Consider the following 57,671-nt stretch of genomic DNA (forward strand, 5'->3'; position numbering starts at 1 on the left):
CAAAATGTATCTAGGGAAAAATAATCTGATCTGTATCAGCAGCATTGATAATTCGCGTAGTTATTATGGTAGTGATGTGGATTTTATCAGCACCGATTGGGGTAAAAGCTGGCGTAAAGAAGACAACGGTTCCAATGTATATGGTAGGTATTTCAATCCGCAAACCAATGAGACTTGGATGTTGAAGATATACAGCCTGTATTCGCGAACGGTAAAGTAGATTGAGAAGAGGCCGTCTGAAAACCATTCGGATGTTTCAGACGGCCTGATGATGATTAAACGGTAAGCATCAATTCAAACCGATTATTTATAGCCGACTTGTTTCATCAACATCACGGCTTTTTTCTGGTTGCTGCCGGCAACTGATACGTTAATCACGTCTTGTTTGAATTTGCCCCATTTGGCCACTTTCGGATCAGGATTGATTTTCGGGTTGGCGGGGTATTCGTGGTTCAGGTCGGCAAACAGGTTTTGCGCTTCGCTGCCGCTCAGCCATTCGATGAATTTTTGGGCTTGGGCGGCTTTTTTGGTGTATTTGGTTACACCGGCACCGGATACGTTAACGTGGGTACCTTTGCCTTGTTGGTCGGCAAAGAATACGCCTACGGGCAGATCCGGTTGCTTATCCATCAGGCGGCCGTAGTAGTAGGTGTTGGCGATGCCCACGTCGCAACGGCCCGCGCCGATGGCTTCGAGCATGGCGGTGTCGTTAGGGAAGGGGTCGGCGGCCAAGTTGTTTACCCAGCCTTTAACGATTTTTGCGGTTTTGGCGTGGCCTTGGTTGGCAATCATGGTGCCGACTAAGGATTGGTTGTAAACGTTATTGGACGTGCGCAAACACAGGCGGCCTTTCCATTTGGGGTCGGCAAGGTCGGCATAGCCGGAAAGCTCTGCGGGCTTAACTTTGTTGGTGTTGTAGAAAATGGTGCGGGCGCGGACGGAAAGGCCGAACCATTGGTTTTTCGGGTCGCGCAGGTTGGCGGGGATGTTGGTTTTCAACGTGGCGGAGTTAATCGGTTGCAGCAAGCCCATTTGGGTGGCCTGCCACAGGTTGCCGCCGTCAACGGTAATGAATACGTCGGCAGGGCTGTTGCTGCCTTCGGCTTTGAGTTTTTCCATCAGGGGGCCGGCTTTGTCGTTAACCAGTTTGACGGTAACGCCGGTTTTCTTTTGATAGGCTTCGACGACGGGGCGAAGCAGGTTGTCGGCACGAGAAGAGTAAACCACCAGTTCTTCGGCAAATGCGGGTGCAGCCGCCATCAGGGCTACGGAAACGGCAAGTGCTTTTTTCATCATGTTTGATCCTTTCGGGAAAATGGAATGGTGGCAAATCTGTTTTTAACCGGTTGAATCAGCGTGTTTTTCGGCGGGCCGGTTGAGCAGGTTTGCCGTGCGGCTGTTATTTTAAAGAACAATCCAATCGGGAACAATACAAATTATCATTATTAACTAAAGCGGTGCGATGTGATTTGCATTCTTTATCTGCTAAACCGATAATAACGTCCTGTTTATACCTTAAGGCCGTCTGAAAACTTATGAAACCGCCTGTATCCAAACTCTTATTGCCGCGTTTATGGCTGACCGTCTGTATCGTGCTGATTCTGATTCCGCTGGCGGTGATTGTAGCGGCATTGGGTGAGTTTGATGCGGAAATCTGGTCGTTTCTGCTGGAATACCAATTGCCCCAATTGTTGAAAAACACCTTGTTTCTGGTGTTGGCCGTGGGCGCGGGTGTGGCGGTGCTGGGCACTTCCTGCGCGTGGCTGACGGCGATGTATGATTTTCCGCTGCGCCGGTTTTTCTTTTGGGCGTTGATGCTGCCGTTGGCGGTGCCGGCGTATGTGCTGGCGTTTACCCAGCTCGGTTTGTTTGACTACACCGGCCCGCTGAATACGCTGATGCGCGAACGCTACGGCATAGCGCAGTTTTTCCCCGATGTGCGCAACGGTTTCGGGTTGGCGGTGGTGATGAGCCTGACGTTTTATCCGTATGTTTACCTGCTGGCGCGCAATGCCTTTTCCAGCATGGGGCAGCGGGCGTTGGAGGCGGGCGCGTCGTTGGGTTTGTCGCCGTGGCGGGCGTTTTTCAAGCTGGCGCTGCCGATGGCGCGGCCGTGGATCGGCGGCGGCGTGATTTTGGCTTTGATGGAAGTGCTGGCGGATTTCGGCACGGTTTCGGTGTTCGGCTTCGATACGTTTACCACGGCGATTTATCAGGCGTGGTTTGATTTTTATTCGCTGGAAACGGCCAAACAGCTCGCCGCTTTACTGATTACGCTGGTGTTTGTGTTGCTGGCTTTGGAACAGCTCAGCCGCGGCAACCGCCGTTTCAACCAATCCGGCAAGGCGCAGCAGCACCGCCGCAAGCCGCTTTCAGACGGCCTCAAGTGGGCGGCGACGGCTTATTGCGGCCTGATTCTGCTGTTTGCGTTTGTTATTCCGCTGGTGCAACTGATTGTATGGGCGCACGATACTTGGAACGACGGTTTCAACACTTCGCTGTGGCTGCACGCGTGGCATTCGTTTGCGGCCAGCTTTACCGCAGCCGTGCTGGTGGCGGCGGTGGCGTTGCTGCTGGCCTTGTCGAAACGGGTGGATAAAAGCCGTTTTGCTGCCGTTGCCGCGCGTATCGCCACGCTGGGTTACGGCATTCCGGGCACGGTGCTGGCGGTGGGCGTATTCGTGCCGGTAGCGTGGTTCGACAATATCCTGATTGAGCATCTGAACCTGCCCGAAGGCACCACCGGCATTCTGAAAGGCACGTTGGGCGTGATGTTGGCGGCTTACTTAATCCGTTTTCTGGCGGTGGGTTATGCTTCGCTGGAAGCGGGGCTGGAGCGCATCAGCCCGTCGCAATCCGAAGCGGCGCGTTCGCTCGGCTGCACCGGCGGCGGCGTGTTGCGGCGCGTGTATCTGCCGTTGCTGAAAGGCGCAATCGGCACGGCGGTATTGATGGTGTTTGTGGATGTGATGAAAGAAATGCCGATTACGCTGATGACGCGCCCGTATGATTGGGACACGCTCGCCGTGCGCGTTTACGCCTTTACCATCGAAGGGCAGTTTGCCAATGCCGCGCTGCCCGCCTTATTCATCGTGCTAACCGGCCTGCTGCCCGTTATCCTGTTTTCGCGCACGGAGCAAAATCCATGATTTTAGAAGTTTCCAACATCAATCTTTCATTCGACCGCAAGCCCGTGCTGCAAGATTTCGGTTTTGCATTGGAAAAAGGCGAAATCGCCTGCCTGCTCGGGCATTCGGGCTGCGGCAAAACCACCGCGCTGCGTTCGATTGCAGGGTTTGAACAGCCCGAAAGCGGCAAGATCGTGTTGAGCGGCACCACGCTTTCAGACGGCCTCACGTCCATGCCGCCGCATCTGCGCCGCATCGGTATGGTGTTTCAGGATTACGCGCTGTTTCCGCATCTTACCGTCGCCCAGAATATCGCGTTCGGCATCAGCAAACAGCCCGCCACCGAACGCCATGCGCGGGTCAACGAGCTGCTCGAATTAATCGGCTTGCCCGACTACGGCAGCCGTTATCCGCACCAGCTGTCAGGCGGCCAACAACAGCGCGTGGCTCTTGCGCGCGCCCTTGCACCCAAGCCCGAGCTGATTTTGCTCGACGAGCCGTTTTCCAACCTCGATGCCGATTTGCGCGCACGCTTGTCGAAAGAAGTGCGCCAACTGCTGAAACAGGAAAACACCAGCGCGATTTTGGTCACGCACGACCAGCAGGAAGCGTTTGCGATGGCCGACAAAATCGGCATCATGCACGAAGGCCGTCTGAAACAGTGGGATACGCCCTACAAGCTCTATCATGAGCCTGCCGACACCTATACCGCCCGCTTTATCGGTACCGGCGTGATGCTGCGCGGCAAAGTCAAAAGCCCCACCTGCGTGCAACTGGCCGTCGGCGAATTCTGCGGCACCGTGCCGTTTGCATGCCAATGTTGCAGCGAAGTGGATGTGCTCATCCGCCCCGACGATATCGTGCACGACGACCGCAGCCCGATTACCGCCGAAGTGCTGGATAAGGATTTCAAAGGCAGCTATTTCATCTACACGCTCAAGCTCGACAGCGGCGAAACCGTTGCCGCACAAGTGCCCGCCCACCACGACCACCCCGTCGGCAGCCGCATCGGTATCCGCATGGATTTGGAACATTTGATTGCGTTTGGGGCGTGAGTCGGATACGTATTGATGAAAGAGGCCGTCTGAAAATGGGTTTTCAGACGGCCTCTTTCATACGCCAACACGCCCCGGCAAATAAACTTATTTTGATACAAGGCAACAGGTTGCAGGCAGTACAAATAGTGCGGCTCGGCGTAGCAAAATTTAAGTTCATTTGCTATATAATGTTTAAAAATCAATCCGATAACCATTATCTGCAAGGAGGTGTGCGATGATACCGACTGTTCCGTCAAATCAAGTGGTTTTCGCCATGTCGCCCGAGCATCCGCCTGTGCTGTGTGTGGCGGATGGCAGCCGCGTGCGGTTTGAAACCTGTGATTGTTTTGCCGACCAAATCCGAAGCGCCGACGACACGTTAAACAATTTGGATTGGAACCGTATCAATCCGGCCACCGGCCCGGTGTTTGTCGAAGGGGCGGAGCCGGGCGATACTTTGCGGGTGCATATCCGCAGTATCGAGCTGGGCAGGCAGGCGGTGTTGGCGACTTTGCCGAATGCGGGCGTGGCAGGGGCGCGGATAAAGGAAAGCCGCATTGATATCGTGCCGGTGGAAGATGGCCATGCGGTGCTGTTCGGTACCGTGCGTTTGCCGTTAAACCCGATGATTGGCGTGATCGGCACGGCACCGGCGGGGGAAGCCGTCAGTTGCGGCACGCCCGATGCGCACGGCGGTAATATGGACAGTAAAATCATCACCGCCGGCACCACTTTGCTGCTGCCGGTGAATGTGGCCGGTGCGCTGCTGGCGATGGGTGATTTGCATGCGGGGATGGGCGACGGCGAAGTGGGCCTCTCAGGTTTGGAGATTAACGGCACGGTGGAAGTGGAAGTGAGCGTGATTAAAGACCGTCCGTATCCGCTGCCGTTGGCGGTAACGGCGGATTATTGCTACACGATTGCTTCCCATCCCGATTTGGACTCGGCTGCGGAAACGGCCGTTTTAATGGCAACCGATCTGCTTTGTGCGCACAGCAAGCTGGATATTAATCAGGCTGCCGCTTTGCAAAGCATTGCGGGAGATTTGCAGGTTTGCCAAGTGGTCGACCCGAATAAAACCTGCCGTTTTGCGCTGCCGCGTGCAGTAACCGACCAACTGGGTATTCGGTTGCCGTAAGCATCGGGGTTCGGCATGCCGTATGGATTCCGATTACTGCGGCCTGTGCGTCAAACCGAATGGGCGTTGTTATAAAAAGCCTGCCCGAATCATTTTCAGGCAGGCTTTCTACCACGATATTGTCCGGTTATCCGCAGTTAATGGCAGCCGCAGCTTTTTTTCATGTCGATAACCATACGCCCTTGGATTTTACCGTCGCGCATTTCTTGGAAAATATCGTTGGCTTCGTCGAGGGTTCGCGTTTGCACCACCGGCACCACGATACCTTCTGCGCCGAATTGGAAGGCTTCTTCCAAATCTTTGCGGGTGCCTACCAGCGAGCCGACCACTTCGATGCCGTCGAGCACGATGCGCGGAATCGACAAATCCATTGTTTCAGACGGCAGTCCGACTGCCACCACGCGGCCGCCCGCGCGCACGGCATCAACCGCCGAATTGAAAGCGGCACGGGATACGGCGGTAACTACGGCGGCATGCGCTCCGCCGGTTTTTTCCTGAATAAATTTGGCCGCGTCTTCTTTGGCGGGGTTGACGGTTAAATCGGCTCCGACTTCTTTTGCCAAAGCCAGTTTGTCGTCGTTGATGTCGATGGCGATCACGTGGGCACCGAATACTTTTTTCGCGTATTGCACGGCAAGGTTGCCCAAGCCGCCGGCTCCGTACATGGCAATCCATTGGCCGGGTTGGATGCCGGAAACTTTAATCGCTTTATAAGTGGTTACGCCCGCGCAGGTAATGCTGCTAGCTTGGGCGGGGTCTAATCCGTCGGGCACTTTGACGGCGTAGTCGGCATCGACAATACAGTAGGTTGCCATTGCGCCGTCGGCGGTGTAGCCGGCATTTACTACCGAGCGGCAAAGGGTTTCGCGGCCGGTAACGCAGTATTCGCACGAACCGCAGCTTTTAAACAGCCACGCGATGCTCACGCGGTCGCCGGGTTTGAGTTTGGTTACGCCCGCAGCGGTTTCTTTCACGATGCCGATGCCTTCATGACCGAGGACGCGGCCGGGTTTTTTGCCGAAATCACCGGCGGCGACATGCAAATCGGTATGGCACACGCCGCAATATTCCACTTCTACCAAGGCTTCGCCGTTTTCAAGCGGGCGGATTTCGCGTTCGATAATGTCTACATTGCCGTTGCTGTCGGGTGTAACAACTGCCGCTTTCATTTTCATGATGCTTCTCCTCTAGATTGGTTTGATATGGGAAAGGGCTTACCGATGCACGTTGAGAATTTGCTTTACGCGGTCATTTTTCTGAAAGCGCTTCGGCTGTACCTGATACCAGTATGCGCCAATTTTACTGTTAAGTAAAATCATTTTTATTTATAACTTGTTGAAATTAAAGGATTTTGTTATGTTATAACAAGAAAAAACCGCTCTTCCGCCGTTCTTCGGGCGCGGCGGGAAATTCGTTTATACTTTCACACCAATCACATTCAGCCATTCCGATACCCGCTTTTATGCCGCGCAAAATCTTTTCTTTCCTACTCAAAGGCTTCGCCGCATTAACGGCTTTGATTGCATTGTATTTTTTCTGTGCGTGGCTGCTCGGGCGCATGGAAATCAACACCGCAAGAAAAGACGACGGAACGATTACGCTTTATCTGCTGAGCAACGGCGTTCATACCGATATTGCGATGCCGCTGTATCATGAGGTGTTTGATTGGACGACGGTTGTGCATCCTTCGCATGCCCGGCAAGCCGGTTCGGTAGGGTATGTGGGATTGGGTTGGGGCGACCGCGAATTTTATTTAGACACGCCCACATGGAAGGATTTGAAAGTGTCTACGGCGTTAAAAGCCGCCACCGGCTTGGGACGGACGGCAATTCACGCCACGTTTTATCCGCTTCTCGAAGAAAACGAAAACAGCATCCGCATTCAGGTAAGCCCCGAGGAATACCGCAAACTGGTGCACAGCATCCTGCCTGCGTTCAAACGGCAAAACAACCACGCCGTTCCGGTTTCTTCCCGCTACGGCTACGGTGATTACGATGTGTTTTACGAAGCGAACGGCCGTTACAGCCTTTTGACGACCTGCAATACTTGGACCAACCGCCATCTGAAAAACAGCGGCGTGAAAGCGGTGGTATGGACACCGTTTGCAGGCAGTTTGATGAATGCCTACCGCAATCGGCAGGAACTTTAGCGGCCTTATTAAAATCTAAATAATATCAATATGTTTTTGTAATAAGCATATCCATGAAAGCCGCATTTTCCGCGTTATTGTGCATACTGTGCCTGGCTGCCGCAGGCAGCGTTGCCGCCGAATCCCGCCCCCGTTCCCCGCTGTTGAAACAACCCAAATCCGAGCTGGATTTTCCGCTTCAAGACAACCGTTGCAAGCAGCGGATTTGTACGATGCAATACGAACCCGTTTGCGCCACGATCGAAGTCGACGGCCGCACTTACCGGCAAACTTTCAGCAACAGTTGTATGGTTTGTTCGAGTCGGGGGATTATTACCAAAATCCGCAAAGGGGCTTGCGGCAACCACCACACGGTGATGTGATTTGCGCCGCATCGGTTTTTCAGACGGCCTGTTTGACGACGGGAGGCCGTCTGAAAACATATTGTCAATACAGCCGATCGGCCAACCAGACACGGCTGCGCAAACCCCAATAGCTGCTTAATCCCGTGGTGTTATGCACCGTTTTGCCGTTTTTCATCACGACAACCGTCGGCGTAACGGCCACCCGCCATTGTCGGGCCGTTTGCCCGCGCGGGTCGTTTACCGTTTCAAAGTCCAGCCCCTGATTCCGCATATAGTTTTGCACTTCTTCCGGTTCGCCGGACTGCATGGCCACGCCCAACACGGGCACGCCGGCCTGATGCAGGCGGTTGATAACGGGGGAGGTGTGTTTGCAGACACCGCACCAGCTCCCCCAAAAATAAACCACCACGGTGCGGTTGCGGCTCAGTTCGGCCAAAGTAAACCGCCGGCCGGAAAGCGTGTGCACTTGTTCGTCGGAAAAACCGGCGGGCTGTTCGGGTTTGCGCCACCAGTCGACCGCCAATGAGACCAACAACAAAACAACGGCGGTTTGAAGAATTTGTTTGAACCAATATTTTGCTTTTTTCCGCATTTATCTATCCCTTAATTTTTTAAGGCCGTCTGAAACATTGCTTTTTCAGACGGCCTTATAGCATAAAAATACCGGCCTATGGCAGTTATGCCTGTATCGTCCGCATTGTAACGGTTTGTAATAACCGTATAATCACACGGTTACGGTTCGCCGCCCGTCTTGCGGCAGCTTCCCCAAAAATGAAAAACAGAGAGAGATTTACATAATGACCAACCAAACTGCAAACGGTGCTTCGCGCTGGAGAAAGCGGCTGCGGGCGATGGGGCCTGGCATCATGATGGCTTCGGCGGCGGTAGGCGGCTCGCACATTATCGCATCCACACAAGCAGGCGCGCTTTACGGCTGGCAGCTTGCGCTGATTATCGTTTTGGCCAACCTGTTTAAATACCCGTTTTTCCGTTTCGGCCCCCAATATACTTTGGAAACCGGCAAAAGCCTGCTGGAAGGTTATGCGGAAAAAGGCCGCATTTATCTTTGGGTGTTTTTCCTAATGAATCTGTTTGCCACCGTCATCAATACCGCTGCGGTGAGCATGTTGTGTGCGGCCATTTTGAGTTTCGTGCTGCCTGCCGATTGGTCGGTTAACGTGTTGTCGGCGGCGGTGTTGGCTTCGGCCGTTGTTCTGCTGCTGGTCGGCCCTTACCGCACGGTGGATGCGATTTCAAAAATCATCATGATCAGTTTAACGGTAACCACCGTTGCGGCGGTGGCGGTGGCCGCTTCCAACGGTGCGGCCGTGCAGCCCGGTTTCATCGAACCGAGCCCGTGGAACCTCGGTGCGCTGGCGTTTATCGTGGCGCTGATGGGCTGGATGCCTGCGCCGATTGAAATTTCGGCCATCAATTCGATGTGGGTCGCCACCAAACGCAAACTCGAGCATGTGAGCTATGAAGACGGATTGTTCGACTTCAACGTCGGCTATATCAGCACCGCACTGCTTGCTTTGGTGTTTCTGGCATTAGGCGCATTGGTTCAGTACGGTTCGGGCACCGAGCTGAAAATGGCGGGCGGAGCCTATATCGGCCAACTGATCAATATGTATGCTTCGACCATCGGCGAATGGTCGCGCTGGTTGGTTACTTTTATCGCCTTCGCCTGTATGTACGGCACCACGCTCACGGTAATCGACGGTTATTCGCGTACCAATATGGAATCGTTCCGCCTGCTGCTCAAAGGCGAGCGCAGCACCAACCGTATTTTGGCGGTGTGGATTGTTTTCGCGGCTATCACAGGGTTGTGCGTGGTGTTGTTCTTTAAAGGCGCGGTGCTGGCGATGCTGAAATTTGCCATGATCGCTTCTTTTGTCAGCACGCCCGTATTCGCTTGGCTGAACTTGAGCTTGGTACGCAAAGGGCGGCACGCGCTGCAACCGTGGCTGATGTGGCTGGCATGGGTGGGATTGCTCTATCTGAGCGGTTTTGCGGTGCTGTTTCTGCTTAACCAAAGCGGGCTGATTGCCTAGCCGGATTTTCTGTAGGATACAGAGGCCGTCTGAAAGATTAAGTTCTTTTCAGACGGCCTTTTCGGTAGAATAAGCAAGGAGTTACAGCCAAATATAATCTTCAGGTTATGCTTCCCGTCCAAATACAGAAAGGATACCGATATGGATAACAAACTCGGCTTCAAACCGATACCCGCTGCCATTGCAGTAGGATTGGCCTTATTGATTTGGTTCGTTATTCCCGTGCCCGAGGGTGTAACGCCCCAAGCATGGCATCTGCTGGCGATGTTTGTCGGCGTGATTGCCGCCATTATCGGCAAAGCCATGCCGATCGGCGCACTTTCGATGGTGGCGATTATGCTGGTGGCCGTTACCGGCGTTACTGCCGAAAAGCCCGCCGATGCCATTAAAGATGCCTTGAGCAGTTTTGCCAGCCCGTTGATTTGGCTGATCGGCGTGTCCATCATGATTTCGCGCGGCATCCTGAAAACCGGCTTGGGCGCGCGTATCGGTTATCTGTTTATTTCCCTGTTCGGCAAAAAAACCTTGGGCATCGGTTACAGCTTGGCCTTGTCGGAGCTGCTGCTCGCCCCCGTTACGCCGAGCAACACCGCACGCGGCGGTGGCATCATCCACCCCGTGATGAAAGCGATTGCCTCCAGCTACGATTCCGACCCTGAAAAAGGCACGCAAGGCCGCATCGGTAAATATCTGGCGCTGGTGAACTACCACAGCAATCCGATTACTTCGGCCATGTTCATCACCGCCACCGCGCCCAACCCGCTGGTGGTCGACATTATCGCCAAAGCCACCCATTCCGACATTCATCTGAGCTGGGGCACTTGGGCGTTGGCCATGTTGCTGCCCGGTTTGGCCGCCATGTTTTTGATGCCGTTGGTGCTCTATTTCATCTATCCGCCCGAAATCAAAGAAACGCCGAACGCCGCCCAGTTTGCCAAAGAACGGCTGAACGAATTGGGCAAAATGAACCGCGGTGAAAAAATCATGCTGGGCATTTTCGCGCTGCTGCTGATCTTGTGGGCGGGCGTGCCCGCCATGCTGTTCGGCAGCGGTTGGAAAGTCGATGCCACCACCACCGCCTTTATCGGCCTTTCCCTGCTGTTGCTTTCCGGCGTGCTTTCTTGGGACGACATTCTCAAAGAAAAAAGCGCGTGGGACACTGTAACTTGGTTCGCCGCACTCGTGATGATGGCCACCTTCTTGAATAAACTCGGCCTGATTGCATGGTTTTCCGGCGTATTGGAAAGCAGCATCGAACATCTCGGCTTGGGTTGGGTGGGCGCATCGACGCTGCTGTTGCTGGCTTATATGTACGCGCACTATATGTTTGCCAGCACCACCGCCCACATTACCGCCATGCTCGGCGCTTTCTACGCCGCCGGTATCGCCTTGGGTGCGCCGCCCATGCTGTTTGCTCTGTTGATGGCGGCTGCCTCCAGCATCATGATGACGCTTACCCACTACGCCACCGGCACGTCGCCCGTGATTTTCGGTTCGGGCTACACCACACTCAGCGAGTGGTGGAAAGCCGGCTTCGTGATGAGTGTTGTCAACCTGCTGGTATTCATTTTTATCGGCGGCGTTTGGTGGAAAGTTTTAGGTTATTGGTAACATAGTGTTCATGTTGATGAGGCCGTCTGAAAACACTAGATAAAGTGTTTTCAGACGGCCTCGTGCCGACAGCCGAACGCTATTCCGACCTTTATCCGACAATCGTCCTGAACGTTAAGCTGATGCGCGGCTCGCTGATGCGCGTGCTTTTCATAACCGCATGCCGCCAATGGCTTTGGGTGTCGCCGCGCATCACAATCAACTGCCCGTGTTGCAGCATCATTTCCCTTTTCTCTTTGGTGCGCTTGTGCTTGAACGCAAACTTGCGCGGTGCACCGAAACTCACCGACGCAATCACCGGCTGCCTGCCCAGCTCCGGCTCGTCGTCGCTGTGCCACGACATTCCTTCGAGGCCATCTGAATAAAGATTGAGCAAACATGAATTGAACAGCGTCGGGTTATGGCGGGCGAGACGGCTTTCCACGGCTTGTTTGACGGTTGCCAAAGCCGCTGTCCACGGCAAAGCGCGGCGTGTGATGCCCGAGTAGGTGTAGGCGAACGGCTTGTCGCCATACCATGCCGTTTGCCGGGCGGTGGTAATGCGTTTGCCGTAAAGCATCACTTCGTCATGCCGCCACGGGGTTTCGCGCATCAACACGGCAAAATAACGGTCGGCGGTTTCGACGGGAAACACTATGCCGTAATCGTTCACGATGCCGTCGTAAGGCAAAAGATTGTTTTCCGGTTGCGGCGGCAGGGAGAATAGGTCGGTAGTCATACTGCAAACCGTTTTCAGACGGCCTCCGTTATTGCTCTTTCTTTCTCTTCGCCCGCGGGTGAGCATCGTCATACACGGCGGCGAGATGGTCGAAATCGAGTTTGGTGTAAATCTGGGTGGTCGATAAATTGCTGTGCCCCAAGAGTTCCTGCACGGCGCGGATGTTTTTGGCAGATTGCAGCAGATGGCTGGCGTAGCTGTGGCGCAGCATGTGCGGCGAAATGTGCTGCGGGCTGCCTTGCCGCAACGCCCATTCGCGCAGGCGGTTTTGGATTTGGCGGCAGCCGAGCCGCTTGCCGAGGCGGTTGGTGAACAGTGCGGTTTCCTCTCCTTTTGCGACGCGGTGGGGGAGGTAGGTGCGGACGGCTTCGATGCTTTTGCCGCTTAACGGCACGCGGCGTTGTTTGTTGCCTTTGCCGAGCACGCTCACCCAGCCTTCGTCGAGCAGAATATCATTCAGGTTTAAGCCGTGGACTTCGCTCAGGCGCAGGCCGCTGCCGTACATCAGCTCGAAAATAGCATGATCGCGCAGGCGCAGGGCTTCGCTGTCGGAGTCGTTGTCGAGCAGGTTGTTGAGCGTTTCCTGTTCGATGGCTTTGGGCAGGCGTTCGGGCGGCTTGGGGGCTTTGAGGTTGTGGGTCGGGTCGGCTTCGAGCAGGCCGTTTTGCACCAGCCAGCCGCAATATTGCCGCCATACCGAAAGTTTCCGTGCCATGCTGCGCTCGTGCAGGTTTTGCTGTGAAAGTTTTTTCAGGGCGGCGACAAAATGGCGGCGGTGCGGCGGCTCTTCACCGGCGTTGTCGGGCAGCAGGCGGAACAGTTGCGCCAAATCGCGCCGGTATGCATCAACCGTGTGCTGCGATTTGCCCTGCCGTTGCAGGGTTTGCAGGTATTGCTGTTGGAAATCGGGTAAACGGGAAAGCTGCATGGGAGAGGCCGTCTGAAAAATAGTTGGCTAAGCCTGCTGTTTCAATAAGGGATGGATATGCGACAGCACTTCGTCGAGAACGCGGTTGTTGTCGGCAATCCCCCGCACCCACCAGCGCAGCTCCAACGTGGCCGAGCTGTCGGAAACGGCGGTAACGGCGATTTCGGGGTCGGAAACATTGTCGCCGCACTGTTGTTCGACCGTACGGATAATCTGCTGTTTGACGGCCTCTGCATTCAAACCGGCAGGCAGTGTAAACGTGGTGCTTTGGCGGTAGCGGCCGCTGCTGGTGTTGACGGTAACGGGGGAGGTAAACAATTGGGAATTGGGAATCACGATGCGCCGGTCGTCATAAGTGCGCAGCGTGGTTGCCCGTATTTCGATGCTTTCCACCGTGCCCTCGAAGCCGCCGGACGAAATGCGGTCGCCGATTTTAAACGGTTCGCTCAACAGCAATAAAATGCCGGAAAGCAGGTTTTGAAAAATGTCTTTGAAAGCAAAACCGATGGCCACCGAGCCGATGCCGAGCGCGCTGATCAACTGTGCCGGTGTGAAATCGGGAATGGCAATCATCATGGCGGCGAGAAAGCCGGCAAAAACAATCAGCGCACTGCCGATACGCTTCAACACCAGCAGCAAATTCATGCGGTTGCTCAACTGGCGGGAAAGCAGTTTGACCGCCAAATACTTAAACAGCTTGGATGCAAACCAAAACAGTATGAATACCGTCAAAGCCACCATCAGATAAGGCACCCGCAGCCAGAAGGCTTCGATCATGCTCTGGATGCCGGCAGTCATGGCCTGATAATGGTCGAGGCTGTGATAAATGCTGTTGCCGAGTTTTTCTATATTATTCATATCATGATTAAATTTTGGTCGGAGAGGCCGTCTGAAAAAAACGGCCGCGGGCAGGGGGAATATACCATATCTCCCGCTTGGAACGCCGTCCGATAAAGCTGTTAGAATATCGATTATTTACTAAGGAGCCTGTTATGAACCGTAATGAAGAATTGTTCAACCGCGCCAAAAACATCATCCCGGGCGGGGTCAACTCGCCCGTGCGCGCATTCGGCAGCGTCGGCGGCGTGCCGCGCTTCATCAAAAAAGCACAAGGAGCGTATGTGTGGGACGAAAACGATACCCGCTATATCGACTATGTAGGCTCGTGGGGGCCTGCGATTGTCGGCCACGCCCATCCCGAAGTGATTGAAGCCGTGCGCGAAGCGGCATTGGGCGGTTTGTCGTTCGGCGCGCCCACCGAAGCCGAAATCGTGATTGCCGAGGAAATCGCCAAACTCGTGCCCAGCGTGGAACAGTTGCGCTTGGTCAGCTCCGGCACCGAAGCCACCATGAGCGCCATCCGTTTGGCGCGCGGCTTTACCAAACGCGACAAAATCATCAAATTCGAAGGCTGCTACCACGGCCATTCCGACAGCCTGCTGGTTAAAGCGGGCAGCGGTCTGCTCACATTCGGCAACCCCAGTTCCGCCGGCGTACCCGAAGATTTCACCAAACACACGCTGGTTTTGGAATACAATAACGTCGCCCAACTCGAAGAAACCTTCGCCAAAATCGGCGGCGAAATCGCCTGCGTGATTCTCGAACCGTTTGCCGGCAACATGAACTTGGTGAGGCCGTCTGAAAACTTCATCAAAGCCCTGCGTTCGCTTACCGAACAACACGGCGCAGTGTTGATTTACGACGAAGTGATGACCGGCTTCCGCGTGGCTTTGGGCGGTGCGCAATCGCTGCACGGCATCAAGCCCGACTTAACCACCATGGGCAAAGTGATCGGCGGCGGCATGCCGTTGGCGGCGTTCGGCGGCCGCAAAGACATCATGGCCTGCATCTCCCCGCTCGGCGGCGTGTATCAGGCGGGCACATTGTCGGGCAACCCCGTGGCCGTGGCCGCCGGTTTGAAAACCCTCGAAATCATCCAGCGCGAAGGCTTCTACGAGAACCTCGCCAAGCTCACCGAACAACTGGTTAAAGGTTTTCAGACGGCCTCGAAAGAAGCCGGCGTTACCTTCAGCGCCGATTACGTCGGCGGCATGTTCGGCCTCTACTTTGCCGACAACACACCGCAAAGCTATGCCGACATGACCCGCTCCAACATCGAAGATTTCAAACGCTTCTTCCACGGCATGCTCGAGTGCGGCGTGGCGTTCGGCCCCTCGGCCTACGAAGCCTGCTTCATGTCGGCCGCGCATACGCCCGAGCTGGTGGAAGCAACCGTTGCCACGGCCAAAGAAGTGTTTGCCGAGATGGCGAAGTAGCCCGCTCTAACTTAACCTAAGCATTGAAGAGGCCGTCTGAAAAAACATTTTCAGACGGCCTCTCCGTTCATATCTGTTCATATCTGCGTCGGCTCCGCTGCCGCTATCCGTTCGGCAAAACGTTCTACCGCCGCCCAATCGGTAAACTCAAACGTACCGGAAATATCCGTGGGGCCGTGAGTGATATGCATGATCATGCGGATAATCCACTTTTCAAGCAGCGAATATTTCGGATAGTCGATTTTACCCGCAAACACCGCAGCCAACGGCGGAGCCCAGCCGCCCTTACGCACAAACTTGGCAAAATACGGATTGCCTTCAGGCGTATCCTTGCCGGGTTTACGCGCTACCGCTCCCACTGAAAAGAACGCCGAAGCCGCTCGTTCCAAATCGGCGCGGTGGTGGTCGATAAACCGGTATAAAACAGGTCGGTGGCCGCCGTAGCGGATACTCGCCCCGACGACTATCTTGTCAAAACGACAGCAATCCATTTCTATTGCCCCGCCGATTTCCACCAATACTGTCTCCTCGCCATGCTTTTCCAATATTTCGGCAATGCGCCGACAGATTGCCAACGTATGGCCGTCGACAGTCGAATAAACAATCAAAGTAGCTGACATCATGGCACCGCTTCTTTCCGGCAAGGAGGGATTGCTGATAACGGTGGGATTATACTGTGGATTAGGGTAAAAGAAATGAGCAATAAATCGACAGAGGCCGTCTGAAAACAATGTTTCAGACGGCCTCTTTAAACATATCAAACAGTTTTTTATCAAGCAAAAGGCTACAATTGCTCGTTGATCTCCGTACGTGCCAGATTATTCGCGTAGTTGCACAAAGTTGCCAATGCCACGCCCAACACCACTTCCAAAGCCTGCTGCTCGTTATAGCACGCATCAAAAACGCCTGCAACTCAGCATCACTCACATTGCTTTTGTTGCAATGACTGCTTGAGTAAACAAGGTTAAGCGGTTGAGTTTGGGGATGTCCAACGCCCGCATATGGCGCAAAGCCTCAATTGCTTGCGGCTCCAACAAATTCTTCTTTCGTACTCAAAGCAGTATGCTTCGCCTTGTAGAAACCCCACTCATTCAGCACCGCCGCCTTAATCTGCACTACCTCACGCTCGCCTGCCGTCAGGCTGGTGGTGGCATTTAACAAGCCCACTTCCTGATACATCTTAGCAAGAATTTTCAGACGGCCTTGTGTTCCTACAGATCAACTGCTGTATTGGACCAATAGTGGCTGGTAGGGTGTGTGGCGCAAGCCACGCACGCAGTTAGTTATAGGAAATTCAAGCAACGCGTGCGTGCTGATGGCACACACCCTACATATGGGTTTTAAATTTCATACAGGCTATACTGGCTTGTTTATTTGAACAAACGATTTCAGACAGCTTTCGGAGTTCAAATAAATTGAAATATATAGGATCGGCTAAATTCATTACGCATTGGTATCCGGCCAGCAGAGATTATATAATTGGCATATTAGCATTCGTTTATATATAGAAATGAATAAACAGCAAGTTAAACTGCACCATTCACCGACATTATTAAAGATTTCTCTATGTTTTATGATTTGTTCATTCATGTTGCCGGGGTTTTATGCAAATTATGAAGCAATTTATGGCTATCAAATCTTTCTTTATGGCTTATTGTTTGGCTGGGCTGTTGTACCCGGAGGTTGGGCTGTATATGCCAATTTATTTTATATGCATATAGTATTCAGGTTGTCTCGAAAAGAGGAGCTCTATGCCGGGCCGCGAATTTTAGCAACCATAATAATGATGCTTTTAGCTTGCTGCACATTTTTCTTCTCTGAATTTGACTGGTTACTCATCAGCAGGGCCATGGTTATTTCATGGGGGTGGGGCGCAGTATTATGGGGTATTTCCTTGATATTGCTCTGTGCAGCTCAGCGGGTTGATCTTTCCCGTTCTATAAAACAGCAAGTATTCCCGTGGCTTGGTGTGTCTGCATTGATTTTGCTGGGCGTGGGTATTTTAAAATACAGCCAATGGCAACGTGCTAATGATGACGAAAAGAAGCGCTATTTACCATTCGGTGCAGCGTTTACCACAGAAACTCTATCCGGTATTCCTTATATTCCACTTCCAAAGGAAGTACCTGTCAGTGCAGATACCTTATTTGCAATAGAAGGCGAGCTAAATAGCAAAGCCAAACTAAATACCCACATTGACGAAAATGGCAACACCCTGCGCGATCACGATTTACCCGACCGTTTTCAATACGGTTCGTATATATGGGAAAAGTACACTGCTAATAACATTTGGTTTTTGAAACCAAGCTCACAAACTGCCGATTACACCCTCCGCATCCGGCCCGGCACACATCAAGCAGAATTTTCACTTTCCACGCCAACTAAAACCTTGTGGAAAGCGCCTGCGGTTATCGCCGAAGACTACCCACATTTCTCATCCGGCATTTATCCAGACTATGATTCCAGCTTGCGCAATTTATTTGAAAATTACGATAACTTATCAAAAGATCAAAAAGACCAAGCTCCGCTCCCCGACCACTATCCCAGTGAACTGGCCAGCCTCAGCTGCCCCATCACTTCCGGCATAAAGGTCAAAAGCGTGCCCGATGTTTTTAAATGGCAAAACACATTCATGTGGTTGCAGCGAAACAGTGAATCAGATCCACAAATTCAACACTATCAATCATTTTGCTCAACCAGCTATGCAATATTGCTCTCAACGATTACCAACATATATGCCGGCTATAGTTAATCAACTTAACTTTTACTACGGCGTTGCTGCGCCTTGCCGTACTATCTGTACTGTCTTCAGCTTGCTGCCTTGTATTAAAAATTAATTTGATTAACTATAATACGGACAAATCAGGAGCAAACAGCACAGTAAAAGTAGAAGCATTATTGTTCAGCCTGCCAAACATGCGTTTCATCACAAGCGTTTTCACTCCCGTTCCCAAACCCACAGAAAACAAAATGTTCACGGTCAAATATCTAAAAATCGAACCGCAAGCCCACAGACACGTCGCAACCGGTGAAATTATGGAGTACACCTTTGACTTCGAACCCATTGTGTTAGAAGAGAATAAATAGCTTGTTACATCTAACTTCCAACGAGTGCCTATATAGCAAAGGCCGTCTGAAAATCTTGTGGCAAGCATTTTCAGACGGCCTTACTGTTTATGCGTAGGTTGGGTTAGCCTCGTGCGTAACCCAACAATAATAACTATGGAAGAATTAAATGAATGTTGGGTTTTCAACCCAACCTACGCGTGCTAAAAATCCAAACAACGCGTGCGTGCGGATGACACCCTACATATGGGTTTTAAGTTTCATGCAGGCTACGGCTTGCTTCGGGGAAGTTCGAGCATGGTGTTTCTTTCTAAATTTATAATGCTAAAAAATTAGGATCCTGCAGAATATTCAACATTTCTTGAATGGATTGTTGTAATTCTACTTCTGTAAAATTTGGATTTAAGGTATTTTCAGGGTGGTGGATAGCATGTCGAATATAAGTCATTAACGTTGTATTTTCACGAACATGACTACCATTGCGTCTAATTCTAGTACGTGTTTTATTGATTTGAATACTGCAATTTGTATTTAACCAAGCATCAAAATTAAAACCTTTTTTTATAATTTTTTCTTCAATAAACCCATATAATTCATTATGAAAATCATTAGAAATAATATCAAATGCAAAGTATTCAATTTCTGCTAATGTTGGTGAAAATGGAAATGTATTCATATTTGCTACTGGAACAACTGAATTTTGGTGATTATTTTTTGTTGTTATCAAAATTGCAGTATTTTGATTTTGGAACATACTTAATAAATAAGCAGAGTGCGTAGTAATAAATACTTGTTGTTGTGTTGAAATGTTATTCAATGCACTAATTAACATATATTGTGCTTTTGGGTGTAATGAAATTTCAGGTTCATCAATAAAGAAAAATAATGGCTTTATTAAATTAGGGTTAGCCGGGTGGGTACATAGATAATTTGCATATACTTTAATTACGGACAATGCAAATGCACGTTGCATTCCACTACCTTTTTCAGTTAGTGGGGTTTCCATTCCATCATCAATTATTACATTTCCTAATTTAATAAAAGATGCTGGATCAGGAATTGAAAAATCAAGTTTAATTTGTGCATTTCCATAAAAGTTACTTAACGCACTTTCTACTTCAGACATTAAATTTTGCGATTGATTACGTAATGAATTTGCGCCTGTAACAAATGCTATTTGATGTGCTGTTGTAAAATCAGCCCAATCCTGGCTTTGTTCAAATTGATTACTTACTTCTTTTAATAATTTACCAAAAATCTTGGTGCTGCCAAAATCCACAACATCATCAGCATTCATTTCTGACCATACAAAAATATTATCAAACAGAGAGCCGATTGCTTTATCAAAACCTGTTGGGTTTTCAAATTGTTGTGTGTTTGGGTTATAAATACAAATTTTCTTTTCATTTAATTCAATTTGCCTATTATTTTGAGTAATAGTGATAACTTCGGAACTTCTACGTAACCGCATTTTTTCATTACCGTTATGATCCCTTTCAATATAATTTAGATATTTTTCTTCTGCAAAATTGGTAATTGAAGCAGTTAAATTACCTTGGATAGTAATTTCAACAGATAAATTATGATCTTGGCGATGAATATTTTTATAATCTGTAATTGTTGTATCTTTTACAACGCCATTACGTAAAAAATCTAATGCTCGGAAAATTGTTGTTTTGCCAGTATTATTTTCTCCTACAAAACATACGATAGGTTTATCTGTATTGAGTACAGTCCGATTGGCAAAGGATTTAAAATTTTCAATAATAATTTGGGTAATTTTCATAATGCACCTGGCTTATATTCCAAAGTATATTTTAAAACAGTATATTAACTGAAATAATAATTTTCAGGCTGCCTGAAATCTACTTATTCAACCCGTCACACTCCTTCATCAACCTCTTCACCGACACCGGATACGGTGTCTTCAACTCCTGCGCAAATAACGACACGCGCAGTTCTTCTATTTGCCATTTAAACATCTTGAGGCCGTCTGAAACGGGTTGATTTTGTTTCAAAAGTGATTGAACCTTGTCTTGCCACATCTGTTCTAGCTCCTGGATATCGGCTTCGCGTGCAGCATCGCGGGCGGGGTTGGTGCTGTATTTTTCCATGCGCAGGGTCATGGCTTTGAGGTAGACGGGTAGGCGCGGCCATTGGCTCCAGGGGGTGCGGCCGGCGAATCCGGTGGACAGCAGGGTTTGGGTGCGTTCGCGCAGCAGGTGGGTGAGCGGGTGTTTGCCGAGTTTGCCGTTGAGTTCGGCGTAAGCGGCGGCGGTGTCTTGCAGGTAGCGGCTCATGGCTTCTTTGACAGCGGGCAGGCGGCTGCGGGCGCGTTTGATTTGTTCTTTGAAGGCTTTTTCGCTGCGGGGCAACTCGTCGTCGCCGATAAAGGCGCGGTCGCAGATGGCGGCGGTGAGGTCGTCGCGCAGGGTGTCGGCGCTGATGTGTTTGAGCAGCATGGCGGCTTGGGTGAAACCTTGTATGCCTTTGCCCAGGTCTTTCATGTGCTCTTTGAGCTGGAGCTGCATGAGGGCGATCACGCCTTGCCGGTGGGCTTGTTCGGCGGCTTCGGGGGTGTCGAACAGGCGTAGGGCGATGGTGTTGTTTTTTTCTTTTTGCAGGCCGAGGTAGCCGGTGAGCTGTTGTTTGCCGCAGGCGAATTTGATGCTTTCAGGTAGGGTGCCGATGTCCCAGTTGGTGAGGTTGTCGCGCTCGAATTCTTGGGTGTTGTCGCGGAAGGTTACGGCGGCGGCTTGGCCTAGCTCTTGTTGGAGTTTGGCTAAATCGCGGCCGGTGGCAAGCTCTTGGCCGCCGTCGTCGATGATGCGCAGGTTGAAATAGCAATGCTCGGGCAGTTTGAACGTGCTCCATTCGTCTTGGTCGATTTGCTCGAGCAGGCGCATGTCGCCGGCGGTTTTGGCGATAAAACGGGCGAGCTGGGGAATGATCGGCTCTTGGCGGTTGGGGTTGCTTTCTAAAAATTTTGTGATGAAGTCGGGCACGGGCACGCAGATGCGGCGGATTTGTTTGGGCAGGGCTTTGATAAGCAGTTGCAGTTTTTCGCGCAACATGCCGGGCACGAGCCATTCGAGCGCGGGGGCGTGGAGGCGGTTGAGCACGGTGAGCGGCAGGGTAAGGGTTACGCCGTCGAGCGGGTGGTGTGGCTCGAAGCGGTAGCTGAGTTTGAATTTGCCGTCGCTGTTTTGCCAATGGTGGGGGAATTGGGCTTCGGTGATGTGCGCGGCGGCGTGCTGCATGAGGTCTTCGCGGGTGAGGAACAGCAGGCGCGGGTTGTCGCGTTCGGCGGTTTTAAGCCAGCTTTGGAAGGTGCGGATGTCGGCAAGGGGCAATGGTTTTTTCAGACGGCCTGTGTGTCGCGGGCTACCTGAAAGGCCGTCTGAAACGGGGGCGGTGTTGTCGGGCTGGGGACTTACAGTTTTGGTTTTGTCGGATTCGAGAATCCGACCTACGTTTTCAGACAGGCCTGTGTTGTCGGGCAGGGATGCCCGACCTACCTTTTCAGACGGCTCGTAAAACTGCGGTAAACGCCGGTTGTAAAACTCAAACAAAGCTTCTTCGTCCACCAGCACGTCTTGCTTGCGCGATTTGTGTTCCAACTCGCTGATTTCTTTAATCAGTTTTTTATTGTGGATAAAAAAGGCCGTCTGAAGATTGCATTCCTGCGCCACCAGTGCGCTGCGGATAAAGATTTCGCGGGCTTCTTCAGGGGCGACTTTGCCGTAGGCAACGGGGCGGCGCGGCAGCACGGTCAGCCCATAGAGGGTAACGCGTTCGCTGGCGACGACTTCGCCGCGTTTCTGCTCCCAATGCGGCTCGAAATAGTGGTAGCGCACGAGGTGCGGTGCTTCCTGCTCGATCCATTCGGGCTGGATGGCAGCGACATCGCGGGCATAAAGGCGGGTGGTTTCGGTGAGTTCGGCCGCCATTACCCACTTGGGTTTGGACTTGAACAAGGCGGAAGCGGGGAACAAATGAAAGTGCGAGCCGCGTGCGCCGGTGTAATCGTGGCCGTCGGGCGATTTCATGCCGACATTGGCAATCAGGCCGGTCAGTAGGGCTCGGTGGATTTGTTCGTAGCCCGCTTCTTTGGCGGCACGGATATGGGCGCGGTGCTGTTTTTTATCCAGTTGTTTTTGTTTGAGTTTGGCAGATAAATCTTGGTCGCCGGTGTTTTTCCGCAAGGGACTTCCTTCGGTCGCAGACGGCAATTGCGGTTGTGCAGGAGGCCGTCTGAAAGCCTGCTCTTTGGTGGTCAAACCCATTTCCACGGCAATGTCGGCGAGTTGATGGTGCAACTCGCGCCACTCGCGCATCCGCAGGTGGGAAAGGAAATATTGGCGGCACCATTGCACCAGTTGTTTATTGGACAAACCTTTGTCGCGCTCGCGCTGAAAGCTGTCCCAAATATTGAGGTAGGCGAGGAAGTCGGACTGCTTGTCGGTAAAACGTTCGTGCGCCTTTTGGGCGGCTTCGCGTGCTTCGAGCGGGCGTTCGCGCGGGTCTTGAATTGACAGGGCAGACACGATAACTAGTATTTCCGCCATACAGTCGTGCTTTTGTGCCGCCAGCAAAATGCGGGCGACTTTAGGGTCGATGGGCAGGCGTGCCATTTGTTCGCCGAGTTTGGTTAGGCGGTAGCGAGGTTTGCTTGATATGGAAGTTTTCAGGTCATCTGAAAGGTTTTCAGGCGGCATATTTGAGTTTCCCACCTGTTTGTTTTTTGTGTCTTGCATAATGGGGTCGTAGTTGGGCATTTATGCCCGACATTGCCTTATTTCATTTTTTAATTTTCGTTGGGGATGAATGCCTGACCACGGCTGGCTAATGAATTTAAAGCCCACACCTTAGCCATTTTCTTTATATTTTTTCTTTGTGTTTTATTTGATTGTGTATTATTTCGATAAAACTTGGATTTGTTATATAAATTTCTTAAACCAATTATCCAAGAAAGTCATTTGTTCCTCTGTATGAAACCAATGCTCTCCATTATTCATAACCATCATATTTGCACCGATTTTATTTGCAAAATTTTTCATTGTTTCCAAAGAGGTTATCTTATCATTCCCTGCGTAAAGAATGTTAGTTGATATATTCCAAGTTATCGGATGATTTCTAACATAAGAAAGATATTCCCAAGATAAAGATTCTCCAAAGGATGTTGCGATCACTTTTTCTTTATATAGCTCTTCCTCTGATACATTTGCCCTGGCCATCATGTTTAAAATTAATTTTTCCATGTCTACGATTGGTGAAATAAACATGGCTTTTTTGATAGATTTATCCGCCAATGCCAGCATAGAATAATAGGCACCTATACTATTTGCTATTAAGGAAATTTCACAATATTGAGGAGTTATGGAATCAAAGAATTTTGGAAATTCTACTTTAGCTTCCCAAGGAAATTCTGATTTATAATCAAATCCTATAACTTCATATTTATCGCTAAAAAATTTTTTATAGTGCTCAGCTTCTTCTACATTTCCGCCTTTCCCATGTATATATATAACAGCATTTTTCATTCTTACTTATTACCTCGATAAATTCTAAATTTATCTAACTCACTTTCACTGTGTTGAATCAAATTTCGGTAGTGGCTCAAAAATAGGCCAAGCATTTGTGCCCAACCTAGGCATTTTTCAGACGGCCTCTTCCACCGCTCCCAGTTCCAACAACACCTGAAACCCATCATTGATATAACGCTGGTCGGGTGCTTCGAGGAATGGAAAGGCCGCGACATCGCCCAGTTTTAAGGCGGCCATGCGCAAAATCACCGCGGCCAGATTGCTGCGGATGATTTCAGGGTCGGTGAAGGCGGGGCGGGTGTTGAAATCGTCTTCACTATACAGGCGCACGGCTACGCCGGCCGACACGCGGCCGCAGCGGCCGGAACGTTGGCGCGCGGCGGCTTGGGAGATTTTTTCCACATGAAGCTGCTCCACTTTGGCGCGCGCGGAATAGCGTTTGACCCGTGCCAAGCCGGTGTCGATCACGTATTTGATGCCCGGTACGGTGAGCGAGGTTTCGGCCACGTTGGTCGCCAGCACGATGCGCCGTTTACTGCCGCTCGGATGGAAAATTTTGTGCTGTTCGGCGTTCGACAAACGGGCAAACAGTGGCAGGATTTCATCATCACGGCGCAGTGGCGATTTGCGCAGTGCTTCGGCGGCTTCGCGGATTTCGCGCTCGCCGGGCAGGAACACCAGAATGTCGCCGTTGCCCAACCGCGCCAGCTCGTCGGCGGCATCGACAATCGCGTCGGTCAACTCGATTTCCGCTTCGTCTTCGTCTTGCGAATGCAGCGGGCGGTAGAGAATGTCGACGGGGAAGGTGCGGCCGCTCACTTCCAGCACGGGCGCGTCGTTGAAATGTTTGGAAAAGCGCTCGGCATCAATGGTGGCCGAGGTGATAATGACTTTCAAATCGGGGCGGCGCGGCAGTAGCTGTTTCAAATAACCCAGCAGAAAATCGATGTTGAGGCTGCGTTCGTGTGCTTCGTCGATAATAATCGTGTCGTAGGCGGTAAGATAGCGGTCGGTTTGGGTTTCGGCGAGTAGAATGCCGTCGGTCATCAGCTTCACATGGGCATCGCGCGAGGTGTTGTCGTTGAAACGCACTTTGTAGCCGACGGTTTGGCCGATGTTGCTGCCCAATTCTTCAGCAATCCGCTCCGCCACCGAACGCGCCGCCAACCGCCGCGGCTGTGTGTGCCCGATCAAACCCGCCGCACCGCGCCCGAGCTCCAAGCAGATTTTCGGGAGCTGGGTGGTTTTGCCCGAACCGGTTTCGCCGCAAATAATGGTTACTTGGTTGTTTTGAATGGCGGTTTTGATGTCGTCCAACCGCTCGTGCACCGGCAGCGTACCGTCATACTGCGGCTTGGGCAGTGCGGCTTGGCGTTTTAAAAACGCGTCATGCGATTTTCGGTATTTTTTCTGCACGGCTTCGATGCCGCCGAAACGTTTGGGGTTTTTGAAGGCGTTTTGCAGGAAATGGCGGTCGCGGGAGAGCGTTTGGGTGAAGTCGGGCTGCTGCATGGTGTGTGTAAAAAATCAAATAAAACAAAGGCAGTAATTATAACAGAAGGCCGTCTGAAAACTTTTTCAGACGGCCTCTTAATAGAAGTTGCCGGCCCGTTACCAGATGCGGCTGCTCACTTCTTGCAAGCCGGATGAGATTTCGGTGCCTAAGCGGCGGCCGAAGATTTTGCTTAAGCTGTCTTCGGGGGTATAGTCGACCACTTTCGGCGCTTTCACTACGTCGCGGGCAACGCTGTAAATGCTGCCGTAGTCGTCGATAAGGCCAACTTGTTTGGCTTCGTTGCCGGTGTAGATTCTGCCGCTGAATACGTCGGGGTATTGTTTGTCTTTCAGACGGCCTCCGCGACCGAGTTTGACCGCTTTTATGAATTCGTTGTGAATGTCGCCAAGCATGTTTTCCCAGATTTTGGTTTGCTCCGGTGTTTCGGGGCTGAACGGGTCGCCCATGCCTTTATTGCTGCCGGCGGTTTTCAGACGGCGTTTGACACCGATTTTGTCCATCAGGCCGGTGAGGTCGAAGCCGCCGCCGATCACGCCGATGCTGCCGACGATGCTGGAGGGGTCGGCATAAATTTTGTCGGCGGCGGAGGCGATGTAGTAGCAGCCTGAGGCGCATACGTCTTCGGCAACCACATAAAGCGGAATGTTTCTGCTTTTATATTGTTCTTTCAGGTTGCGGATTTCGTTGAAGGCGGTGTTGGATACCACGGGCGAACCGCCGGGGCTGTTGGCGCGGATAACGATGCCTTTCACTTTGTGGTTTTCGTAAGCGGCTTTCAGGCTGTCGCGCAGCATCGCAGTTTGGTCTTCGTATTCGCCGCCGATGATGCCGGTGAGCGAAATCACGGCGGTATGGTCTTCGGTGCGGGTGGCCATGTTCAGCTTGTTGCCGGCATCGCTGCTGCTGCAGGAATTTACTACGACGGCTAAGAAGATCAGCACTCCGACGGCGCGCCAGAGGTTGCGCCAAAAGCGGCCGCGGCGTTGTTCTTTGTAGGCTTCGAGCAGCACGTCGCGCAGGGTGTTACGCTCCCAGTTGTCGGCCTGCTGCGGCGTTTGCGGATTGGACGGGTTGTCGCCGTCGCGACGGATTCGATATTGCATGATGATGTTCCATAAACAGAATGGCGGCTATTGTATAGCAAAGTAACCGGATATTTCCACGTCCCGTACGGTTGCATACGGCATGGTTCGCCCGATTGCGGGTAAGAGGCCGTCTGAAAAGGTTTTCAGGCGGCCTTTGGTTTAGGGACTTATAAAGCGGCTAAAAATTCGGGCAGTGCGGATAAATCTTTTAAGACGGCCAAGCAGGGCTGTTTGGCCAGTTGTGCGGCGGAATGTGCGCCGGTGGCTACGGCGATGGCGGGTGCGCCGGCGTTGGCGGCCATTTCCAGATCGTAAACGGTATCGCCGACTACCACGCTGTCGGCGGGTTGCAGCCCCAGTTCGTCGCACAGTTTGAAAACCATATCGGGTGCGGGTTTGGAAGGCTGTTCGCTGGCGCAAGTGGTGGCCAGCCAGAAATCCGCCGTGCCGGTTTGGGCGATGGCTTTGTCCAGTCCGATGCGGCCTTTGCCGGTGGCGACGGCCAACCAGTAGCCTTGTTCTGTTAAGGTGCGCAGGCACGGCAGGGCGGAGTCGAAGAGGCGCATGTTGTGGTTGTTGGGGTTGAGATAATGGTGGGCGTAGGTTTCGGCCAGTTGTTCTTTCAGATGCTGGTCGGCATCGGGAATCAGACGATGGATGATGGTAATAAGGTTGTAACCGATTAAGCTCCGTATCGTGTCGGCTTCGGGTGCAGGCAGGCCGCAATCGGTAAAGGTGTGTTGGAAGGTGTTGATAATCGGGCCGGTGGTGTCGGCGAGCGTGCCGTCCCAATCGAAAATAATCAGTTTGGGTTTCATGGTGTCGTCCTGTCGGTAGGCGGGTTGCTGCTGCATCAGATGGTTGATTATACAGCGGGATTATTGGAATCTCTAATGGGCGTAAGGGTGGGTTTCCGCAGTTGGCACGGGTTGGGGCCGTCTGAAAAAATACGACTTCGGGTTTGCTGTTTTCAGACGGCCTCACGCTCCGTAAAACCTTGCCCGAAGATGTCGGCAAGATTCTTGCCGGCATATGTAAGCATTGGTAAAGCGGACTGAATCGGTGTAGAATATGCGCCGTTTCCAACTCAAGACCTGCAAAGTGCAGGCACATGCCATGGACCTTCCCAGTTCATCATTACAATCTTATAACGACAACCCTACCGTTTAATCACCCCGCCTGAATACTGCTCCCGCAACACAGGCGGGCGGAGTATTTATGAGCATCGAGCAAGACATCCCGACTCAAACCGATTTAGACCGCTTGCCGCTGGATATCGAGCGTATCCACGAGCTTTCTGAAGCCTTACTGCCTTTTTCAACGCAAATCGAAGAAGGGCAGATAATCGAAGATACCGAACTCAACACCAAGTTAGTCGAATTAATCAGCATTTTGCACGAACTGCATCCGGCGGACGTGGCCAACGTGCTGGAATCGCTGCCGCCGAAAGAGCGGACGCTGGTGTGGCATTTGGCTGCGCCCGAAGAAGACGGCGAAGTTTTGCTGGAAGTATCCGACGCGGTGCGCGAAACGCTGATCGAATCGATGGATACCGAAGAGCTGCTGGCGGCGGTAGACGATTTGGATGCCGACGAACTGGCCGAGCTTGCCGGCGATCTGCCGCACCAAGTGGTGTATGAAGCCCTGCAAACCCGTGATGCCGAAGAGCGTGCGCAAGTGCAGGCGGCGATGTCGTATGAAGACGACCAAGTCGGTGCGATTATGGACTTCGAGCTGGTAAGCATCCGTGCCGATGTTGCTTGCGAAGTGGTGTTGCGTTACCTGCGCCGTTTTGAAAGCCTGCCCGACCACACCGATAAAATTTTCGTGGTTGACCACGACGACGTATTGCAAGGCGTGCTGCCCATCCGCAAACTGCTGGTGGCCGACCCCGAAGAGTTGGTGGAAAACGTGATGGCCACCGACGTGGTGCGGTTCCGCCCCGAAGACAACGTGGAAGAAGCGGCGCAGGCGTTCGAGCGTTACGACTTGGTAACCGCGCCCGTGGTCGATGCCGACAAAAAGCTGATCGGCCGTATTACCATTGATGAAATGGTGGATGTGATCCGCGAAGAAACCGAAGCCGATATGTTGAACATGGCCGGTTTGCAGGAGGAAGAAGACCTGTTTGCGCCGATTCTGGATTCGGTGAAAAACCGCTGGATGTGGCTCGCCATCAACCTTTGCACCGCATTTATCGCCAGCCGAGTGATCGGCGCGTTTGAAGGCAGCATCGAAAAAATCGTCGCCCTTGCCGCGTTGATGCCGATTGTGGCCGGTATCGGCGGCAACTCCGGCAACCAAACCATTACCATGATTGTGCGCGCGATGGCGATGGGCCAGCTTTCCGGTACGCAGGCCGGGCGGTTGTTGAAAAAAGAAGTGGGCGTGGCTTTGGTGAACGGTTTGATTTGGGGTACGGTGATGGGCGTGGTGTCGTGGCTGCTGTACGATAATTTCGGCATCGGTTTGGTGATGATTGCCGCCATGACGCTCAACCTGCTGCTGGCCGCCACTGTCGGCGTGCTGATTCCGGTGGCGATGGATAAAGCGGGGCGTGATCCGGCATTGGGCAGTTCGGTGCTGATTACCGCGGTTACCGATTCCGGCGGTTTCCTGATTTTCCTCGGCTTGGCAACGATGTTTTTGATGTGATGAAATAAATATTGGAAGAGGCCGTCTGAAAGTTTTCAGACGGCCTCTTCGGGTTTATTTGGCCAATTCGCTGTCGATTTCACGATACAGCGCGTTGAAGTCCGGTTCGCCCACGAAAGTTTTCAGCAACTCGCCCTTTTTGTTCACAAAAAACGAGGTCGGTGCCACTTTCACGCCGAATGCTTTGCCGGTATTGCCGTGTTTGTCGTACATCACGGTAAACGGCAGGGCGCGCTGGGCCGCATAGTTTTGCACGCTTTCCAGCGGATCGTAAGGCAGCGAGATGGCGATAATCTGGAAATCTTTGCCTTGATAGTCGCGTGCGGTTTGCATCAGTTTGGGCATTTCGCTCACGCAGCCGGGGCAGGAGGGATACCAAAAGTTAATCAGGGTAACTTTGCCCTGTAAATCGGCGTTGCTGACCGTTTTCCCGTTCAGGTTCGGCAGAGAGAAAGCGGGAGCGGGTTTGTTTTGGGGATACAATAAAAAAGCCAGCAGGCCGACAATGATAAAGGCTGCGGCGGCGGTAAGGATTTTTTTCATGATGTCGTGTGTAATCGGTTAAGGTGGAGGGCAAGCTCGGCGGGGAGGTCGGTGGCACGTCCGTTCCCGCTGCTTACCGGTACTAATGTAATGTCGGCTTCGACGGCGACCTTGCGGGTGTCTGCTCTGATGATGCGCTGCGTGAGCAGAATCCGGCGCGGTTCGATGGCGTTTATTCGGGTGTCGATGTGCAGTTCTTGGCCTTCGGTGGCGGCACGCAGGTAACGGATATCGACACGGGTAACAACCATCATGATACCGTCGAGCAGGGCCAACAGCCCGTGCCGTTCGAAAAATGCCCAACGTGCTTCTTCGAGAAATTCCAGATAGCGCGCGTTGTTGACGTGCCCGTAGCCGTCGAGGTGGTAGCTGCGTACTCGGATGGCGGTCATGAATGAGGCCGTCTGAAAACTTAGTTTAGGGTAATGGGCTGGAAGATTTCGCGGCCGAGCGGTTCTTGCTCGAGGTCGGTAACGACGGTGGAGAGCTGAATGTCGAACCATTCGCCGAAAATATCGGCGTGCAAGTCCGGCCAATAGCTTTCGTCTTCGCACCAGTCGCCTAATTCGGCGGCAAAAATCTCTTCGAAGCGGTTTTCTATTTCGTCCCACACTTCATCGGCTGTTTCGCAGGGTTTGACCAGATAGGCGTTGGCATCGGCCTGCAGGTCTTCCAAACGGATGTCGTCCAAATCGACTTCGGGGAGCGACTGCAACCAGTTCCAAAACGGCTCGAGGGGGACTAATAAAAATACGCTGCGATTTACTTCATACATGGCTATGCTCCTGCGGGTGGGAGTGGAAATGATATAGCAAAGGTGTTTTAAAATCCATATCGCGACGGAATCAAATTACAGGGAGGAAAGGGCGGGGCAAATACGGGCCTATGATCCGGTTTCTTGGTGAACGGCGCGAATCAGGCCGTCTGAAAATTTTCAGACGGCCTCTTTGCTGTTTGGAAGGCATGCATGGTTCAGGCGGGGTGTATTTCCTGCTGCCATTGGGCCAGTAATTGTTTTAACGAGGCCCCCTGATCGTGGCCGCTGTTGATGGCGGCTTGCAGCCAGCGGCAGGCGGTTTCGGTGCTGTGGGGAACGCCGTGCCCGTGGTAATACAGGCAGGCGAGGTTGTATTGGGCGATAACATCGTCTTGGTTGGCCGCCTGTTCAAACCAGTAAGCGGCTTGTTCGGGGTCGGTTTCTACGCCTTGCCCGTTGTAATACATCATGCCGAGATTGGTTTGGGCTTTGCGGTGGTTCAGTTCGGCAGCGTCCATATAAAACTTGCGCGCCTGCATGTAGTCTTGCGGACGGCCTAAACCGTAGTGGTAGGAGAAAGCGGTTTGGTAGGCCTTGTCTGCTTTTTGGTAGAGCAGGGCGGCTTGTTTGGCTTCGTTGTAATGTTCGCTGTGCGACAGTGCGGTGTCGGTCAGTAATTTTTGGTGCGCGGCCATATTGCCGAGTTCGGCTGCACGTTGGTATTGGCGCAGTGCGGTATCGGCATCGGCTTCGATACCCAAACCGTAGCGGAAGATGTCTCCGAGCAGGCGGAGGGCTTCGGGGTGGTTGCAGCGGGCGGCGGTGGAGGCATGCTGACGGGCTTGCTGGTAATCGCGTTCGACATATTTGCCTATGAGATAGACATTCGCCAGTAAGGCATGGGCATTGATATCGCCTTGCTGTACCGCTTTTTGCAGCCATTCCACTCCGCTGCCGTCGCCGTTTTCGAGCAGGATTTCGCCCAATGCGGTTTGTGCCGCCGAAATATCGTCTTGTGCGGCAGGCAGAAAATGTTCGGCCGCTTTTTTCAAGTCTTTCTCGACGAATTGCCCGTAGCGGTATTGGTTGCCGAGTTGCCAGTGCGCGGCAATCAAACCTTGCTCCGCCGCTTGTGTAAACAGGCGGTGGGCTTTTTCGAGATCGGGCTGTGAAGCCTGCTGATAGTGTTTGGCCAGAAAATATTGGGCATCGGGGCTGTTTTGTGCTGCGGCCAGTTCCGCCCAATGCACTGCCTGAGGGTCTTTGTTTTCGGCGCAATATTCGAGCATACGCAGTTGGGCGTGAAGAATGCCTTGTTCAGCCAAATCGGTATATTCGTCAACTTGGGCGGAAAAAGGCTCGCCGTCAAATGCGCGCATTTGCAGCAGGTTGTAGCGGGCATACGGATGGCCGGCATCGGCGGCTTTTTGCAGCCATTGGCGGGCAGCCGTGTAGTCGGGGCGGGAACCGCCGCCATTCAAGAGGCAGCCGGCAAGTTGGAAAGCGGCTTCAACATGGCCTTGTTCGGCGGCTTGCCGTAAAAGCGGGATGGCCGCAGCGCAATCGTCGGGATTGCCCAGCAATAGCGCATGGCCTTGTTCAAAAAGAGAGTCGGGAGTGGGATGAGTCATTTTTCGGATTGGCGATTACGAAAAAAAACATTGTATAGCAATCTCATGCAAATAAGAGCAGGGCCGTGCTATGTGGTTTCAGAGCCGTCTGAAAGGCAGATAAACCTTGGCAAAACTCCCAATGCGCTGTGTTCCGCATTGGGAGTTTGGTTGTGTTTCGACCCGTATCTGTTTTTTGCGAAGGTTCCGGCTTGTTTTCAGACGGCCTTGAAGCGATTGCTTTTTTGAACCAACGGTTCGTCCTGACGAACATGTTGGTATGTGTAACTACGGGTAGGAAGATTCACTTTGCTGTAAAAGCTGCCGTTAATTTGGGTAACGTTAATGTGGTACATACGGAAAGCATGGAACAACTTGCTGTCCGGCGGCGTGGGGCGGTTCCAGAATTCGGCCAGACTGTCTTGGAAAGTGATGCCCGCAATGTCATAGCTTGCCCGTCCAATTACTTTAACCGGCATATTGTGAATCAAAGCGGAAAGCCCGCAAGTGCTGTTGAGCGTAACCATGCCGGCACCGTGGCGCAGTAAAACGGGCAACGGAGCGTCGTGAACATAAAAAACACGGCCTTTCAGCTTGGGGTGCTGTTTGATGAAATGATTGATGTCTTTACGGTAGTCGATAAAGCCTCTGTCCATCGGATGGTGTTTCACAATCAGGTTCACATCATCCGGCGCGTGGGTGGCGAATGATGTGAGGATGTGCAACAGGAAGCTGCGGACGGATGAAAAATCGCTGTGCACCCGTACTTGGCTGTCGTTCATCACTTGCAGCGGCAGAATAAAGAATTTACCGAATTTGCCGTTTGTTACCCGTCTGGCGAATTTACGGTCTTCGAGCACATAGTTGGCGCGTTTCAGCCCTGAGAAAGCCCATGATTTGATGTAATGTCCGAGATTGCTGACACGATGGTGGATGTAATAAGGATATTTGTCATGGTGTCTGCGCGCAGCAAAATAATAGCGGACGGCGTGTTTGGCCATGGGCAGGAAGCCACCGGGAACGGCCGGAGGTTCTTGGTATTGCTGTGTGCGCAGGCTCGGCAACGCTTTCAGGAAGAAATCGGCATTCCGCGGCAGTGAGGAAAAGTCGTTTACGCCGTCTTTTTCCAGCGTTACGTAGAAAGGTCGGAAATAGCCTTCTTCAAACGCCCAAAAACTCCGGTTTTTTTGCCCGGCAATCTGCTTGGCTACGATGTGGTACGGGCGGGTGTCGCCGAAGCAGACAACAGCCTGTATGTCGTTTTTCTCAATGAAATCAGACAGAAAATCGGGGAATGCCTGATAAGTATCGCGGTAGGCAAACGTATTGGGCGTGCTTGACGGATAAAACAGTTCGTCGCCGTAATTAAAGTTGATTTTAAATACGGTTTTGGACTGTTGGGTGGAAAGCCAGTTTGAAAAATCGTGAAAAAATGTGCCGATAGGCCCTTGCAGCAGTAAAACACGGTTGCTTGTGCTGATCAGCTCTTCCAGGTAGCTTTGAGTATTGACATTTTCCATATGCACTATTTTTCTTTTTATAAAAAAGAGTGAGACTATAACATTAATTTTATTTAATTAATACATAAAGTTGTTTAATTTTGAACCATTGTTTGGAAAAGAAGCTCCGGTGCAGGCGGTTGCTGTGTTTACGCTGTTGTTTTTGTGCCCGCAGAATTTCAATGGCGGTGTCGGCATTAATGAAGTTGCGCGTTTGCGGATGAACATAGTTGGGGTAATGAATCAAGGTGCCGGCCACCAGCTCCCATAACGCTAATTTTCGAGTGCGGCGCGGCAGGTGCAGATAATCTTGAGTCAATCCCCAGCCGGCATAAAACGGCAGGCCGTAGCAATGTACGGTTTTACCGCGCAATAAGGCCTCGAATCCGGACAGGGAAGTCAGGGTATGGACTTCATCTGCATGCTTGAGGCAAGTGAGGATGTCGCACTCGGTAACGGTTTGGTTGGCATAACGCGATGCTTCTTCCGGCGGAATTGCGCCGACGCGGTTGCCGCTCACAACATCGGGGTGGGGTTTATAGATGATGTAGGCATCGGGGTTCAGCTCGCGCACTTTTTTCAATAAACCCAAATTAGTGCGGATTTCAGGCGAACCGTGGCGGATGGAGGCATCGTCTTCTACCTGACCGGGCACCAGCAGGACTTTGCGGTCGGTATCCGGAATATTGAGCGTGCCGTTGCCGACGTTGTATTTGCTGATTTCCGCTTCGGTAAGCGCTTGCTGCAAATAAGAGGCCGTCTGAAAATCCTGTGCGGTAAATTCGCAGCTCTGCAAAATGTGTTCCAAGCGGGAGGGCTGTTCTGCGTTGAAGTAAATGCCTTGATCGTCGATAACGAGCGAGAGCGGCGGCACCAGATTGGAGCCCAATCCCACCGAACGTATGAAACCGTCTTCCATCCGCAGTACGGGCAGATTGTGTTTTTGGGCAAAATCAGCCGATTCCTGACTGCCGTTTCCCCAAACCAAAAGCCGTGCATCGGACGGCAATGCGGATTTTTCCAGTTTTTTGAAAGACGAAACGAAGTGCAGTCGGCAGGAGGGTACGTTGAAAAACGACTTGATCACTGCCTGTTTCCACAAAGACATGCCGACACAGTAAAGATTGCCGCGCAGCTTTTCATTTAAGCGGCGGGTAGAGGAAAGATGGTCGATAACATCGAATATCGTTCCCGTTTTACCGGTGTTCGGGTTGATGTAGCGGCTGTATTGCAGATAGGCGGCAGCGAAAAGCTGCAACAGCGAGCGGGGGGCGCGACGTTTTTGTGCGGTTAAACCGGCTACACCGGAATGGCGGTCGTCGGAAACGCTCCAACCCGCATACCACGGCAGCCCGAAAGTTACTACGGGCTTACCCAGCAGCAGGGCTTCAAATCCCATTTGAGAGGTAACGCAATAAACTTTATCTACTTGTTCCAAAAGGGAAATCGGATTGATGTCTTCCGTAACCAAACGCACATTTTCCACATGGGTGGAGAGATCGGTAAGGTAGCCGCGTTTTTTGCCGCTCAATACATCGGGATGGGTTTTCACCCAGATTTCCGCATCGGGATTTTCAGATAAGGCCGTCTGAAACATGCGCTTAAAAGTATCTGCATCAGCGCCGCCATATTGCACCGCCATATCGCCGAAAGTTTGGTCGATAACCAACACAACTTCTTTTTCAGACGGCCTTTTGACAGAGAGGCCGTCTGAAAAGATTGGTGCATGGTTGTATTTGGAAAGTTTGTTTGCAACGATAAGGCCGATTGCTTTTCTAGCATCTTCAATGATTTCAGACGGCATGCTGTCCGCAGCCAAAACCAACTGCTCCAAACGTGAAGTGCGGGTGGTGTCGTAGTAAATACCCGAATCGTCAATAACCAGAGCAAGCGGCGGGCAGCCTGTTACGCCCAAACCGATTGAACGCAGAAAGCCGTCTTCCAAGGCAATGAATGGAAGGCGGTGTTGTTCCGCATAAGCACGGGCCTTACGGGTAGTGGGGCGCAGGCCCCAACCGATAACGGCATCGACTTGTTCGGTTTGTTTACGTAGGCAATAATCCGGTAGGAATGCCGCTAGATGGGGGATTCTCCGGATGCCGTCTGAAAAGATAAGAGCGTTTTTCACAGTCGGTAATGTAAGAGGCCTCGAAGGCTGTTTAATTATTTATTTGTAACCGTTGGGGTTTTGGTTTTGCCAGCGCCAAGCATCGGCCATCATGTCGTTAAGATTGCGTTCGGCTTTCCAGCCTATTTGGTTTTCGGTATGGGAAGGGTCGGCGAAACAAATGGCAATGTCCCCTTCGCGGCGCGGTTTTATTTCGTACGGAACAGGCAGGCCGGAAACGGTTTCAAACGCCTGTACCATGTCCAACACGGAATAGCCTTTCCCTGTGCCTAAGTTATAAGTATGCACACCGGAATGGCCGCTCTTGGCCTGCATCGCTTTCAAATGGCCTTCGGCCAAATCCATTACATGGATATAGTCTCTGATACCTGTACCGTCGTGGGTGGGGTAGTCGTTACCGAATACTGATAGATAAGGTAACTTGCCCGAAGCTACTTGGCAGACATACGGCAGCAGATTATTGGGGATTCCGTTGGGGTGTTCTCCGATAAGTCCGCTTTCATGTGCACCTACCGGGTTGAAATAACGTAATAAAATCACACTCCAGCGCGGATCGGATTTTTGAATGTCCGACAACATACGTTCCACCATGTATTTGGAGGTGCCATAGGGATTGGTCGTCCCTCCGGTAGGCATATTTTCTGTGATGGGCGTATGGATGGGGTTGCCATAAACCGTAGCCGACGAGCTGAATACGATATTGAATACGCCTGCCGCTGCCATTTCTTCGGCAAGAATCAAACTGCCGACAACGTTGTTGTCATAGTATTTGATGGGCTGTTGGTTGCTTTCGCCTACCGATTTCAAGCCCGCAAAATGCATTACGGTTTGAATGGAATGCTTGGAGAAAATTTCTCTTAAGATTGTCCGATCACGGATGTCGCCTTGATAAAAAGGGATTTGTTTTCCGGTGATTTTTGTTAAGCGGGAAAGTACCTGTATGGAGGAATTACACAGGTTATCCAGTATTACTAAGTCGTAGTTAGCCCGGATAAGGGAAATAACTGTATGCGAGCCGATAAAGCCCGTTCCGCCGGTAATGAGTATAGTCATGATGTTTTATTTATAATTAGCAAGAAATAAACATTTAAAATGATGTATTTCTTAGTTTAGTTACTGTGAGCCGAATAGAAGTATTTCGGCTCCCCCTATTTAATAATCCGAATAAATAAAAAGTTTTATTGGTTTTCTTTTAATTTATTTCTACAAATCATGATGTTTTCAGGATTTACCATTAAATGTTCTAAAACAGGAAATGGACGCTGAACATCAGGTATCGTATGAATTGTCGGGATGGTTTTGGTTTTCAAGCAATTAACATGCCATGTTTCCCACGCTTCCCAATAATTCAGGCGGGTTTCGGATATTCCTTGTTTGTTATAGCCGGTATCCGCCGCAGTCATTAAAGAGTCAGGCCGGTGTGCACCTAGGGTTAAAGGTTTTTTTACTGATAAAACCGCACTTGAACCAAAAACCAGTTTCATTCTTTCTAGAAATTCACTATCCGCCCCTGTCCGTACCCAGTCCCAAGCTCCCATACGTGACAGCACCAATTCTTTTCGGAAGAGCGGAGATGCCGGATTCAAACGGGTTAAAGGGTAAACCAGTCTGGCATAGTAAAGGCCGTCATCCTGAATACGTACCCACTGCGATGTAGTGCAGACTAAGTTAGGGTTTTCCAACAGAGGTTGTACTTGGTATTCGATTTTTCGCGGATGGGCCCAATCATCCGAATCCTGACAGGTAACAAATTCACCGGCGGCATATTGGAGGCCAAGGTTTTTTGCTGCAAAAGTGCCTACGTTAACCGGTAATTTAAAATAGCGCACACGGCTATCTAGTTTTATCCAATCTTGCATTACTGCATCAGTATCATCATCGCTGGCATCGTTAATGACGATAATTTCTATATTGCGGTAGGTTTGCTGCAATAATGACTCTATTGTCGAACCGATCCTGTCTGCTCCGCGAAACGTCGTAACCAAAATACTCACTAAAGGCCCTGCTTGGGTATGGTTTGAAAAGCAGGATACATTTATCGCTCCGGGAGGTAAGTCAGGATTTTTCAAAGCCAATGTTTCCAAACCGTAATGAGCTAGATATTTATTGGTATAAGCCAGTTGGTTTGAAGGCGATGCCGCTTCCATGTTGGCCATCAGTAAATACAGTTCGGGTTTGTCAGCCCCTTTTCCTGTTTGTAATGCGGTAGTGATTACATGCCGAGCTTTATCCGGTTGGTTGGTACGTATCAGCAGCGAAGCATGCAGTACAGGAGAAGGAATAATTGCTTGATCCAATAGAGCTAATGCCGACTCCGGTAAAAAAGGTGCCAAAATTTCAGCCAAAATCACTCTGTTTTTAGTGCTGATATCGTGGCGGGTTGTTAAAGTTTGTGCCAAAGCTTTTGCTTCTCGGGTATGCCCGCAAGCCGCCATAGAAGCAATGTAACCGGCTTGTCCAAGAGGATTGCGGGCAGGGTATGCTTGTTTGATTACCGTTTGATACATGGACAAACGATAATACACATAGCACAACCAATCAGATTCCTGTTTGAATAGATCTGCCTTGACCAGTATTTCCAAGAATTTTTTTTTCTTAATTAAATATCGCAAATAAAGCTGAAGCAGATTGCTAAACACAAATTTCTATCCCTTACAGAGCTGGCTTTGGCATATAAAGCTTATGGAAAAATCAGGTTATGGCCGTATAAATAAAAAGTATGTTCGGATTTTTAATTATTCGGCCATAAGCATCAGCTTAAGAATCTATGCCGGATAAATCTCTGCTGTACACTTTTTCCAATACGTCATTCAAATCTTCGGTTATCCGATTGGCCACAATCACATCAGATGCACGTTTGAATTCGTCTAAATCATTGATGACAGGCGAACGGAAAAAGTGCTCTTCTTGCAATACCGGTTCATAAACGATTACTTCGATTCCTTTTGCTTTCAAGCGCTTCATAATGCCTTGAATCGAAGATGCACGGAAATTGTCCGAACCGGCTTTCATCACCAAACGGTAAATCCCTACGGTTTTAGGTTGCCGACGTAAGATATCCTCAGCAATAAAATCTTTCCGAGTGCTGTTGGCCGCAACAATGGCGTGAATCATGTTTTGAGGGACATCTTGATAGTTTGCCAGTAGTTGCTTGGTATCTTTGGGCAGACAGTAACCGCCGTATCCAAAGCTCGGGTTGTTGTAATGTTTGCCGATACGGGAATCTAAACATACACCGTCAATGATTTGTTGCGTATCCAAACCGTGTACTGCCGCATAGGTATCCAATTCATTGAAGTAAGCAACACGCATTGCCAAGTAAGTATTGGCAAATAATTTTATTGCTTCGGCTTCGGTATTATCGGTAAGCAGTATCGGTGTATCTGGCTTTAATGAAGCATCGCGTAATAACTCGGCAAATTTTTGTGCCCGCTCGGAACGCTCGCCAACTACAATTCTGTTTGGATACAGGTTGTCGTATAAGGCTTTGCCTTCTCTTAAGAATTCGGGAGAAAAGATAATATTTTCAGTATTGAGTTCTTGTTTTAAATGTTCGGTAAATCCAACCGGTACGGTAGATTTAATAATAATTACAGCATTAGGATTAATGGCAATGGCATCTCGGGCAACGGATTCGACAGAACTTGTATTGAAATAATTGCTTTCAGGATCATAATCCGTAGGCGTTGAAATAATTACATAATCCGCATCACGATAGGCAGCTTGCTTATCCGATGTAGCATGAAAATTTAAAGATTTGGTGGCAAAATAATCTTCAATCTCTGCATCAACAATAGGAGATTTATATTGATTTAATAATGCAACTTTTTCTTGATCAATATCGAGGGCAATAACTTCATTATGTTGTGCGAGTAAGACGGAATTGGATAAACCAACGTAGCCTGAGCCTACAATAGTAAATTTTTTCATTTCAGCGTTTCTATATAGTTATTAATTAAAAAAGAAATCTTATTGTTCGAGGGTTAACTTAAAAACATACTTTCTGCTAGCATCATCCGTGTCTTCCGGCGCATACTCATAAGAAAGCTTGGCTTGGCGTTTTAAGGAGGCATTAACCACTTTAAAGTGATTTATTTTTTGTAACCCCAGTTTTTTTATGGAAGTGTTTTCCCCATGTAATACACGGTTATAGCAAATTTTATTGATATGCTTAAATTCACCTACTTCGCTTAATTTAAGGTAAATATCATAGTCAACTGCATTGGTAATCGTTTCATCAAAGCCTTCAGTTAAATACCATGCGCGGGCAGAAAACATTCTAAAGTGATGAACAATCATTGCGGTTGTTAATTTTTCACGTGAAAATTCAGGCCAGTTATACCCCTTGGCAATTAATGAACCGTCAGGATTCACGTTTCGATTAGTAGTGTATACACAAGCTAGTTTTCGATTTTTTAAGAATTCGCTCAAACACAGCTCTACTGCATCCGGCTCCAAGTAATCATCAGAATCCAGCTGGCCGATATAAAATCCACGAGCCATTTTGACGGCCGCATTGGAGGCAGAAGCAATTCCGCCATTTTTCTTTGTCATAATCCGCACGCGTGGATTATTTCCATAATGACGATGTAAAACTTCCAGAGTGTTATCGGTAGAGCCGTCATCGCATATGCATACTTCCAAATCGGTAATCGTTTGATTCAATGCACTATCTACACATCTCACGATATATGACGAGCAGTTGTAGGCAGGAATGTAAATAGACACCAAAGGCACTTTATGTATCGTATCCGACAATAGTGAAGTAGGTTTACGATAGAAATACGGAACTTTTTCTTTTACGATATTAATCGTAATTTTTTTTCCTTCGGAACGATCTGTTTCGTTTTCTTTTCCGGGTGGTTCTTGATGGTAGGCCATGCCGCCATCTAATGATTGAAAGAAACAACCTTTTTTAAATAGACGATAACCGAATTCATTATCCTCTCCTCCCCAGTGGGTAAATTCCTCATCAAACCATCCCGCGATGTCTAACCATTTCCGTGCGAATGCAACGTTTCCTCCGCTGAAATAACGGAAAGGAGAATCGCACAAGCGTAGATTATCGGTTTTAGCAAAGTGCTCTAAACGCCAGTCTATTGAAGCAACGGCTGTCTGTGTACTACCCACGAGATTGTTGGTTTTGGTTTCCGGCAGGTTGGTTATAAGTTGATCGTTTGCCAAGAAATCTTTAGCTGATAATCCGTGTGTATCTACATATTTTCTAGGGCCGACTAATGCCACATTATCATTTTGAAGAAGGCGATGGAGATAAGATTGAACCCAATGTGGATTCGGAGCCATATCGCAATCAAGAATGGAAACATAATCATACTTTGCAGTACGCAAGCCTAAGTTACGGGTTGCGCATAATTGATACCCGTTATCCGGTTGGCGTACATATTTGATATCTAATATGTTTTCATATTTCCTTACGACATCGACAATTTGTTGTTGGCTTCCGTCATCCGCAACAATTACTTCAAAAGCATAGTTGGTTTTTTGATTAACCAAACAGGCTAAAGTAATATCTAGAATCCAGTCGCGATTGAATGTCGGGATAATAATAGACAAACCTATATTGCTATTTTTTATAGATGTTGAAGCAATATGGTTATATCCGCTTCTTTTCTCTAGCCAGAGATAGTCATTGGGACCTTCAGGTAATGGGGCTAACTGTAAATTTTTAGGCCAATTGCTTGGAATAGGATTAACTTTTTTATATTCGGCATCTTCCGATTTTCTTTGAGTTAACTGTTTCCATGCTTTAACTGAATCAGCGCGTTCTGATTCAGATAACTCTAAAAGCCCTTGATTATTCAAAAGAATTTTTGTTGCGATATCCAGAGTATCTAGGGCGGGCAAAATGTTATTTTGAACTTCGTTGGATGCACATATTGCCTTAGCTTCTTGGGATAAAGGCGCTATTTTTTTTAGAGCTTCATTACATTTTTTTATATGTAAAGAAACTATTTTTTCACCATATATGTTAGAAGCTTGTTTGAATAATAATAAAGCATCTTGGAAATTCTGATTGTTGTAGCAAGCAATAGCTTGACTTAATATTTTTTCCATTTGAAAAGCCCCGTAAATTCTTAACTTTTTGAATAGATAATTTTTAATATTTCAGCTGATAAATTTAAGAAAACTATCCTCAGCATGTTTTGAATTAACTATAGTATTTAGTTTGATTGTTTCAATTTTATTGTACGTGCGCCATTTGCTTTTCTTTTTTAAACTTTCTTGCAGTGTTGGCCAATACAAAAGGCATAGCAATCCAACGAAGGGGGTTACGGATATAAGTCAGTAAATTTTGCCCAAGCTGATAAGACAAATGTTTATGAATTCTGTTTATATCCGCAGCATCATTGTAAAAGTGTACTGGCGGCAAATTTTGTTCACATGTTTGCTGTTCTTTATTCACTCGTTTGGCCGTTCGCAATAATTCGAAAGGCATTTTTATACATCCGCTGAAACTTTTACTTTGCTGAATCATTACTGCGCCCAATTGATAAGGCAGTTGGGTGCGCACACGATCAGCGGCTCCGTAGTACACGGGGCGTGCTGCCAAACGTTGTTTTTCTAAATATATTTTTTCCAACTCTTCTTGAACAAAGTGGAGCTGTTCCAATAAAAGAGTGTTTTCTTTTTCTATAGAGGATTGGGCATTTTTTAGTTGTTGTAAATTTTGCTTATCCGCTTCAGCTTGTTGAGTAAATAAATTGATTTTTGATGCTAAATCTGATTTTTCTTTTTCCAATTTCAATTTTTCTTGCAGATGTACGTCATGCTTCTGCTTGTACTCATCAGCTATTTTTCTGGTTGCTTTTAATTGCTCTTCAACTTGGTTGTAATGCAAGTGAATGGTTTCGCATTCTTTTTTAGTTGATTGTAATTGTTTGGAAAGTAGCGAAATATTGTCTTTATCGGCCAAACTGTTTGTCATGAGAGAGGCTATCTCTTGATGTTGCAGCATCATTGTTTGCCATGCGCCCATCACTAATTGGCGGTTGTTTTTCTTACATAAATCAGATTTCAAAGGTAAATTGGAATTATCTTGTAGCTTCTTATATAGCTCTATTACATCGACATTTTCATGAATTAGCGCATCAGCAAGATAAGCCGCCAAATTTGTTTGGCTGTTGTTTTCTGTATGCACAGAAAGCTCAAAGTTTTTGTCTTTTGAGGGTTTTAAGAGCTGTGGCTGTTTATGCGATTTATTTTCTTGGGTTACCCACTGCGCTCCTATATGGTGAGAAATTTTCTTCAAATATTTTTTAATAGAAAGCTGAGCCTGTTGGCTATGTACCAGCAAGCAACGGTTTTTATTATGCAGATAAAAGTTTAATAAACTTTCATTATAGGTAAGCCACTCTTGTAATTTTTGAGCAGTAACGCTTTCTGTCAGCATTTGAGGCGCACGCGTCAAGACGCTATTCGGTTGGTCGTAAACCAGAATAAAGTGCATGGAACTATCCATATCGCGCCAATAATTTAAAAGGCTGTTCGCTTCAGGATCTGCCCATCCCCAAAATGGTTGATCAATATTTCCAAGAAATAAATCCATAGCCAGGCCGTACCAAGCCGCTTCAATATGAAGTTGTTGTTCTGTTTCATAACGGCGAGGTGTATATAAAGAAGGCCGAGCAGACCTTGCCAATAATGAATCGATTTCTAAGGGAGACATTCCATCTCTTTTGGATGGCAATGCATGACCCATACCATGGTTGTATAGAAGTTGCTCTACAGCTTGATAGTTAGAATGTTGATGTCCGACGATGAGAATTTTAGCCATAATGTCCCCTTTAAAAGAAATAATCCCTTGGGTTAGTATTAAATTAATTATGTAAATATTAGTAAGTAAATTTTTGTAACGATAATCTTTGTTTTTTGAAAATACCTTAACTTTAATAAGCTTAACGCAATTTCAATAGCTATTTGTCATATTTATTAACATATGACATTAACATAAATACATGTTTTTATAACGTTAATTTACTTTTCCTTGATAAATTTTTTCGATATTATATTAAAAAAATCTTCGCAGGTATAGTGCCACTTGGTATTATTTTTGAAATAAGTATGAATTATGATTTTTTCATTTAAAAATATGTTTTTAAAAACATATTTAAGAGTGTTACTAAATGCGCCAGATGTTAGAATGCTTTCGTTTGTAACGCTGCATAATGAAAAAGGGAACAGGTGAATTTCTTTATGAATTTGATAAATAAAAATATTTTTCGATTTTGGATTTGGGGGATCGGGATGGCATTGTTTTTGCCGGGATGTGGTGTCGTGCCTACTTCCGGACCAAGTTACAGTCAGGCAACAGCTTTGGGAAATTTGAAAGATGCTGAAAATTTACCGGTTGTAGAAGTAATTGATATAACGGATTCTGTGTTGGGGCATCTGCATCATTCTGCGGAAAGCTACTCGTTTGCTGAGTTTTCAGCTAATAGTAAAGGTTATAACGATTTGGTTGATGCCGGCGATGTGTTGGATATTGCAATATGGGAAGCCCCTCCTGCGTTGTTGTTCGGCGGGGCACTTACATCACTGGGTTCGGGGAATGCACAATTAACAAAACTACCCGAACAAATGGTGGCTAATAACGGAAAGATTACCGTCCCGTTTCTCGGTGCTTTGTATGTAAAAGGCAAAACACCGGAGGCTATTCAAAATGACATTGTTAACCGCCTGAGGAAAATGGCAAATCAGCCGCAAGTGATGGTGCGGTTGGTTAAAAACAATTCTGCAAACGTTGTGGTGGTAAGGGCCGGCAGTAGTATCCGTATGCCGCTAACAGCACAAGGAGAAAGGGTTTTGGATGCTGTGGCGGCCATCGGGGGAACCACGGATGACATACGGGATGTTTCAGTTCAATTGACTCGAGGGGGAGTAGTAAAAACTATTGCATTTGAAACACTTACCACTAAACCTGCTGAAAATGTTTTATTACGCACGGGAGATGTTGTAGCCCTTCATTCCAAACCACTCAGTTTTACCGCTTTGGGCGCTGTTGGAAAAGTACAACAATTCCGCTTTTCAGCCAAAGGGATGAATTTGGGAGAGGCGCTCGGTCAGATGGGGGGCTTGCTGGATCGAAGAGCCAATCCTAAGGGTGTATTTATATTCCGCTATCAGCCTTTATCCAAACTGTCGCAACCCGAACAAGGTAAATGGCTGGCTAAAGGGTATACCATGGATGCAAATGTACCCACCGTATATCGCATAGATTTGCTAGATGCTAAATCTTTATTTTGGATGCAAAAATTTGCCATGCAAGACAAAGACATCGTTTATGTGGCAAATGCCCCGCTGGTTGAACTGCAAAAATTCCTACAGTTTGTTTTTTCTCCTGTTGTCAGTGGTGCCAGCAGTATCAACAATATAGCTAATTAATGGAGCATTGAAATGTCAGAACAGAAAAATACAGAGGCAACAAATGCTCAAAAAAAGAAAAAGCGCAGCTTTTTTACAAAATGGGGGGCTTTATTCTGGGGTACGGTAATTATTCCTACCGTATGTTCTACGGTGTATTTTTCAGTTTGGGCGGCCGACCAATATATATCCGAATCCAGTTTTGTTGTGCGTTCCGCCCGTAATCAATCGGCGTTAAGCGGAATAGGCGCACTATTGCAAAATGTCGGGTTTTCCCGTTCGCAGGATGATACCTATACTGTGCGGGAATATATGGAATCGCGCACGGCGTTGGAAGCGTTGGAAAAAACGATTCCCGTGCGCGAATACTATGAACAGAAAGGCGATGTTTTCAGCCGCTTTAACGGGTTCGGCTTTTTTGATTCAAACGAGGCTTTCTATCAATACTATAAAAATAAGGTCAATATTGCTTTCGATCCGGTGTCGGGTATTTCGGTGCTGAGAGTGGAATCGTTTGATGCCAAAGAATCGCAGCAGATTAACGCCGCCTTGTTGAATAGGGCGGAAGAGTTAATCAACAAATTAAATGCCCGTGCGCGCAAAGATACGATCGAGCAGGCCGAACACGGTGTCGAAGCGGCCGAAGAACGGGTAAAAAATGCGGCAGGAAAAATGGCTGAGTACCGTACTCAAAACGGCATTTTTGATTTGAAAGCACAGTCCGAAGCACAGATGGAGCTGGTGTCGAAATTGCAAGACGAGTTGATTGTGATTCAAACCCAGTTGGATCAAGTGCGGGCGGTAACGCCGGAAAACCCGCAAATTGCAGGTTTGCTGGCCCGCGAAAAAAGCCTCCGCCGCGAGATCAAAGATCAAATGCAGAAAATTTCCGGCACTTCGAATAGTTCCATTGCTACGCAAGCTGCCAACTATCAGCGGTTATTTCTGGAAAATGAGCTGGCCGAAAAACAATTGGCTACTGCTTTGGTGTCATTGGAAAACGCTAAGTCCGAAGCCGATCGCAAGCAGTTGTATTTGGAAGTGGTGTCCCATCCGAACAGGCCGGACATGGCTTTGGAGCCCAAGCGTATCTACAATATTGTGGCAACATTTATTATCGGTTTGATTTTATACGGTATTTTGAGTTTATTGATTGCCAGTGTGAGAGAGCATAAAAACTGATGAAAGCGTTGCACGAAACTACGTTTAAACAATCGCTGGCCATTCAAATGCGGGTAATCGGTGCACTGTTGATGCGTGAAATCATTACCCGTTACGGGCGCAATAACATCGGTTTCCTGTGGCTGTTTATGGAACCTTTATTGCTTACGTTGCTTATCGTATTGGTGTGGAAGTTTGTACGCGCAGATCAATTTTCGGCATTGGATATTGTTGCCTTTGTGCTTACAGGTTACCCCATGGCCATGATGTGGCGTAATGCTTCCAACCGTGCCATCGGAGCGATTGCCGCCAATGCCAGCTTGCTGTACCACAGAAATGTGCGCGTGCTGGATACGGTTGTAACACGCATATTGTTGGAAGTGGCAGGGGCAACCGTTGCCCAAATCATGATTATGGCGGTGTTGATAGCGATACGTTGGATCGAAATGCCGGCTGATATTTTCTATATGCTGCTCGCTTGGTTGCTGATGGCCATGTTTGCTTTTGGGCTGGGGCTGATTATTTGTGCCGTTGCCTTCAAATTCGATTCGTTCGGCAAGTTGTGGGGAACGTTGAGTTTCATCATGCTGCCTTTGTCGGGAGCATTCTTTTTTGTGTCGGTTATACCCCAACCGATGCAAAAATATATTTTGTGGATACCTATGGTGCATGGTACCGAAATGTTCCGGCACGGGTATTTCGGTCATTCGGTTATCACTTATGAAAATCCGTGGTTTTTGATTTTGTGCAATATCGTGATGCTGTTGCTGGGTTTGGCCATGATCAGCAAGTTCAGTAAAGGAGTGGAGCCGCAATGATTTCAGTCGAACATGTATCTAAGCGGTATCGGACGCGCGAAGGCTGGAAAACAGTTTTAAGCGGTATCGATTTCAAACTCGAAAAAGGCGAAAAAATCGGTATTTTAGGCCGAAACGGGGCGGGTAAATCCACACTGATACGCTTGATCAGCGGTGTGGAACCGCCCACCGAAGGAGAGATTAAACGCACGATGAGTATTTCTTGGCCGTTGGCGTTCAGCGGGGCGTTTCAAGGCAGCCTTACCGGTATGGATAATTTGCGTTTTATCTGTCGGATTTATAACGTAGATATGGATTACGTGAAGGCGTTTACCGAAGAGTTTTCCGAGCTGGGACAATATCTGTATGAGCCGGTAAAACGCTATTCTTCGGGCATGAAAGCGCGGCTGGCCTTTGCATTGTCGCTGGCGGTCGAGTTTGACTGCTATCTGATTGACGAAGTGATTGCGGTGGGCGACTCGCGTTTTTCCGAAAAATGCCGCTACGAACTGTTTGAAAGGCGTAAAGACCGCTCGATAATTTTGGTTTCCCACAACCATAGCGCAATGAAGCAATATTGCGATAACGCGATGGTGTTGGAAGCGGGGAAGCTGTATAAGTTCGATAATATGGACGAAGCGTATCAATACTATAACGCCTGTCTGTAAGCCGCCGTATTTGTTTGGAGGCCGTCTGAAATCTTTTCAGACGGCCTCAGTTATAATACCCGCATGATCTATCACCACATCGCCCTCAATATTCCCATTTCAGACGGCCTCTTAACCTACGGCCACCCGACCGCCTTGCCCAAAGGCTGTCGGGTGGTGGTGCCGTTTCGCGGCAAACCCGTTGCCGGTGTGGTGTGGGCGGGCGGCGTAACGCCGGAGATTGACGCGGCGAAAATCCTGCCGGTTCAGACGGCCTTTACCGACGAACCGCTGTTTCCCGAAAGCTGGTGCAAGCTGCTGGAGTTCACTTCGCGCTATTACCATTATCCGCTCGGGCAGGCCGTGTTTACCGCGCTGCCTTTGGGCTTGAAAGAGACCAAGCCCGTCGAAACACCGCAGCCGTCGCAGTTTTATGCTTTGAACGAAACAGGTAAAGCGCAAACCCCGCCGCCGGAGCGTTTCCACAAAAAACACGCCTTATGGCAGGCTTTGTTTTCAGACGGCCTCAGCATGGCGGCCTTGAAACACATCCACAACCAAGCACCGAAGCTGCTGCAAGAGTGGATGGAAAACGGCTGGATACGCACCACCCAAGCCGCCGCGCCCGTGTCGAGGCCGTCTGAACACCGATTAAACGCCGAGCAGCAAGCCGCCGCGCAAGCCGTTCAGACGGCCTCCGATACCTTCAAACCCTTCCTGCTCTACGGCATCACCGGCAGCGGCAAAACCGAAGTCTATTTCGACGTGATGGCCAAAGTGCTGGCGGCGGGCAGGCAAGTGCTGTTTCTGCTGCCCGAAATCAACCTCACACCGCAACTGCTCAAGCGCGTGGAAGCCCGTTTTGCCGACGTGCCGACCGCCGTGCTGCACAGCCAAACCGCGTCCGGCAAACGCACCCAAGACTACCTGCGCGCCATGCTCGGGCAGGCCAAACTGATTATCGGCACGCGGCTGGCCGTGTTCACCCCGCTGCCCGATTTGGGCTTGGTGGTGGTGGACGAAGAGCACGATACCTCGTTCAAACAAGACAACGAACTGCGCTACCAAGCCCGCGATTTGGCCGTTTGGCGCGCACGGCAAAGCAGTTGCCCCATCGTGCTCGGCAGCGCCACCCCCAGTTTGGAAAGCTGGCACAAAGCGCAAACCGGCGCGTACCAACTGCTCGAACTGACCGAGCGCGCCCATTCCGCCGCCCAACTGCCGCAAGTCGATATCTTAGACGTGCGCCGCCTGCCGCTCGACAACGGCTTCTCGCCGCAAGCCCTGAAACTGCTCAAAACCAACCACGAACAAGGCGGCATGTCGCTGGTGTATCTCAACCGCCGCGGTTTCGCGCCCGCCCTGTTTTGCGGGGACTGCGGCCACACCTTCGGCTGCCCCCGCTGTTCCGCCAAAATGGTGCTGCACCAACGCGCCCGCCAACTGCGCTGCCACCATTGTGATTTCAGACGGCCCGTACCCTACAAATGCCCCGAATGCGGCAACCAAGACCTTACCGCCGTCGGCCACGGCACCCAACGCGTCGAAGAAACCCTGCGCAACTTCATCCCGCAAGCCAAAGTCGCCCGCGTCGACCGCGACAGCACCGCCCACAAAAACGACTGGGCCGATTTATACCAACGCATCGCCGCCAACGACATCGACATCCTCGTCGGCACCCAAATGCTCGCCAAAGGCCACGACTTCGCACGGCTGAACCTCGTGATCGTATTAAACGCCGACGGCAGCCTGTACAGCGCCGACTTCCGCGCCCCCGAAAGACTGTTTGCCGAACTGATGCAGGTTTCCGGCCGGGCAGGGCGCGCCGAAGCAGCCGGCAAAGTGCTTATCCAAACCCAACTGCCAGAACACCCCGTATTCGCTGCCGTAAAAGCGCAAAACTACCGCATCTTCGCCGAAAACGAGCTGAACGAACGGCAAACATTCAATATGCCGCCCTTCGGTTTTCAGACGGCCATCCGCGCCGATGCCGTCAAAATCGACGAAGCCGTGCAGTTTCTTAACGACATCCAAGCCGTTACCCAACCGCTGCTGCCCGAAACCGTATCCGCCTTCGGCCCCGTACCCATGCTGATGGCGCGGCTGGCCGAACGCGAACGCGCCCAAGTGTTTTTAGAATCCGCCTCCCGCAAAGACCTGCACCACGCCGTGAGCCTGTGGGTGCAAGTGTTGCAGCAGTACCGCGACGGCAAAGTAAGATGGTCGGTGGATATCGACCCGCAAGAGATGTGAAGAGGCCGTCTGAAAACTGTTTTTCAGACGGCCTCTAAGGTTATGAATGGTTAGCTTTTAGAAGAAGATTCGGGAAAAGCCTCTTTAAACCATGCTTGGAATTCGGGGGTGTGGCGGATGTTGTCCAAACCGTCGTCTTGTTCAATATGTTCTTTGTTGGGGAAATGATTTGAATGTTGTGCAAGACGTAATTGTTTGATTGCTTCGACTGTATTTCCTTCCAAGGCACACAGGCAGGCATGGTTATAGGCAAAGTTTTCTTGATGTTGAGGATATTTATTTAAGAATCCATCAATCAAATTGCGGGCTTGTTGCAATTTGATTTGTGCTTCGGCAGGTTGATTGTCTTTTAAAATATGAAGTTCATGTAGTAAAGCGCTTAACCAGTTATAAGCGGCCTCATGCATGTCGGGCTTGATAGTCAATGCTTGCCGGTATTTTTCTCCTGCGTCACGCCATTTTTCCAAGGCTGTCGCGGTATCGCCTTGTGTGGCCAAAACCTGCGCTTCGTCAGCTAAGGCCTTTCCCCAGTTATCGGCGACTTCGTGTATGTCAGGCTCAATAGCCAATGCTTGTTGGAATTTTACTCCTGCGTCAACGCCATTTTTCCAATGCCATTACGGTATCGCCCTGTATAGCCAAAGCCTGTGCTTCTTCAGCTAAAGCACTTCCCCAGTTATTGGCTGCTGGATAAAAGTCATTTTTAATTTGTAAAGCCAATTCGTATTTTTCTCCTGCGCTTTGCCATTTATCGAATGCTGCTGAAGTTTGATTTTGTGTGTATAAATTTCGTGCTTCCATATATAAGGCACGTCCCCAATTATAGGCAGCGATATATTTTCTAGGATTAGAGCGTAATGTTTCTTGGTGGTATTGTTCGACTTTGGGGAGCCAATAATTCTGTTGTTTGCGATTACCTTTTTCGTATAAATAACAAGCGTGAAATCCTGCGTTGAAGTTGGCTTGTTCATCTCTACTATCTTGTAGAAGAACAGCTTGCCAAGCATAAAGAGCGTTTTCATTATCTTGATAATTTTGGCTTCTTTTCGCTTGATCTGAAAGCAAAATAGCTTGGGCGCGTAGTTGTTCGATAAGGGGAATTTCTTCATTTTTAGACAATTGTTTTGCTTTTTCAATGCTGCTTGTTTGTGCTTCCTGATTTTGTTCTTTGGGGTTCCATTGCTTCATTTCTGCAATGTCTTGAGTATATTTTTCAGCACTGTCGTAATGTTCTTTGATTTTTTCTACATATTCTTTAGCCTGTTCTAGGTCTTGTTCTAATTGACGTTTATCTTTTTTATAAAGTAAAAGTGGAATGGCAACGCCTATGGCTGCAATAACAATGCCTGCCACGGCAAAGACTATGGTAATAAAGGTCATCCACCAGTTGAGGTTTTGTTGCTGGTTATCCATAACCTGCATACGCAATGCTGAAATATTGTCTTGCAGCATTTCAGCTTGTGAGGCAATCAGATTGTTTATTTTCGGTTGTTTATCCGTTGTGGTTTCCACTGTTTTTGTTATGGAGGAGTTGCTTGCCCCCGTTTGTTTCGGATCGGCTAATGTATCGGCAGTCGCGGAAAAGGCAAACGGCAAGCTGAGTATCAAAGCTGAAAGGAAGGATTGAAAAAAGCGGTTGTTCATCGGCGTGTCCTAATCGATAGGGTGTTGATTATAAAGAGGTAAACCGCAAATGGATACTTCCCGAATATCCGGAAAAAGGTAGTTGTTCGTAACCTTGAGATGCTACTTTAATATTCAACAGGTATTTTTACATAAATTTATAAGTTGCTAATTTGGTTGATTATTTTGTTGTGTCATTTTTGACGGATACAACTGTTTTAAGCGGGTTTTGCTTGACTTTTAAGCATTGCCCGCTTTGTTATTTTGCGTTAGTTTGTCAGGGAGCCTGATAACGTTCCGACTGAAAAGTAGTTTTGTTTTTGTAAAGATTAAAGGCGATAACCGCCAGTTTTCGCATGATCGCCGTGATAATGACTTTTGACAGTTTCTTCTTTTGCTTAAGACGTTTTGTAAATTCGGGAAAGTATCCGCGAGCATAGGCGACCATAGCAGGCATGAATAATGCGGCACGCAAACGCCTATTCCCGAAGCGGGTTATCCTACTTTTGCCGTTTACACTGATTCCCGACTGCCTTTGATGCGGACTTAATCCGGCAAAGGCGACAAATTGACCGGCGTTTTTAAATGTACCGGATAAGAGATGGTTGGTTAGAATGGCGGCGGTTAACTTGCCAATCGAAGGTATGGTTTGAAGGCCGTCTGAAACGTCTTTCAGTTCAGGATACTGCATGATTTTTTTCCATTTCAGCTCTCACCAAAGAAAGCTGTTTTTGGATATGGACGATGTTTTCACGATGAATTTGTTTGACAAATTCATCTTTGGCCGCCGAAAGCCTGTTCTTTTCTGCCGTCTGACTTTCAATAAGCTGTTCCTGTAATGCCAAAACACGCTTTAAGCGGTAATGGGCTTTTGATACGGGTTTCCTCAAGGGCAAATCTTTCGGCAAAGCAGTACTGCAATATTCGGCAATGAGTTTTGCATCTTGCTTATCGGTTTTGGTTCGAGCAAAGCGGCTTTTGGCATAGTCGCTTATTTTCAGAGGATTAATGACGGATATTCTGTAATCTTTGCCCATGTAATCGGCAACATCTTCAAAGTAGTTTCCGGTTGCTTCCATACAAATATGGATATCGGAACAATTGAAATTATCCAACCAGCCTTTCAGCTTTTCAAAGCCTTTTATGCCATTCTCGAATTTCGCTGTTTTAACAACACCGTCTATCAGCAATGCTGCATCAAAGGTTTTATGCGATATATCCAATCCCAAAGCGTTTCTCATTATTACCCTTACTATTCAGATTCATACTGACGTATGTTCTTTGATGCTACCCAATCTTTATAAACAAGAAATCCCCCGCTTCAATCTCAAGTACAAGCTATATCGCTTTGGCCGTTGTCGAAGTCGAGGGATACGGTTTGAATTACGTCTAATCCAAACCTTTAAGCCGTCTGTTTCCAAACGGCTTAAAACTTTGAATTAGCATTTTATTGCTTTGAATTGTTGATTTTGCTTAAAAATTAAGCGATTTTTGGGGTTTTAGCGAGCTCGCGGGAGAACGCCGGAAGCAACAAAATTGCCGAAAAGCAAACTGGCGGGAGGTCCCGCACCCCGAGACCATTTTTTTATTGCCGCCCCCTCTAAAAACATGCCGTGCTATCCGAACATACGCGAGGAGGGTTCGACAATAAAAAAATGGCCAAATCAAAGATTAACAAAATACCAAATAACAACAGACAAAATAAAACCAATGCAAATACCAAGCAAAGGATAACCAAACCACTCTTTTAAAATATATTTAGTACCTTTTTTCCTATGAACATGAATAATTGCATAAAGAATAAGACCTGCAATAACAATCTCTAAAACCATTCGGCACCTACTGCATATTCACACGGGCTTCATTGTAGCCGTCATACATTAAATTAGACTTCGACGCACCACCCATCACTAATACTTGCTGCGACTCCACCGCTGGCGATACTACCGTTTGGGCAGGTGTTTCTACCGTTTGTCTATCCTTATAGGGATTATAAATACCGTTTTCGGCGTAATCAATACACTGGGATTTTTTTATGCCTTTTATCGGTGTGGCTTGGTCTGTATAACATGTGCATTTACCTTCGGTTTTGACACAGGCAACCGGAAACGGCATGGTCTTAATGCTTTTATTGTGGACGTTGTATATCGGCGCAGTCCACGGCTGGCCGTCTATAACCGGCTTGTAATCATCTTCGGCCAAATGGGGCTTACTCTCTGGCTTAGACTGAACAGGCACCGGCGGGTATTGCCCCGCTTGGCTTGCGTCATTTGTGGTAGGAGCCGCCACCAACGCACCCCCGGCGGGGCTTGCCGCTGGAGCGGCAACTTGAGCTTGTGAAGTGGATTCCTGTTTATCTACATAGCTGTTCCAACTACTGTATACATACCAAGCTGAAACTATAATAGTAAGCAATACAACGGGAACAATATAAACAACGCGGCTTAACTTGGTATTGATTTTGGTGTGTTCTTCAGCCGACCTATACACGCCGAATGCCTTTTTATCCAAGGTATACACGCTTTTTACGGCACTTTGAACACTGGTCTTACTTGTCGGATCACCGCAGCTTTCCCATTCCAACATTCGTCTTACACCGAGATTGGTTTTGCTGATATGGCAGTGATGACCTATCAGGCTTCGGACATTAATATCTATCAGTCTTGGATGTTGGGTTAACAAAAATATATCTATACCTTTGTGTCGGTGCGTTTCAAGCTCGGCAACGAAATCGGGCACTTTCGAACCGCTTGGCCGCGGTCTGAATACGCGCTGGCACTCATCTATAACAAGGATAGCCCCCGTAGGCGCCCATTTATGCCACGTCTGCATGGTTTCGCCTTCGGGCATGGGCAGGTTGGGAATAATATCGCCTCTTACTTCCGGTATTCCGTCTAAGTAAAGAGGGCGGTTTTTCAAATCTTTCCGATTCATCAAATCGGAAATCATTTTTAAGGTTTTTCCGCTACCCGGAACACCGGTAATCAAATAGAGCATTTGTGTTTTCCTTTTCCGTTATTATTTGCGCTGAATACTGGCCGATAGCTTGGACATGGCTTTAAGGGATGCGACAAAAGCAAAGGTGCCGAATATCCAATTGAGCACTACGCCAATTCCTACTATATAGGCTAAATTCAATGCATCGCTTGGGATTCCGCCTATCTGTTCCTGCACTTTCGAAATGAAATAGCCTTGCAATTCATTAAGGCCGACATACGACACGAAAGACAACCCCAATGCGGCAATCACACGACCGGCGACATTCATCAATACGCCTGTTATCAATGAACCCCACATATCACAATTCCTTTACTGATGAATATGCAAACATGCTGCATGAAATGATGGTTGCTAATATGACTATCGGTCTTAACTTCCTCAACACATCACACAGATATTCATAGCCTATTTCAAAACTGCCCAATGCGCCCAATTCATAACGTACCGGTGCGGGACAGGTTCCATCAGTGGCAAACACATCTAAAGGTTCCAATTTCAACTCTATTTGCTTTTCGGGTACTTCCAAATCTTCATACCCTACATCACCAATATCGGCACATTGAGCAGCACGGGGATTCTCTCGACAAAATTCACGCTGTTGCTGATTTTGCTGTTGGTTTTGCTGGCCGTGTTGACCTTGCTGGGCATTTGTATCAGAAGGTTGATTATTATTCTGATTGGGTATGGCAGGATTGTTTTGACCTTGATTAGGCACAGACGGGGTATTGGTATTAGGAGCAACACTTTGCCTTGTCGGTGCTTGATTGGAGTTAGGCTGCAAATCGGGCCTTGGAATAACACTTGCCGTTACCGAACCGTCTGAATTCATAGTGAACTGGGTTTGCTGGGCTTGATTACTACCGGCAGGTGTATACGGTGCCGTGGTTACAGTACTGCCGTTAACCGTAACTGATTTAGTGGCCGCATCGACAACGCTATTATTTTTGGACGTGCCATACACTTTTAATGGCGTCAACGACTGCCCGCCCGAAGACTGACTATCAGATGATTGTGTACCGCCATTAGAATTATTCGGGGCGGTATTGGACGCTATTTTTTCCAACTGCTTCATCATTTGATCATGATTGGTTTGCTGGCTGGCAAACATGCGCTGAAGAATATCTTTTACTTCGTCAGCCGACAAAGTTAAATCCTTAGATTCCACGGAATCAGATACAGTAACAGTATTCCTAGCTTCCCAAGATACATTAAGAATCCTTGATTTAGGATCTTGAAACGTATACTTAATACGACCTTCTATCAATTTACCAGATTCAAATATTTCAACGGTATTATTACCATCAAACGGATTAGTTCCATTATTATTGCCCCTCAAACCAGCAACATAAGTAGTATAAATAGCTTGAGATACTATTTTTCTATCCGGAGCATTTTCGATAAATGTAACCAAAACAGGATACACATTGCCATACTCATTCTTTTCAACACTTTTAGATACTGACGATTCCATTACCTTAGCCACCGCACCGGAGGCTTTCTTAAGAGCAGCGTTAGCAACGGCTCCGCCTATATCGCCGCTTTTTTCGGCAGCGGATTGTGCAGCAGAGGCACTGTTTGCAGCTTGAGAGGCAGCAGAAGCGGCAGAACCGCCTTTATTGAATACATTGTTATAAACATTCATTGCTGCATTAGCCGCATCATTAGCTTTGGAATCACCAAAAGCCCCAGAAATACGCCCCCCTAAGCCACCAGTAAACAAACCATCAAGAAAAGAACCAATAGCATTAGCAGTTCCGGACAAACCGCCTGCAAAATCACCACGTGAAAAAGCCTGCCCAGCATCATTAGCAATAGGCAAACTATTACCAACCGAACCGCCTATCCAAGATGTAATAATCGCAGTATTCACAACTTGATTAACCTTACTTGGCATAGTCGCTTTATTGCCAAAATTGTCAGTAACGGTAACACGGTAATTCTGGGTTGCCGTTACCGTGCCGCCATTGCTGGATACGGTAGGATTGCCGACCTTTTGAGGATTAACGCGCAACACGCCCGTTTTCGGGTTATAACCTTGATTCTGCAATGCCTGCCCACTAGGAAAACTGGTATCAATGCGGTTTACGGCAGGAGGCGGAGGCGGCGGAGGTGGCGGAGGTGGCACATCCGCCCATGCTAAAATCGGTGTCAGCGTAGCGTTAAAGCTAAAACAACCAAGCACAGCGATACGCATAATGCGGGGAAAAGTCCTAAGACAAATTCTATTTCCGGTATCATTTTTCATTACTACTTTCACTCTCTATCATTGCCACAGACCTCAATGCAACCACCACTACAAATAACAAGGCGAAAAAAACCACCATATTCCGACCTATATATTGAGCAGCTTCAAAATATGCACCATATTCACATTGAGGCATCACAAGTTTGATTATCTGTTCTTTGTAAACCCAATTTGCGCCATTAAAAACGGGGTGATGCAGCACCCCGTCTTTGTCGATCGTCGGCACAACTTGGGTCATCACGACGTTTGTTGCTTCTTCATGCGTCTGATAGCAAATTCGGCCGACTTGATAACCCATGATTACACCTTAGCCCACGGCGTTTGAACCACGCTTACCGACGCGAATCGTCGCAAAAGCAATACCGATACCAACCGCCAGAACGCCAATTGCTAATACGCCAGCTTTCAAACCAGTGAGTTCAGTTTTAACCGTTCCCAACAAATCTGATTCATCAGCCATGGCAATTGCAGGCAGAGCGGTAGTGGTTGCTACTGCTACGGCGTATTGGAGTTTTTGTTTCCAGTTTTTCATAATGGATTTCCTTTTTAAAATTAAACAAAAGTGAGTTAATGCGGGCTATGTGAAAGGTTTTTCAGACCGCCCGCCGAGCCTGAATCTGGTTTATTCGGTTTTCTGATAAAAGGCGAATATCTGAAAATCCCCGCCTATTTCATCTACTCCAGCTTGCAATGCGTCTTCATAGTTTTCGTATTGACCGGCGGCTTTGATGTTTGGTGTAAAACCCACATCGCCAAACGGATCAGGATAAAGAAAT

At 48.9% G+C, this 57,671-nt stretch carries 48 protein-coding genes and 2 pseudogenes (1 of these 50 running past the window's edge); 16 read left to right on the forward strand and 34 right to left on the reverse strand.

The features are described from left to right. The coding region (locus Q0X97_RS05585) for a hypothetical protein (RefSeq protein WP_302066399.1) at positions 1-220 on the forward strand (220 nt) is incomplete at its 5' end. An 83-nt stretch (positions 221-303) separates the two neighbouring features. Here the strand turns inward: Q0X97_RS05585 and Q0X97_RS05590 are convergent. Then, entirely contained in the window at positions 304-1,296 is a 993-nt protein-coding gene (locus Q0X97_RS05590; protein ID WP_302066400.1) for a Fe(3+) ABC transporter substrate-binding protein, read from the reverse strand. Between the two features lie 239 nt (positions 1,297-1,535). Between Q0X97_RS05590 and Q0X97_RS05595 the strand changes: the two genes are divergently transcribed. The 3 genes from Q0X97_RS05595 to Q0X97_RS05605 all read left to right on the forward strand — a co-directional run bounded on the left by Q0X97_RS05595 (position 1,536) and on the right by Q0X97_RS05605 (position 5,303). Then, positions 1,536-3,149 carry an iron ABC transporter permease gene (locus Q0X97_RS05595; protein WP_302066401.1) on the forward strand — a complete coding sequence of 538 codons (1,614 nt, stop codon included), beginning with the start codon at positions 1,536-1,538 and terminating at the stop codon, positions 3,147-3,149. Further along, entirely contained in the window at positions 3,146-4,183 is a 1,038-nt protein-coding gene (locus Q0X97_RS05600) for an ABC transporter ATP-binding protein (RefSeq protein WP_302066402.1), read from the forward strand. Before Q0X97_RS05595 ends, Q0X97_RS05600 begins: the two co-directional genes overlap by 4 nt. A gap of 217 nt (positions 4,184-4,400) precedes the next feature. Then, positions 4,401-5,303 (forward strand): acetamidase/formamidase family protein, encoded by a 903-nt coding sequence (locus Q0X97_RS05605; protein ID WP_302066403.1) that lies wholly within the window; start codon positions 4,401-4,403, stop codon positions 5,301-5,303. Between the two features lie 137 nt (positions 5,304-5,440). On the opposite strand, the gene adhP is transcribed toward Q0X97_RS05605, so the two are convergent. Further along, on the reverse strand, positions 5,441-6,478 hold the full coding sequence (gene adhP, locus Q0X97_RS05610) for an alcohol dehydrogenase AdhP (protein ID WP_302066404.1): 1,038 nt from the start codon (positions 6,476-6,478) through the stop codon (positions 5,441-5,443). A 287-nt stretch (positions 6,479-6,765) separates the two neighbouring features. Here adhP and Q0X97_RS05615 point away from each other — a divergent pair, with 287 nt between their 5' ends. Both Q0X97_RS05615 and Q0X97_RS05620 read left to right on the forward strand, forming a co-directional pair. After that, on the forward strand, positions 6,766-7,452 hold the full coding sequence (locus Q0X97_RS05615; RefSeq protein WP_302066405.1) for a TIGR02117 family protein: 687 nt from the start codon (positions 6,766-6,768) through the stop codon (positions 7,450-7,452). Between the two features lie 53 nt (positions 7,453-7,505). Then, the gene (locus Q0X97_RS05620) at positions 7,506-7,814 is read left to right on the forward strand and encodes a hypothetical protein (RefSeq protein ID WP_302066406.1); all 309 of its coding nucleotides are present in this window, start codon (positions 7,506-7,508) and stop codon (positions 7,812-7,814) included. Positions 7,815-7,878: 64 nt separating this feature from the next. On the opposite strand, the gene Q0X97_RS05625 is transcribed toward Q0X97_RS05620, so the two are convergent. Continuing rightward, positions 7,879-8,388, reverse strand: a complete 510-nt coding sequence (locus Q0X97_RS05625) for a protein disulfide oxidoreductase (protein WP_302066407.1) — start codon at positions 8,386-8,388, stop codon at positions 7,879-7,881. A gap of 205 nt (positions 8,389-8,593) precedes the next feature. Here Q0X97_RS05625 and Q0X97_RS05630 point away from each other — a divergent pair, with 205 nt between their 5' ends. Together Q0X97_RS05630 and Q0X97_RS05635 are read left to right on the forward strand one after the other, a co-directional pair. Beyond that, positions 8,594-9,850: an NRAMP family divalent metal transporter gene (locus Q0X97_RS05630; protein WP_302066408.1), complete on the forward strand. Its 1,257-nt coding sequence runs from the start codon at positions 8,594-8,596 to the stop codon at positions 9,848-9,850. Between the two features lie 141 nt (positions 9,851-9,991). Further along, positions 9,992-11,461, forward strand: coding sequence for a DASS family sodium-coupled anion symporter (locus Q0X97_RS05635; RefSeq protein WP_302066409.1), 1,470 nt, complete (start codon positions 9,992-9,994; stop codon positions 11,459-11,461). Positions 11,462-11,552: 91 nt separating this feature from the next. On the opposite strand, the gene Q0X97_RS05640 is transcribed toward Q0X97_RS05635, so the two are convergent. Genes Q0X97_RS05640 through Q0X97_RS05650 form a run of 3 tightly spaced genes read right to left on the reverse strand, consistent with a single transcriptional unit; the run spans position 11,553 to position 13,965 of the window. Then, positions 11,553-12,179 carry an alpha-ketoglutarate-dependent dioxygenase AlkB gene (locus tag Q0X97_RS05640; protein ID WP_302066410.1) on the reverse strand — a complete coding sequence of 209 codons (627 nt, stop codon included), beginning with the start codon at positions 12,177-12,179 and terminating at the stop codon, positions 11,553-11,555. A gap of 28 nt (positions 12,180-12,207) precedes the next feature. After that, the gene (locus Q0X97_RS05645; protein WP_302066411.1) at positions 12,208-13,107 is read right to left on the reverse strand and encodes a tyrosine-type recombinase/integrase; all 900 of its coding nucleotides are present in this window, start codon (positions 13,105-13,107) and stop codon (positions 12,208-12,210) included. Between the two features lie 27 nt (positions 13,108-13,134). Further along, the gene (locus Q0X97_RS05650) at positions 13,135-13,965 is read right to left on the reverse strand and encodes a mechanosensitive ion channel family protein (protein WP_302066412.1); all 831 of its coding nucleotides are present in this window, start codon (positions 13,963-13,965) and stop codon (positions 13,135-13,137) included. Between the two features lie 134 nt (positions 13,966-14,099). On the opposite strand from Q0X97_RS05650, the gene hemL reads away from it, so the two are divergent. Beyond that, on the forward strand, positions 14,100-15,383 hold the full coding sequence (gene hemL, locus Q0X97_RS05655) for a glutamate-1-semialdehyde 2,1-aminomutase (protein ID WP_302066413.1): 1,284 nt from the start codon (positions 14,100-14,102) through the stop codon (positions 15,381-15,383). A gap of 77 nt (positions 15,384-15,460) precedes the next feature. On the opposite strand, the gene hemG is transcribed toward hemL, so the two are convergent. Beyond that, positions 15,461-16,006, reverse strand: coding sequence for a menaquinone-dependent protoporphyrinogen IX dehydrogenase (hemG, locus tag Q0X97_RS05660; protein ID WP_302066414.1), 546 nt, complete (start codon positions 16,004-16,006; stop codon positions 15,461-15,463). 161 nt (positions 16,007-16,167) lie between these two features. Beyond that, positions 16,168-16,559 (reverse strand): annotated as a pseudogene (locus Q0X97_RS05665) (carboxymuconolactone decarboxylase family protein); the annotation flags it as partial. Between the two features lie 334 nt (positions 16,560-16,893). Here Q0X97_RS05665 and Q0X97_RS05670 point away from each other — a divergent pair. Further along, on the forward strand, positions 16,894-18,135 hold the full coding sequence (locus tag Q0X97_RS05670; RefSeq protein ID WP_302066415.1) for a hypothetical protein: 1,242 nt from the start codon (positions 16,894-16,896) through the stop codon (positions 18,133-18,135). A gap of 630 nt (positions 18,136-18,765) precedes the next feature. Here Q0X97_RS05670 and Q0X97_RS05675 read toward each other — a convergent pair. The 6 genes from Q0X97_RS05675 to Q0X97_RS05700 form a co-directional block, all read right to left on the reverse strand. Next, entirely contained in the window at positions 18,766-20,235 is a 1,470-nt protein-coding gene (locus Q0X97_RS05675) for an AAA family ATPase (RefSeq protein WP_302066416.1), read from the reverse strand. 79 nt (positions 20,236-20,314) lie between these two features. Next, a complete protein-coding gene (locus Q0X97_RS05680; protein WP_302066417.1) occupies positions 20,315-23,206 on the reverse strand; it encodes a DUF3418 domain-containing protein in 2,892 nt (963 codons plus the stop codon). A 183-nt stretch (positions 23,207-23,389) separates the two neighbouring features. After that, entirely contained in the window at positions 23,390-23,992 is a 603-nt protein-coding gene (locus tag Q0X97_RS05685; protein ID WP_302066418.1) for a hypothetical protein, read from the reverse strand. 117 nt (positions 23,993-24,109) lie between these two features. Continuing rightward, the gene (hrpA, locus tag Q0X97_RS05690; protein ID WP_302066419.1) at positions 24,110-25,507 is read right to left on the reverse strand and encodes an ATP-dependent RNA helicase HrpA; all 1,398 of its coding nucleotides are present in this window, start codon (positions 25,505-25,507) and stop codon (positions 24,110-24,112) included. Between the two features lie 99 nt (positions 25,508-25,606). Beyond that, complete coding sequence (locus Q0X97_RS05695) at positions 25,607-26,614, reverse strand: S49 family peptidase (protein WP_302066420.1); 1,008 nt, start codon at positions 26,612-26,614, stop codon at positions 25,607-25,609. 149 nt (positions 26,615-26,763) lie between these two features. Beyond that, positions 26,764-27,414 carry an HAD-IA family hydrolase gene (locus tag Q0X97_RS05700; RefSeq protein ID WP_302066573.1) on the reverse strand — a complete coding sequence of 217 codons (651 nt, stop codon included), beginning with the start codon at positions 27,412-27,414 and terminating at the stop codon, positions 26,764-26,766. Between the two features lie 400 nt (positions 27,415-27,814). Between Q0X97_RS05700 and mgtE the strand changes: the two genes are divergently transcribed. Next, positions 27,815-29,251: a magnesium transporter gene (gene mgtE / locus Q0X97_RS05705; RefSeq protein ID WP_302066421.1), complete on the forward strand. Its 1,437-nt coding sequence runs from the start codon at positions 27,815-27,817 to the stop codon at positions 29,249-29,251. 54 nt (positions 29,252-29,305) lie between these two features. On the opposite strand, the gene Q0X97_RS05710 is transcribed toward mgtE, so the two are convergent. The 11 genes from Q0X97_RS05710 to Q0X97_RS05760 all read right to left on the reverse strand — a co-directional run bounded on the left by Q0X97_RS05710 (position 29,306) and on the right by Q0X97_RS05760 (position 43,583). Continuing rightward, positions 29,306-29,794, reverse strand: coding sequence for a peroxiredoxin (locus Q0X97_RS05710; protein WP_302066422.1), 489 nt, complete (start codon positions 29,792-29,794; stop codon positions 29,306-29,308). Then, a complete protein-coding gene (locus Q0X97_RS05715; RefSeq protein WP_367881742.1) occupies positions 29,791-30,186 on the reverse strand; it encodes an acyl-CoA thioesterase in 396 nt (131 codons plus the stop codon). The genes Q0X97_RS05710 and Q0X97_RS05715 overlap by 4 nt, the downstream gene beginning before the upstream one ends. A 20-nt stretch (positions 30,187-30,206) precedes the next feature. Beyond that, positions 30,207-30,569 (reverse strand): VacJ, encoded by a 363-nt coding sequence (locus tag Q0X97_RS05720; protein WP_302066424.1) that lies wholly within the window; start codon positions 30,567-30,569, stop codon positions 30,207-30,209. A 197-nt stretch (positions 30,570-30,766) separates the two neighbouring features. Beyond that, positions 30,767-32,182, reverse strand: a complete 1,416-nt coding sequence (locus Q0X97_RS05725) for a tetratricopeptide repeat protein (protein WP_302066425.1) — start codon at positions 32,180-32,182, stop codon at positions 30,767-30,769. Between the two features lie 197 nt (positions 32,183-32,379). Next, positions 32,380-33,681, reverse strand: a complete 1,302-nt coding sequence (locus Q0X97_RS05730) for a capsule biosynthesis protein (RefSeq protein WP_302066426.1) — start codon at positions 33,679-33,681, stop codon at positions 32,380-32,382. Positions 33,682-33,730: 49 nt separating this feature from the next. After that, a complete protein-coding gene (locus Q0X97_RS05735) occupies positions 33,731-35,788 on the reverse strand; it encodes a capsular polysaccharide biosynthesis protein (RefSeq protein WP_302066427.1) in 2,058 nt (685 codons plus the stop codon). 39 nt (positions 35,789-35,827) lie between these two features. Further along, on the reverse strand, positions 35,828-36,841 hold the full coding sequence (gene galE, locus Q0X97_RS05740; RefSeq protein ID WP_302066428.1) for a UDP-glucose 4-epimerase GalE: 1,014 nt from the start codon (positions 36,839-36,841) through the stop codon (positions 35,828-35,830). A gap of 125 nt (positions 36,842-36,966) precedes the next feature. After that, complete coding sequence (locus Q0X97_RS05745; protein ID WP_302066429.1) at positions 36,967-38,427, reverse strand: glycosyltransferase family 2 protein; 1,461 nt, start codon at positions 38,425-38,427, stop codon at positions 36,967-36,969. A 118-nt stretch (positions 38,428-38,545) separates the two neighbouring features. Next, a complete protein-coding gene (locus tag Q0X97_RS05750; RefSeq protein ID WP_302066430.1) occupies positions 38,546-39,718 on the reverse strand; it encodes a nucleotide sugar dehydrogenase in 1,173 nt (390 codons plus the stop codon). A 39-nt stretch (positions 39,719-39,757) separates the two neighbouring features. Further along, entirely contained in the window at positions 39,758-41,863 is a 2,106-nt protein-coding gene (locus Q0X97_RS05755) for a glycosyltransferase (RefSeq protein ID WP_302066431.1), read from the reverse strand. A gap of 127 nt (positions 41,864-41,990) precedes the next feature. Beyond that, positions 41,991-43,583 (reverse strand): hypothetical protein, encoded by a 1,593-nt coding sequence (locus tag Q0X97_RS05760; RefSeq protein ID WP_302066432.1) that lies wholly within the window; start codon positions 43,581-43,583, stop codon positions 41,991-41,993. A 470-nt stretch (positions 43,584-44,053) separates the two neighbouring features. On the opposite strand from Q0X97_RS05760, the gene Q0X97_RS05765 reads away from it, so the two are divergent. The 5 genes from Q0X97_RS05765 (at position 44,054) to Q0X97_RS05785 (ending at position 50,027) form a co-directional block, all read left to right on the forward strand. Further along, the gene (locus Q0X97_RS05765; RefSeq protein WP_302066574.1) at positions 44,054-45,190 is read left to right on the forward strand and encodes a polysaccharide biosynthesis/export family protein; all 1,137 of its coding nucleotides are present in this window, start codon (positions 44,054-44,056) and stop codon (positions 45,188-45,190) included. Positions 45,191-45,202: 12 nt separating this feature from the next. After that, a complete protein-coding gene (locus tag Q0X97_RS05770; RefSeq protein WP_302066433.1) occupies positions 45,203-46,351 on the forward strand; it encodes a capsule biosynthesis protein in 1,149 nt (382 codons plus the stop codon). Beyond that, positions 46,351-47,148: an ABC transporter permease gene (locus Q0X97_RS05775; RefSeq protein WP_302066434.1), complete on the forward strand. Its 798-nt coding sequence runs from the start codon at positions 46,351-46,353 to the stop codon at positions 47,146-47,148. Before Q0X97_RS05770 ends, Q0X97_RS05775 begins: the two co-directional genes overlap by 1 nt. Then, positions 47,145-47,795 (forward strand): ABC transporter ATP-binding protein, encoded by a 651-nt coding sequence (locus Q0X97_RS05780; RefSeq protein WP_302066435.1) that lies wholly within the window; start codon positions 47,145-47,147, stop codon positions 47,793-47,795. Before Q0X97_RS05775 ends, Q0X97_RS05780 begins: the two co-directional genes overlap by 4 nt. A 63-nt stretch (positions 47,796-47,858) precedes the next feature. Next, the gene (locus Q0X97_RS05785) at positions 47,859-50,027 is read left to right on the forward strand and encodes a primosomal protein N' (protein WP_302066436.1); all 2,169 of its coding nucleotides are present in this window, start codon (positions 47,859-47,861) and stop codon (positions 50,025-50,027) included. A 50-nt stretch (positions 50,028-50,077) separates the two neighbouring features. On the opposite strand, the gene Q0X97_RS05790 is transcribed toward Q0X97_RS05785, so the two are convergent. From Q0X97_RS05790 to Q0X97_RS05830, 9 genes and pseudogenes are all read right to left on the reverse strand, one after another. Then, positions 50,078-50,596 (reverse strand): hypothetical protein, encoded by a 519-nt coding sequence (locus Q0X97_RS05790; protein ID WP_302066437.1) that lies wholly within the window; start codon positions 50,594-50,596, stop codon positions 50,078-50,080. A 25-nt stretch (positions 50,597-50,621) separates the two neighbouring features. Beyond that, positions 50,622-51,671, reverse strand: coding sequence for a YtxH domain-containing protein (locus Q0X97_RS05795; RefSeq protein WP_302066438.1), 1,050 nt, complete (start codon positions 51,669-51,671; stop codon positions 50,622-50,624). A 256-nt stretch (positions 51,672-51,927) separates the two neighbouring features. Continuing rightward, positions 51,928-52,891: pseudogene (locus Q0X97_RS05800) on the reverse strand (IS110 family transposase). 598 nt (positions 52,892-53,489) lie between these two features. Beyond that, positions 53,490-54,647 carry a zonular occludens toxin family protein gene (locus Q0X97_RS05805; protein WP_302066440.1) on the reverse strand — a complete coding sequence of 386 codons (1,158 nt, stop codon included), beginning with the start codon at positions 54,645-54,647 and terminating at the stop codon, positions 53,490-53,492. A gap of 21 nt (positions 54,648-54,668) precedes the next feature. Then, entirely contained in the window at positions 54,669-54,947 is a 279-nt protein-coding gene (locus tag Q0X97_RS05810; protein ID WP_302066441.1) for a DUF2523 domain-containing protein, read from the reverse strand. A gap of 1 nt (position 54,948) precedes the next feature. Further along, positions 54,949-56,895 carry a virulence factor TspB C-terminal domain-related protein gene (locus Q0X97_RS05815; protein WP_302066442.1) on the reverse strand — a complete coding sequence of 649 codons (1,947 nt, stop codon included), beginning with the start codon at positions 56,893-56,895 and terminating at the stop codon, positions 54,949-54,951. Beyond that, a complete protein-coding gene (locus Q0X97_RS05820) occupies positions 56,885-57,193 on the reverse strand; it encodes a hypothetical protein (RefSeq protein WP_302066443.1) in 309 nt (102 codons plus the stop codon). The genes Q0X97_RS05815 and Q0X97_RS05820 overlap by 11 nt, the downstream gene beginning before the upstream one ends. A gap of 9 nt (positions 57,194-57,202) precedes the next feature. Beyond that, positions 57,203-57,427, reverse strand: coding sequence for a hypothetical protein (locus Q0X97_RS05825; protein ID WP_302066444.1), 225 nt, complete (start codon positions 57,425-57,427; stop codon positions 57,203-57,205). 90 nt (positions 57,428-57,517) lie between these two features. Further along, positions 57,518-57,671: the 3' portion of a hypothetical protein gene (locus Q0X97_RS05830; RefSeq protein ID WP_302066445.1), read on the reverse strand. The gene runs 53 nt beyond the window's last position; the window shows 154 of its 207 coding nt (coding positions 54-207); its start codon lies beyond the right edge, outside the window; its stop codon occupies positions 57,518-57,520.

Origin of the sequence: Neisseria sp. MVDL19-042950, from assembly GCF_030504625.1 — a bacterium.
Taxonomy (GTDB): Bacteria; Pseudomonadota; Gammaproteobacteria; order Burkholderiales; family Neisseriaceae; genus Neisseria.

Coding starts and splice junctions, on each gene's coding strand:
- mgtE (WP_302066421.1), top strand. CDS start 27,815: ATGAGCATCGAGCAAGACATCCCGACTCAAACCGATTTAGACCGCTTG.
- Q0X97_RS05600 (WP_302066402.1), top strand. CDS start 3,146: ATGATTTTAGAAGTTTCCAACATCAATCTTTCATTCGACCGCAAGCCC.
- Q0X97_RS05630 (WP_302066408.1), top strand. CDS start 8,594: ATGACCAACCAAACTGCAAACGGTGCTTCGCGCTGGAGAAAGCGGCTG.
- Q0X97_RS05625 (WP_302066407.1), bottom strand. CDS start 8,388: ATGCGGAAAAAAGCAAAATATTGGTTCAAACAAATTCTTCAAACCGCC.
- Q0X97_RS05675 (WP_302066416.1), bottom strand. CDS start 20,235: ATGAAAATTACCCAAATTATTATTGAAAATTTTAAATCCTTTGCCAAT.
- Q0X97_RS05700 (WP_302066573.1), bottom strand. CDS start 27,414: ATGAAACCCAAACTGATTATTTTCGATTGGGACGGCACGCTCGCCGAC.
- hemG (WP_302066414.1), bottom strand. CDS start 16,006: ATGATGTCAGCTACTTTGATTGTTTATTCGACTGTCGACGGCCATACG.
- Q0X97_RS05710 (WP_302066422.1), bottom strand. CDS start 29,794: ATGAAAAAAATCCTTACCGCCGCCGCAGCCTTTATCATTGTCGGCCTG.
- Q0X97_RS05820 (WP_302066443.1), bottom strand. CDS start 57,193: ATGGGTTATCAAGTCGGCCGAATTTGCTATCAGACGCATGAAGAAGCA.
- Q0X97_RS05750 (WP_302066430.1), bottom strand. CDS start 39,718: ATGAAAAAATTTACTATTGTAGGCTCAGGCTACGTTGGTTTATCCAAT.
- Q0X97_RS05795 (WP_302066438.1), bottom strand. CDS start 51,671: ATGAACAACCGCTTTTTTCAATCCTTCCTTTCAGCTTTGATACTCAGC.
- Q0X97_RS05780 (WP_302066435.1), top strand. CDS start 47,145: ATGATTTCAGTCGAACATGTATCTAAGCGGTATCGGACGCGCGAAGGC.
- Q0X97_RS05815 (WP_302066442.1), bottom strand. CDS start 56,895: ATGAAAAATGATACCGGAAATAGAATTTGTCTTAGGACTTTTCCCCGC.
- Q0X97_RS05770 (WP_302066433.1), top strand. CDS start 45,203: ATGTCAGAACAGAAAAATACAGAGGCAACAAATGCTCAAAAAAAGAAA.
- Q0X97_RS05695 (WP_302066420.1), bottom strand. CDS start 26,614: ATGCAATATCGAATCCGTCGCGACGGCGACAACCCGTCCAATCCGCAA.
- Q0X97_RS05650 (WP_302066412.1), bottom strand. CDS start 13,965: ATGAATAATATAGAAAAACTCGGCAACAGCATTTATCACAGCCTCGAC.
- Q0X97_RS05715 (WP_367881742.1), bottom strand. CDS start 30,186: ATGACCGCCATCCGAGTACGCAGCTACCACCTCGACGGCTACGGGCAC.
- Q0X97_RS05645 (WP_302066411.1), bottom strand. CDS start 13,107: ATGCAGCTTTCCCGTTTACCCGATTTCCAACAGCAATACCTGCAAACC.
- Q0X97_RS05810 (WP_302066441.1), bottom strand. CDS start 54,947: ATGTGGGGTTCATTGATAACAGGCGTATTGATGAATGTCGCCGGTCGT.
- Q0X97_RS05755 (WP_302066431.1), bottom strand. CDS start 41,863: ATGGAAAAAATATTAAGTCAAGCTATTGCTTGCTACAACAATCAGAAT.
- Q0X97_RS05720 (WP_302066424.1), bottom strand. CDS start 30,569: ATGTATGAAGTAAATCGCAGCGTATTTTTATTAGTCCCCCTCGAGCCG.
- Q0X97_RS05635 (WP_302066409.1), top strand. CDS start 9,992: ATGGATAACAAACTCGGCTTCAAACCGATACCCGCTGCCATTGCAGTA.
- Q0X97_RS05670 (WP_302066415.1), top strand. CDS start 16,894: ATGAATAAACAGCAAGTTAAACTGCACCATTCACCGACATTATTAAAG.
- Q0X97_RS05685 (WP_302066418.1), bottom strand. CDS start 23,992: ATGAAAAATGCTGTTATATATATACATGGGAAAGGCGGAAATGTAGAA.
- Q0X97_RS05595 (WP_302066401.1), top strand. CDS start 1,536: ATGAAACCGCCTGTATCCAAACTCTTATTGCCGCGTTTATGGCTGACC.
- Q0X97_RS05605 (WP_302066403.1), top strand. CDS start 4,401: ATGATACCGACTGTTCCGTCAAATCAAGTGGTTTTCGCCATGTCGCCC.
- Q0X97_RS05805 (WP_302066440.1), bottom strand. CDS start 54,647: ATGCTCTATTTGATTACCGGTGTTCCGGGTAGCGGAAAAACCTTAAAA.
- Q0X97_RS05680 (WP_302066417.1), bottom strand. CDS start 23,206: ATGCAAGACACAAAAAACAAACAGGTGGGAAACTCAAATATGCCGCCT.
- Q0X97_RS05615 (WP_302066405.1), top strand. CDS start 6,766: ATGCCGCGCAAAATCTTTTCTTTCCTACTCAAAGGCTTCGCCGCATTA.
- hrpA (WP_302066419.1), bottom strand. CDS start 25,507: ATGCAGCAGCCCGACTTCACCCAAACGCTCTCCCGCGACCGCCATTTC.
- Q0X97_RS05590 (WP_302066400.1), bottom strand. CDS start 1,296: ATGATGAAAAAAGCACTTGCCGTTTCCGTAGCCCTGATGGCGGCTGCA.
- Q0X97_RS05825 (WP_302066444.1), bottom strand. CDS start 57,427: ATGAAAAACTGGAAACAAAAACTCCAATACGCCGTAGCAGTAGCAACC.
- Q0X97_RS05760 (WP_302066432.1), bottom strand. CDS start 43,583: ATGGCTAAAATTCTCATCGTCGGACATCAACATTCTAACTATCAAGCT.
- Q0X97_RS05725 (WP_302066425.1), bottom strand. CDS start 32,182: ATGACTCATCCCACTCCCGACTCTCTTTTTGAACAAGGCCATGCGCTA.
- hemL (WP_302066413.1), top strand. CDS start 14,100: ATGAACCGTAATGAAGAATTGTTCAACCGCGCCAAAAACATCATCCCG.
- Q0X97_RS05640 (WP_302066410.1), bottom strand. CDS start 12,179: ATGACTACCGACCTATTCTCCCTGCCGCCGCAACCGGAAAACAATCTT.
- Q0X97_RS05785 (WP_302066436.1), top strand. CDS start 47,859: ATGATCTATCACCACATCGCCCTCAATATTCCCATTTCAGACGGCCTC.
- Q0X97_RS05765 (WP_302066574.1), top strand. CDS start 44,054: ATGGCATTGTTTTTGCCGGGATGTGGTGTCGTGCCTACTTCCGGACCA.
- Q0X97_RS05620 (WP_302066406.1), top strand. CDS start 7,506: ATGAAAGCCGCATTTTCCGCGTTATTGTGCATACTGTGCCTGGCTGCC.
- galE (WP_302066428.1), bottom strand. CDS start 36,841: ATGACTATACTCATTACCGGCGGAACGGGCTTTATCGGCTCGCATACA.
- Q0X97_RS05775 (WP_302066434.1), top strand. CDS start 46,351: ATGAAAGCGTTGCACGAAACTACGTTTAAACAATCGCTGGCCATTCAA.
- adhP (WP_302066404.1), bottom strand. CDS start 6,478: ATGAAAATGAAAGCGGCAGTTGTTACACCCGACAGCAACGGCAATGTA.
- Q0X97_RS05730 (WP_302066426.1), bottom strand. CDS start 33,681: ATGGAAAATGTCAATACTCAAAGCTACCTGGAAGAGCTGATCAGCACA.